Genomic DNA, 57,671 nt, shown 5'->3' on the forward strand with positions numbered 1-57,671 from the left:
GGAGGCGGGGGCGGCGGCGGGCTTACCGCGGTCGGCTCGTATTGCGCCCGGAACTTGGCCAGCAGCGGCACGCCGAGCTGCTGCGAGAGCAGGTCGATCTCGCTGGTGCCGTAGGCCAGTGCCACCGGCAATACGCCGGCATCGCGCAGACCGTCCAGCAGCGCCTTGGCCGTGTCCAGGTCCGGCAACTGCGACAGCCCGCCGAAATCCAGGATCACCGCCGCGCGTCCGAACAACTTCGGCGCGCGGGTCACGCGTTCGCGCATCTCGCGCACCAGGCGCGGGACGTCCAGCGTGCGCACGCGCAGGTTGGCGATGCCCACCTGGCCGATCTTCAGTTCGCCGGCCTGTTCGAAATCCACATTCACGCTTGCCACGCCTCAGCTCCCCGTCGACGGGTTGTCGGTGGCGGCATGCCGCGGCCGGCCGACCCACGGCAGATGGTCCGGCAACTTGCCGGCATAGGTCTCCTTGACCCACGGATAGCTGCACATGTCTTTCATCAGCATGCTGGCGCGCACCTCGACATCGGCCATGGTGTTCTGGCCGACCTCGCGAAAGCCGAAGCTGCCATGGAACAGCAACGCCGCATCGGCGCCATGGTCCAGGAACACTTCGCAGGCCAGTTGCGGGTAGCGCAACTCGGTATAGCTCTGCACATCGGCATAGAACGCACGCCCGACGCCGCCGCCGCGACGGCGGCTGGCGACCACGATGCGGTCGATATAGAAGAATTCCGGGTGACGGTCCCGGAACCAGGCGAAATTGCTGCTGTCATGCGCACTGCCGCTGCCGAACCCGACCAGGAACCCGGCCAGGTTGCCGTCGCGCTCGGCGACGCGGAAATATTCGGCCTGCTCGTAGAAACGTTGCAGCTTGGTTGAATCCAGCGGCAGGATTGCCAGTCCGGCATTGTTGTTCAGGGCCAGGACGGAATCGAGCTCGTGCTCGCGCACGTCGCGGATAACGATCGACATTGGGACTCCGTGGGGTAACGCTCTCGACCCGAAATCGGATCTGTGTCGGATTATTGCATGCGTGGCCTGAAGCGGCGACCCGCCATGTGCCGGCCCTGTGCGTACGAGGCGGCCGCACCACGCCGACGCCGGGAGGTCTTGCTGCCGGGACCGTCCGTCCGTGCAAGCACAAGCATGACTTCCGGCAAGAGGGCAGCTGCCCGGCGAGCGCCTAAGATGCCTGCATGTTGGGATACCTCAGTCATACGCGCGTCCTGCGCTTCGCCGGCCTGTTCACCTGGGCGATGATCGCCATGCCGTTGGTGTACACCTACTGGCCGGCCGCCGAGGAGGGCGACCACCGCAGCGTGGCCGAGGGCCTGCTGATGTCGGCGTTCTTCGTCGGTTTCGGCGCCAGCTACTTCTGGCTGACCCGCGGCCTGAGCAGCGGCGGCCACGCCCATTGGTACGACCGGCTGATCCTGCTGCTGCTGACCATCTTCGCGCTGGCGGTGAGCTATCTGAGCGGAACCGGGCTGGGCAGCATCCTGATGATGGTGGCGGCCGGGGTGATCCCCTGGTTGCTGCCGCTGCGCATCGGCGTGGCCTGGCTGGTACTCAGCCAGCTGGCGGTGCTGCCGGTGTTCTATTACCTGCGCCCGGACTTCACCCTGTTCGCCGCGCTGATGCAGTCGTTGCTGTACGGCGGCTTCTCGATGTTCATTTTCGTGACCAGCCTAGTCGCGCGCCAGCAGACCGATGCCCGCGAAGAACAGCGCCGACTCAATGCCGAGCTGCGCGCCACCCGCGCGCTGCTGGCCGAAAGCGCCCGCGTCAACGAGCGCACCCGCATCTCGCGCGAACTGCACGACCTGCTCGGCCACCACCTCACCGCGCTGAGCCTGAACCTGGAAGTGGCCGGCCACATCACCGACGGCCAGGCCCAGGAGCATGTGCGCCAGGCGCATACGCTGGCCAAGCTGCTGCTCACCGATGTGCGCGAAGCGGTCAGCCAGCTGCGCGACAGCGGCGCGATCGACCTGGAAGCGGCCCTGCGCCCGCTGGTGACCCAGGTGCCCTCGCTGGACATCCATCTGGACATCGCCCAGCCGCTGACCCTGGACGATCCCGAGCGCGCGCATGTGCTGCTGCGCTGTACCCAGGAAATCATCACCAATGCGGTGCGCCACGCCGGTGCGCGCAACCTGTGGATCCAGGTGCGCCGGGACGGAGACAGCGTGCTGATCGACGCGCGCGACGACGGCCAAGGCGCCGAGACGGTGGCGCCCGGTAACGGGCTACGCGGCATGCGCGAACGGCTGAACCAGTATGGTGGCCAGTTGGAGATCCAGACCCGGCGGGGTGGCGGCTTCGGCCTGCGCATCTCCGTTCCAGGCGCGCCGGCACTGATGCCTGCGGCCGTTACTCAAGGAGTGTTTTGATGATCCGTGTGTGCCTGGTCGACGACCAAACCCTGGTACGCCAGGGCATCCGCTCGCTGCTGGCGCTGGACAACGGCATCGAAGTGGTGGCCGAGGCCTCCGACGGCAAGCAGGCGGTGGAGCAGATCCCGCAGATCCAGCCCGACGTGGTGCTGATGGACATGCGCATGCCGGTGATGTCCGGCCTGGAAGCGCTGCAGATGCTCTCGCGCAACGGCACGCTGCCGCCGACCATCATCCTGACCACCTTCGACGACGACCAGCTGGTGCTGGCCGGACTCAAGGCCGGCGCCAAGGGCTATCTGCTCAAGGACGTCTCGCTGGAGCAGCTGGTCGGCGCGATCCGCACCGTGGCCGACGGCGGCTCGCTGGTGCAGCCGGCGGTGACCCAGCGCCTGCTGTCGGGCCTGGAGCACATGCGCAACGAGTTCGTCAGCCTGGACCGGCCCGATCCGCTGACCGACCGCGAGACCGAGATCCTGCGGCTGATGGCCAGCGGCTTTTCCAACAAGGAGATCGCCAACTCGCTGGGCGTGGCCGAGGGCACCATCAAGAACCACGTCTCCAACATCCTGTCCAAGCTCGGCGTGCGTGACCGCACCCGCGCGGTGTTGAAGGCCTTCGAACTGCAATTGGTCTGATCGGCAACGCAGGTGGCGCTGCTTCCGGCCTGCGGCGGTGCGTGCGCTCCGCCGCGCGTGCGCCAGCGGGCGCGGCGGGGTGGTCTGGTCGTTTCCGGACCGGATACAGCGCGCTGCCGGAGGCCGAAAACGGCGCCGGCAGCCATCGCATCACACACAGGCATCGCGCGATGTGCATGATAGCTGCGCGCACTCTGCCCAAACCCTTGTGCAGGTTGGGATTGCGCAGTCATGGACCGCGCGGTTGCGCGGTGGATGACACCGCAAGACCGCGCTACCCGTCGCACAACTGAACATCTTTCTCGAAGCCTGCTAGGATGGCGGCTTCGCTTCACTCAACCCGGCCGTGGGATCGGCCCCGGAGACCTCCTGAATGACCCGTATTATCGAGTTCCTGATCGCCTTGGGGATCGTGGCTGGCTTGTTTGTCGTGGTGGGCTTGGTGTTGCCCTCGGAGCGGCAGATGTCCGAGAGTGTTGAGACCAACCGCAGGATGACGATTGTTTACGACACCGTGAACAGCTTCCGTCGTTTCAAGGATTGGAACCCGCTTGTGCTGCGTGACCCGAAGATCCAGCTGAAGCTGGTCGGCCCGGAAGAGGGCAAGGGTGCACGCGTCGAATACAGCTCCACCGAAGGCTACATCGGCGACGGCAGCTGGGAGATCACCAACAGCGTCAAGAACGAGCGTGTTGAGATTTCGATCGACGATCCCACCAAGGGCTACGACAAAGTCACCAACTTCACCCTTGCGCCGACTGGCAAGAACAACAAGAACGTCAAGATCACCCAGGACTACAGCGTCAAGTACGGCTGGAACCTGTTCGGTCGTTATGCCGGTCTGTATGTCAGCCGCCACGTGGGCGACGACCTGAAGCTGGGTCTGTCGCGTCTGGCGACTGCACTGGCCACCGTGCCGAATTTCGACTACCGCGCCCAGCTCGACGGCAAGCCGGTGTTGAGCGATCTCAAGATCGTCGATGTGCCGGCCGAGGACCTGTTGGTCGTCAACGCAGGCAACATCGATCGTGACAACGAGACGATCAAGAAATCGATCAAGGACAACCAGGAGTGGATCAAGCGCGTGATGGACGCCAACGGCCTCGAGGCTGCTGGTCCGGTCCGTATCGTGACCACCGACTTTGCCTCCGACAAGTACGCCTTCGACGTGGTGCAGCCGGTCCGCAAGCGTGCCGGTGGCGCGCCGAAGACCGACGCCAAGGCCGACACCGCCAAGGCTGATGCCAAGAAGGATGACGCCGCGGCTGCCGCACCTGTGGATGCAACGCCGGTTGCTGCCACGGGCGAGGAGTTGAAGGTCAACATCCCGTCGGAAGCACCGGTCAAGTACGAGCGCACCAAGGCACACCGTTCCGCATTTGCGACCTATGCAGGCCACATGGCTGGCCTGGATGCAGTGCGTAGCTCCCTGCGTGCCTGGGCTGCCACCAACGGCAACGACGTGACCGAGCGTCCGTACGAGTCGTGGAAGGGCGGCGTGGACAAGTCGTTTACACAGGACGGTACCTACGACGTCTACTGGGCCATCAAGTAATCGTTTCGCCACGATGACCTGATCCAGACCAAAACGCGCCGCAGTCCTGCGGCGCGTTTTTTTTTGCGCCACGGCGCTGCAATGGAACCGCCTTCATGTCCCTGCTCGAACGTCGCAAGAAACATCCTTCGCTGCTGGCGTGTTGCGGCGCCTTGCTGGCCGCCATCGCGGTGGGCCTGTCGGCCTATGCCTCGCATGGCGTGACCGATGCGCTGGTGCAATCGCGGCTGCAACTGGCAGCGCTGTATGCCTTCGGCCACGGCGCCGTGCTGACGGTGCTCGGCGCCACCGAGACGCGTGCGCTTGGCCGGATCGGCCTGTATCTGCTGTTGCTCGGCACGCTGCTGTTTGCCGGCAGCCTGGCCGGTGGCGCGGTGTTGCACTGGCCGACCAGCCTGGCGCCGATTGGCGGGGTCAGCCTGATGCTGGGCTGGGTGGTGCTGGCGATCGGCGCGTTGAGGCGCTGAGCATGCCGCGCCACGCCCGCGGATTCGATGTGGAGGCCGCATTCGCGCACCTGACCCGGCGCGATCGCGCGCTGGGTGCATGGATGAAGCGCATCGGCCCGATTGCCGCGCAGCCGGGTTGGCGCAAGCCGTTCGACCCGGTGGATGCGTTGGCGCGCGCGATCCTGTTTCAGCAGCTCAGCGGCAAGGCCGCATCGACAATCGTGGCACGGGTGGAAGTGGCCATCGGTGCGTCGCGCCTGCATGCAGACACGCTTGGTCGCATCGACGATGCGGCACTGCGTGCGTGCGGTGTCTCCGGCAACAAGTCGCTGGCCTTGCGCGATCTGGCGCGCCGTGAGCGCGATGGCGAGATTCCTTCCCTGCGCAAGCTCGCCTTCATGGACGAGGAAGCGATTGTCCAGGCCCTGGTGCCGGTGCGCGGCATCGGCCGCTGGACGGTGGAAATGATGCTGATGTTCCGGCTAGGTCGCCCGGACCTGCTGCCCGTCGACGACCTTGGCGTGCGCAAGGGCGCCCAGCGCGTGGACAGACAGGAGCAGATGCCGACGCCGAAGGAACTGGCCATCCGCGGCGAACGCTGGGGGCCGTACCGCAGCTATGCCGCGTTCTATCTGTGGAAGATCGCCGACTTCAGCGTGGCTGCCAAGGTGCCGACACCGCGCTCGCAGGAGTGATCGCGCACGGGACCCGTGCGCGACCGTCGCACGCATCAGCCTGCATGCCAGCGCCAATGCCACGGCTCGTAGACGATGCCGTGCAGGTTATTGCGTGGGTAGCTCAAACGATAGCCAAAACGCGGTGCGTGGCTGCTCAGCCAGGCAAACGCAGCCGTGGCCTCAAACGATTCTTCTGCCGGCGGTTCGCCCGGGGTGCCGATATCCAGTGCGTCGCCACTGTGGTGTTCGCTGAAACCGGGGGCGGCATTGACTGCCAGGATCTGTTCGAGTGTGAGTCCGCGCCCGAACTTGCGCTCGAAGATGCCCAGTTGATAATCGTGGCTGCGGTAGCCGGAGATGGCATCCAGCACGATGTCCGCGTGCAATGCGGCGGCGCGCATGAAGTGCCACGCACGCGCGGCGCCGGCGCTGAGCCATAGCGGCCGATCGAAGCGATCGTGCCCGGCAAAGTGCAAGGTCGCCGGCTCGGCGGTCAGCTGCAGGCCGGTTCGCTGCACATAGTCGTCTGCGTCCAGCCCGAGTTGGGTCAAGCGGTTTTGTAAGCCGTCGATGGCCAGCACTGCGCCCCGTGCCTGTCGTGCGCGCGCAGCGGTGGCTTGCAGCCGGTCCAGCGCGTCGTCCAGACCCGGCTCGCGTACCAGCCGCGGGATCAACGGCATCATGCCCTGCGGCAGATGCGCGGCCAGATAGCGTCCGTCACGCTTGCGCCGCAGCACCCAATCGGCCTGTGCCAGCACGCGCGCATCCGCGTTGCTGCGCGCGCGCAGCAGGTTTGCCGGCCACAGTTCGATGGCAGTGGTATTGAGCAGCAGGGTCTGGGGCGGGCGCATCGCAACAGGGTAGGGCTAAGCGTGGCGTACGGCCAGCTGGCGCAAATCCTCGAGCAACTGGTGTGGCTGCTCAAGACTGAGGACCACCAGGCCGTTGTCGCGCAACGGCAGAATCAGCACCCGCCTGGAATGGGTCAGCAGATAAAAGCCTCTGGCTGCGGATTTGCTGCGGTAATGCCCCGATTTGAATCCCGGATAACCAAAGCCGAGCAACTGCAGGCCCGGTTTGAACGCCGTGTGTTCGGCCAGGTCGACAATGCGTGCGCTGTCCAGGCGGAGCGCGTGTAGTGGCACACGCTTGGTAAAGAAGGTCGAGCGGACGATCAGGCGGTTGTCGTCCAGCTGGACGCTGCGTCGCGCGTGCGCAACCGTGCACGCCACCGCCACTGTCAGCAGGATGCCCAAATGCCCCATCAGCGTACCGGGTCCGTCATGACTGCTTGCATGCGCGGTAGCGATGAGGCCGGCAGCGATCAACAGCGGTAGCCACAGCCAGATTGCCAGGCTCCAGCGCGTCGCCGGAGCCGCAGCATAGTCGCGTCGGCGCGGCTGCGGGTGTTGCCCGGCACGCCCTTTGGGCGCTGTGGCAGTGCTTTGGGGTGAGCCGGATCGCTTCGCCATCTCAGAGCGTCTTCTTCAACGCCAGCGACATTAGCGACGTCGTGCTCGGGGTGCGGTGCCTGGTGAGCTTGGTCAGTTTCCCACCAGAGTGACCTCGCGCAATCGATGCGTCCCGGCTGTCATCGCGCCTGATGTTATCGGCGAGTGTGTGTGTCAGCGCGAGAAGCGGAGAATCCAGCTGCGTGTTCATGTCGGCGGTTCCTTGTCATCGCGCGGTTTTGGCAGGCGCCCGGCCTTGCGCAGGGCATCGCGCAGCAGGTATTCGATCTGCGCGTTGAGGCTGCGCAGTTCGTCGTCGGCCCAGCGCTGCGCGGCGGCCAGTACATCGGCGTTGATGCGCAGCGGATAGGCCTTCTTCTCGCTCATTCGCGCTCCCCGCGGCCGCTGTGGCGGCGCAGGTGCATGACCATCGAGACGATCAACACGTTCACGCCGACCAGCATGCCGATCACCACCGCGTAGATGCCGGCGCGGTTGTCGCCGGCCCAGTACAGGCAGGCGGCACCGACCAGGATGACCAGGCTGATCAAGGCCCAGCGCAGCCCCAGGCCGCGCGCACGCTCGTCGTCGTCCGCACCGATGGAGGCGGCGATTGCCAGTGCAGGCAAGCCGGACAGCGCGACGACCAACGGCACCATGACATTCATTGCATCACCTCAATACAGCGAGCCGGCGTTGACCACCGGTTGGGTCCCGCGATCAGAACACAGCACGGTGAGCAGGTTGCTGACCATGTGCGCCTTGCGCTCTTCGTCCAGCTGCACCACGCCGTTTTTCTGCAGCTCGGACAAGGCCATTTCCACCATGCCCACCGCACCGGCGACGATGCGCGTGCGTGCGGCGATCACCGCATTGGCCTGCTGACGCTGCAACATGGCCTGGGCGATTTCCGGCGCGTAGGCGAGGTGGCTGATGCGCGCCTCGATCACGTCCACGCCGGCCTGGGTGAGGCGTTCGTCCAGATGGCGCTTGAGCTGCTCGCTGATCTCGGCCGGATGGCTGCGCAGCGAGATCTGATCGTCTTCGTGCTGGTCGTAGGGGTAGCTGGTGGCCATCGCGCGCAGCGCCGCTTCGGACTGGATATGCACGAAGCTCTCGTAGTCGTCGACGTTGTAGACCGCCTCGGAGGCATCCAGCACCTGCCACACGATCACCGCGGCGATCTCGATCGGGCTGCCGTCCAGTTCGTTGACCTTGAGCCGGCCGCTTTCGAAGTTGCGTACGCGCTGGCTGACCCGGCGCTTGGCGTAGAAGGGGCTGTTCCAGCGCAGGCCCGGGTCCTTGACCGTGCCGACGTACTTGCCGAACAGGCTCAACACCGCCGCCTGGTTCGGTTCCAGGGTGTACAGGCCGGCCAGGAAGAAGATGCCAGCCGCCCCGACCACACCGGTGGTGATCAGTGCTGCAGGCTTGGCGTCGCCGGTGAGCAGCATCCAGACAGCAGCGGCGAATGCCGCAGCGGCGACGAGAACGACGGGGATGCCCGGCAGTGAGCTGATCGGCTTCTCTTTCATGAGGGCGGTGTCCTTGGGAAGTGCAAAAAAGATATCAAAGTGATATCAGTCGATGCAAGGCCTTCGGTCGTCGGTCGTGATGGCTGCCCGTTAGAATGGCGGCCCCCCATCCGATCTGGACCGCGCTCATGACTACTCTCGGCACGCCGTTGTCGCCTTCCGCCACCCGCGTGTTGCTGCTGGGCTCGGGCGAGCTGGGCAAGGAAGTGGCGATCGAATTGCAGCGCTTCGGGGTGGAAGTGATCGCCGCCGATCGCTACGCCAACGCGCCGGCGATGCAGGTCGCACACCGTTCGCATGTGCTGGACATGCTCGATCCGCAGGCGCTGCGCGCACTGATCGCCCAGGAGCAACCGCACCTGATCGTGCCGGAGATCGAGGCGATCCATACCGAAACGCTGGTCGCGCTGGAACGCGAGCAGGGCCAGCGGGTCATCCCGACCGCGCGCGCCGCACGGCTGACCATGGACCGCGAAGGCATCCGCCGCCTGGCAGCCGAGACGCTGGGCCTGCCGACCTCGCCGTATCGCTTTGTCGACACGGCCGCCGAGTACCGCGAGGCGATCGCCGCGGTCGGCCTGCCGTGCGTGGTCAAGCCGGTGATGTCGTCCTCGGGCAAGGGCCAGAGCACCGTGCGCAGCGAAGCGGACATCGATGCGGCCTGGGAGTACGCCCAGACCGGCGGACGCGCCGGTGCCGGCCGCTGCATCGTCGAGGGCTTCATCGACTTCGATTACGAGATCACCCTGCTGACCGTGCGGCATGCTGGCGGCACGTCGTTCTGCGACCCGATCGGGCATTGGCAGAAGGATGGCGACTACCGCGAAAGCTGGCAGCCGCAGCCGATGTCAGCGGCCGCCCTGCAACGCGCGCAGCAGATCGCGCAGGCCATCACCGACGACCTGGGCGGCCTGGGCCTGTTCGGCGTGGAGTTGTTCGTCAAGGGCGACGAGGTCTGGTTCAGCGAAGTCTCGCCGCGCCCGCACGACACCGGCCTGGTCACGCTGGTGTCGCAGGACCTGAGCGAATTCGCATTGCACGCCCGTGCGATTCTCGGCCTGCCGGTCGGTGCGCAGGACGGTGGCGTGATCCGTCAGAGCGGCCCGTCGGCCTCGTGCGCGCTGCTTGCCCATGGCCATGGCGTCCCGGTGTTCGACAACGTCGCGCAGGCCCTGCGCGACCCGGATGCCGCGTTGCGTCTGTTCGGCAAACCGCGCGTGGACGGTCACCGCCGCGTCGGCGTCACCCTGGCGCGCGCGGACAGCATCGACGCCGCGCGCGCGAAGGCGCGTACGGCCGCCGAGGCATTACAGGTTCAACTGGACGCCTGAGTGCGGTGATCGGCATGGCGCGATTGCGGCGACAAGCTGCATTCGCGCCACGCCACAAGCAACAGCCCGACCCTTCGAATCCCCAATCCCCAATCACGGCTCCCCAGCCACATCCACCCACACCGCATGATGATCGCTGCCGTCGGCAATGGCCGCTTCGGGCGCGGTGCTGGCGGGCCAGAAGATGCCGCTGCCGATCAAGCTGAACTGGCGCGAAGGCAGCACGTAGTCCAGGCGCATCGTGCCCGCCTGCGGCCCGAAGTCGCCGGTGACCTGGTGCGCATCGCCCTTGTGCGCGATGCCTTGCGCGGCGTACTCGGCGGTTTTTTCCGGGCCGCCTGCACTGTGCGGCGCGGGGTACTGCAGCACCCGCGGGTGCGTGACCAACGCGCGGATCGCATCGTGCCGGCCGGCGCCATCGACCGGGTCGTTATTGAGATCGCCGAGAATGACGAAGCGCGCATCGGCGGGCAGCCCGCCGATGCGGCCCTGGTCGTCGCACAGCCAGCCGGCGTCCTTGGGATTGTCCAGGTACTCGCGCCATAGCCGCAGTTCGTCATGGTTGCGTGCGACGTTGCGCTTTTCGGCGCCATCGAACACCGGCGGGGTGGGGTGCGAGACCAGCGCATGCACCACACCGAGCGGCGTGCGCACCGGCACGTCCCAATGCGATTTGGACGACAGCCGCAGCTGCGCCCAGATCGCATCGCGATAGAACGATCGTTTGCTGGATGGGTCGGTCGGCCGCAGCGCGCCCGGCAGTGCGCTCCATTTCAACAACTGGAAACTGCGCACCGCCTGCGCATCGATCGGGTAGCGCGACAGCACCAGCATGCCGTACTGGCCGGGGTGCAGTCCGTAGCCCCAGGCATCGTTGCCGCGGGTGCGGCCGTCGCCACCGATGCTGCCGTTGTTGTCCAGATCCAGGCCGCTCGGCACGCCGGTGTTGACCGGGGCCAGATAGCGGTACGGATAGCGCAACGCCTCGCCGCCGCCCGGCTGGGCAACCTGCAGATAGCGCTGCTGGAACAGGTCGGCGGCGCGGTGCTCGGGGTCGAAATCGAACTCGTTGAGCAGCACCAGATCCGGGCGTACCCGCTGCAGCACTGCGGCGATCTTGCGCGCGTGTGCGCTGTCGCCTTGCAGCTCGCGCACCAGGCCGCCGGCTTGGTCGGAATACAGCGAGGTGTTGTAGGTGGCGATGCGCAGCCGGGCCGGCGCGGAGGCGGCAGTTGCCTTGGCGCTTGTATCCGGAGAGGTCGCCTGATGTGCGCAGGCGGCGCACAGCGCGGTCAGCGCAAGCAGTAAGAAAGGTCTGATCATCGCCACATTCTCGCATGTGCAAGACGACAGGCCGATGTCGTCCCGGCGTGGTTCAACCTTCCGGTGCAGCGGCAGGAAGCCCGCGCCATTGGCGGCCGTCGTAGGCCTCCAGCGCGCTGAAGCGGCGCTTATAGTTCATCTTGGCATGGCCGTCGATCCAGTAGCCCAGATACACATGCGCGCGGCGCTCGCGTTGCGCCCACTGGATCTGCTGCAGGATCGCGAATGTGCCCAGGCTGCGCGCAGTGGCATCCGGTGCGTAGAACGTATACACCGCCGACAACGCATGATCGGTGACATCGGTGACCGCAACGGCGAGCAGTCGCCCCGGCGCGTGCGCCACTGCGGGTTCGCGAATTTCCAGGAAGCGTCCATGCGACCAGCCGCCGATCAGGAACTGGTCGAATTCGGTGGCGCCATGTTCGTCCATGCCGCCGCCGGGATGGCGGTGCTGGAGGTACTGCCGGTACAACGCGAGTTGTTCGTCGGTGCGTTCGGCGGCGACCACGCGCACCACCAGGTCCGTGTTGCGCGCCAGGCAGCGGCGCTGGCTGCGATCGGGGCGGAACGCATCCACCGCGATGCGCACCGGCACGCAGGCGCGGCAATGTTCGCAATGCGGCCGGTAGACAAGATCGCCGGAGCGACGGAATCCCCATGCCAGGGCCTGCGGATAGATCGCGCCCAGCCGCGGATCGTGCGGATCCAGCACCAGGTCGCGTGCGCGGCGGTCGGACCAGTAGCCACAGGCATGCTCGCCCGTCTGGAACAGGCGCAGGTCGTCATGGGTGTCGGCGTGGATGGCCATGGCGTCAGGATAGCGCCTGCGCGTCGCAACAGCGGCGACTGTCCGCCGGATGAATACGCCCGGTCGCCGCGTCAACGCGCGCGCCGATGGCTCGTTGATGTGGGTGTTGGTGGCAGCGCACGGTGGATCCGGATGCGCCACCCACGCGATGCGGCCCATGCAGGTGCCGCGTGTGGTTCCCACATCCCAGGAGTTTCCCATGACGTCTCGCAAACCGTTTCTCGCACTGGCCGTGCTGGCTGCCCTGTCCACCGGCGCGGTGTTCGCCGCTCCGCCTGCCGCCGGCGATGCGCCGCGTCCTGCCAAACTCGACAAGAACGGCGATGGCGTGATCGATCGCAGCGAGGCCGCTGCCGACCCCAAGCTGGCCGCACAGTTCGACACCCTGGACACCAACAAGGACGGCAAGCTGTCGCGCGACGAGCGCCCGCATCACCGCGGCCCGGGGCGTAGTGGACGTGGTGAATGGATGAGCAAGCTCGATACCAACAAGGACGGCCGCATCAGCCGCGAAGAAGCCAAGGCCGAGCCCAAGTTCGCTGCGCGTTTCGATGAGATGGACGTCAACAAGGACGGCTTTGTCGATCGCGCCGACCGTGAACTGCGCATGCAGCAGCATCGCGACGCGTGGTTTGCCAAGGCCGACACCGACAAGGACGGCAAGCTGAGCAAGGCCGAGTTCGATGCCGCATCCAAGCAGCGTGGCGAGCATGGCCCGCGCGGTCCGGGCGAGCATGGCGAGCACGGCAAGCGTCCGATGCCGGCCAAGCCTGCTGCGGGCAACTGAGTTCCTCCCGTCGCGGTAGCGCTACCCGGTCGCAGTGCTGCGACCGGGGCAGTCCCCGCATCCGCTGCAGCATGTAAATCGCACTACGCAACAAGGCGCCGATCGACCGACGGCCTCCTGCGCAAGCAGGGGGCCGTTTTTTGTTGATTGGACATGTTCGCCATTGGTGCCTGCGGCGGTGACGTCACGCCGGGATCAGAGCATCCCCAGCTTCATGTAGTGCCGCAGGATGGGCAGCATGACTGCCGCCGTGCTCACCAGCGTCGCACCCGGGCTGAACATGCAGCGATACAGCAGCGGTGCCTGCGTGCTGCCGCGTCGTTGCGCATCGCGTTCCAGCATCGGGCGCATGACGCGGGGCAGCACCCGGATGGATTGATAGTTGAGCACCGCCACGCCTGCGCAGAGCATCAGCAACGACGCCCACGCGCCCGCATCCAGATGTTTCAACAGCAGCGTGCCGCCCACCACCAGCACCGATGTCAGCGTGGTGGCGTGCAGGAAACGACGGATCGCGGCGGCCTCGGCGGCGGTCTGCGCAAAGCGCAGCAGATACCAGCACGACCAGTACGTGCCGACTCCAGCAACCAGCACGGCGCCGGCGGCGAACAGCGCCGGCATGCCAAGCCAGAGGCTCAGCGCACCGGCAGCGCCGCCCCCACCCAGTGCCGATCCGGTCAGCCCGCTCACGCCTAACTTGCCCGCGCCACCCATGCCCCTCAGCACGATGGCTGCGCTCGCCGTCCCGGGTGCGGCCAGCAGGGTTGCCGAGGTCACCGCAGTGGCAAAGGCCACGCTGGGCGCGCTGCCACGCGCGAATTCGCCGAACCGGCGCAGCAGCTCGCCGCGCACGCTGGCCCGCGCCCGCGACAGGCGCTTGCGCACGGCCGCGTCGCTGAGGCCTAGCAGTGCGGCGACCTGCCGTGAACTCTGGCCTTCGCGGTAGTACAGCAGCAGCGTCTCGCGGCTTTCCTCGGGCAATGCCGAAATGATGTCGAGCGCGGCGATTTCTTCTTCCACCTGCAGCAGATGGTCGGCGGGCGAGGGGGCCGGGTCGGCGGCCATGGCGATCGCAAGCTCGGCCGCCTCGCCGCTGAGTGCACGATGCCGGTTGGCGCGCAGCCAGTCGCGCGCCAGGTTGCGGGTGATCTGCCGCAGCCAGGGCAGGAAGCTGGCCGGCTGATGCAATTGTGCCAGTCGCTGCCAGGCGCGCAGGAAGGCTTCCTGTGCGATGTCTTCGCTGGCAGCGATATCGCGGGTGATCGCCAGCGCGATGGCGGTCACCGTGTTCTGGCAGGCGCGCACGATGCGGCCATACGCCTGCTGGCAGCCGGCGGCAGCGACCGGCAATTCGTGTTGCAGCATCAGCTCCAGCGTGTCGGAGTGCATCGGCGTGATCCATGTCCTGGTCCCAGCATGACGCATGCGAGCGCCGGATGTGACCGGGGGGATGGTGGTGGCGCGCCGACCGCAGCGACGGGTGGCCGCGTTGCACCCTGGCTGATCGCGCTCAGCGCGCCGGCTGGATCCGCACGCGCACTTCTTCGTCCTCTGCGGCTGGCGGCGCCGTGGTGCCGGCAGGCGCCTGCCGCGCTGCCGGCTGTGCCGCCGGCCCGACTGCGTCGGGCGCATTGCGATGGCGCAGCACCACGAACATGGCGACCGCGCCGATCACCAGCAGCAGTACCAGCCGGATGCGCCAGGCCCAGCTGCGCGCGTTGGTGCTGGAGCCGTTTTCGCCGTCGCGGAAGGTGTATTCCACATTCGGCAGATCGCGGCGGGTGGTGTCGAGCAGGCGTGCGTCGCGCAGCAGGTCGCGTGCGCGCGGCTGGTCGTCGGCGTGCACGATCCACACCGTGGGATAGGCCTGCGCGTTGCCCTGTTCGAGGTAGCTGAACTGGCCGCTGCGTTTGCTCTCGTAGGAGCGGCCGTTGCTCATGCGCACGTCGATGCCGGCGTTGCGCAGGAGATCGGCCACGCCTTCGGCGGTTTCGATACGTTGACTGCTGAAGATCTTGCGCATGCTTAAGGGGTGCCGGCGATTGCCGAACAGGGCGCATGGCGAGGGCGCGTGTCCGAGCTGAAGAAGAGGAAAGCCAGGGGCATCGATCCGCGCGGCAAGGTGGACGCGGCAACCGGCATGCCGATGCACGGCCAACGCAGTGGAGACATCAACATGGCACGTCGTTTGCCGGCACGGCGATCGTACTGCCGTCGGGCACCACGCGGATCAGGCCTTCCTGCGTGGTGCTGGCGACCAGCACGCCATCGCGGGTGAAGAACTGCCCGCGCGCCAGGCCACGCGAACCCTGCGCGGTGGGGCTGTCGAGCGAATACAGCAGCCAGTCGTCGGTGCGGAACGGGCGGTGGAACCACAGCGCGTGATCGAGCGAAGCCATCTGCACGTTCGGCGTGTAGTAGCTGATGCCGTGCGGAAACGTGGAGGTGCCCAGCAGCTGAAAATCCGAGGCATATGCCAGCAAGGCCTGGTGCAGGCCCACGTCGTCGCCGACCGGGTCGCTCAGGCGCAGCCACATCTGCTGGAACGGCGGGCGCTTGGGCGGCCTGAGTTCGTCGCGCGGGAAGACATGGCGAAACTCGAACGGCCCGCCACGCGACAGCCAGCGCTGCACCTTGGCAGGCAGCTTCTCCAGCACCTCCGCTGCCAACGGCGGAGTGGGTTCGATGTCTTCGGGCGGCGGCACCACCGGCATCACCGACTGATGCTCGGCGCCGTCCTCGCGCTGCTGGAACGAGGCCGCGCAGAAGAAGATCACCTTGCCGTGCTGGATCGCGGTGACCCGGCGCACCGAAAAACTGCCGCCATCGCGGGTGCGGTCGACGTCGTAGACGATCGGGTGGTCGATGTTGCCGGCGCGCAGGAAATAAGCATGCAGGGAGTGCGCCTGGCGGCCGTTGTCCACGGTGGCCTGCGCGGCCGCCAGCGCCTGGCCCAGCACCTGCCCGCCGAACACGTACTTGGTACCGATATCGCGGCTCTGGCCGCGGAACAGGTTGTCTTCCAGGCGCTCCAGCGACAGCAGGCTGATCAGTTCGGAGACGACGGGTTCAGCAGTGGCGGACAAGTGGCTGGCCTGGGCGTGCGACGGACCGCGATTATAGCGGGCCACCCGTGCGCGCCGTGCCGGTAGCGGCTTCAGGCCTTCTGCAGCCGCGCGACCAAGCCGTGCAAGGCAGCCTGTGCATCGGGCGCGTACCAGCCGTCGACAAAGCGCTCCAGCTGGATCAGCTCCGGTGCCAGCGCCGCGCGCAGATCGGCGCGCGCAATCGCGCGCGTGGTCAGCATCGGCTGGCGTGGCAGCTGCTGCAGCTCCTGCAGCCAGGCCACCGCGCGGGCGGTGACCAGGTCGCCATCGACCAGTTCGTCGACCAGGCCGATCGTGACCGCCTGTTCGGCAGGCAGCAATTGGCCGGAGATCAGCAGGCGCTCGGCGCGGTGCGCACCGACCACACGGCGCAACAGGCGCTGGATGCCTTCCGGTGCGGCTAGGCCCACCTGCACCTCGTTCAAGCCGATCGCATAGGGCCTGGCGGTATCGGCGCTGCGCGCCATCACCCGGTAGTCGCAGCACAGCGCCAGCACGCAGCCGCCGGCCGGCGCATGCCCGCCGATGGCCGCCACCACCGGCACGCGGCTGTTGGCCAGCGCCTGTGCGGCCTCGAAGAAGGCCGTCCAGCTGGCCAGCAACGCGGCACGGTCGGTGCCGTGCGCCAGCAGGTGCGGCACGTCCATGCCACCGGAAAAGATCCGCTCGCTGCCCGACAGCACGATGCCGTCGGTCTCCTCGCCGGCCTGCTGCACCGCAACGCTCAGCGCCTGGCACAACGCGCTGTCCAGTGCATTGACCGGCGGGCGCGCCAGACGGATTTCGCGAAGACGGCCATGGTCTAAGATCTGGATGCTCATTCGGGGCTCCTGGAGGTTGGGTCATGATAGACGGCAGTCGAAGCAGGCGGCGCATGCAGCGGTGCCTGCTGCTGGGTGCGTTGCTGATGCTGGCAAGTGCAGGCGCTGGCGCGCAGTGCCTGCCCGAGTTCAAGGACGGCTGGATCCGCATTCCGCCGCCTGGTGGCATGGGCATGGCAGCGGGATTCGGGCAGTTCCACAACGGCTGTGCGCAGCCGTCGAAGGTCATCGCGGCCAGGAGCAGTGCGTTTGCCGATGTGTCCATCCACGAGACCACGCAGACCAATGGTGTCAGCCGCATGCGCGCGGTGCCGGAGCTGGCGTTGCCGGCCGGCAGGTCGGTGCCGCTTGCGCCGGGCGGTCTGCATCTGATGCTGATGGAAGCGCGTGCGCCGCTGCAGGAAGGCGCGCAGGTGCCGGTGACCTTCACCCTGCAGGATGGCCGCCAGATCAAGACCACGCTGCAGGCGCGCAAGCGCGCGCCGGGGGCGTAACCGCGCGCAGGGCGTGGCTGAGCGAGGCTGTAGCCTCGCAGGCTGCAGTCCTTGCAGAGCCCACTGCGCGATGTAGCCGATCAAACGCGATGCGTGGTGGCGAGCAGGCTGTCACTTCATTGTGTCGGTCCGTTCCCGATCACGCGGCCTGTCGGTGATATCGCGCAGCGGCATGACAGGATCGCTGCAAACAAAAACGGCGGCTCCCGGAAGATCCGCCGTCGTCTTATGGCGTTGGAGATCCAGCGCACAACTGGCAAATCTCAGCTGCTGGCAGCGCGTACCGCGTCCGGCAGCGATGCGCTCTTGCCGGTCTGCGTATCGATCCACACCACCACCACGTTGCCATCCGAATACAGCACGCCCTCGTCCTTCTGGTCGAGGATGCGGTGGCCGATGGTGATGCTGCTGCTGCCCAGGCGTTCGACGAACAGTTCCACCAGGATGTCGTTCGGCCACACCAGTGGGCGCTTGTAGTTGACGTTGGTGGCCGCAACCACCGGCGCGATACGGTCGGTCATCGCCACGCCTTGCACGCCCAGCATCCAGCGCACGCGCGCTTCTTCCAGATACGAAATGTACTTGGCGTTGTTGACATGGCCCATGCTGTCCATGTCGCGCCAGCGCACGCTGATCGGGATGCGTGCCAACACCTTGTGCTCTTCGCTCATCAGCTTGCCTTCTTCTTCGCGGTTTTCTTGGTGGCGGACTTGGCGACTTTCGCCACCTTCTCCGGTTTGACCTTGCGTGGCGGACGCGCGTCGGGCTTGTTGGCCATCGCCGCCGGCCGGGTCTCGCGCGCCTTCACCGACGGCAGCATCTTGGCCAGGAACTGTCCGGTGTAGGACGCCTTGTGCGCAGCCACATCTTCCGGCGTGCCGGAGACCAGGATGCTGCCGCCACGATGGCCGCCTTCCGGGCCCAGGTCCACGATCCAGTCGGCGGTCTTGATCACGTCCAGGTTGTGTTCGATCACCACCACCGTGTTGCCCTCGTCGCGCAGCTTGTGCAGCACGCCGAGCAGCGCCTCGATGTCGTGGAAGTGCAGGCCGGTGGTCGGCTCGTCGAGGATGTACAGGGTGCGTCCGGTATCGCGACGCGACAGCTCCTTGGACAACTTGACGCGCTGCGCCTCACCGCCGGACAGCGTGGTGGCGCTCTGGCCCAGCTTGATGTAGCTCAGGCCCACATCCACCAGCGTTTCCAGCTTGCGTGCGATCGACGGCACCGGCTCGAACAGCCGCAGCGCGTCCTCGACGGTCATCTGCAGCACGTCGCTGATGTTGAAACCCTTGTAGCGGATCTCCAGCGTCTCGCGGTTGTAGCGCTTGCCGTGGCAGACATCGCAGGGCACGTAGACGTCGGGCAGGAAGTGCATCTCCACCTTGATCAGGCCATCGCCCTGGCAGGCCTCGCAGCGTCCGCCGCGCACGTTGAAGCTGAAACGGCCCGGCGAATACCCGCGCGCGCGCGCTTCCGGCACCTGCGCGAACAACTCGCGCAACGGCGTGAACATGCCGGTATAGGTGGCCGGATTGGAGCGCGGGGTGCGCCCGATCGGCGACTGGTCGATATCCACGACCTTGTCGAACAGATCCAGGTTCTCGACCTCGCGATGCGCGGCCACCGGATGCGAGGCACCGTTGATCTCGTTGGCGGCCAGCGAAAACAGGGTGTCGTTGATCAGCGTGGACTTGCCCGAGCCGGACACGCCGGTGATGCAGGTCAGCAGGCCGGCCGGAATGTCCAGATCGACATTCTTCAGGTTGTTGCCGGTGGCCCCACGCAGATGCAGCATCATCTTCGGGTTGGGCTTGTGGCGCTGCTTGGGAATCTCGATGCGGCGCTTGCCGGACAGGTACTGGCCGGTCAGCGAGCCGGGCGCATCCAGGATGTCCTGCAGCGTGCCCTGCGCGCAGATTTCGCCGCCGTGCACGCCGGCGCCGGGGCCGATATCCAGCACGTAGTCGGCCAGGCGGATCGCATCTTCGTCATGCTCGACGACGATGACGGTGTTGCCCAGGTCGCGCAGCCGCGTCAGCGTGCCCAGCAGGCGTTCGTTGTCGCGCTGATGCAGGCCGATCGACGGCTCGTCCAGCACGTACATCACCCCGACCAGGCCGGCGCCGATCTGGCTGGCCAGGCGAATGCGCTGCGCCTCGCCGCCGGACAGGGTGTCGGCCTTGCGCTCCAGCGTCAGGTAATCCAGGCCGACATCGACCAGGAAGCCCAGCCGCTCGCCGATCTCCTTGACGATCTTGCTGGCGATCTCGCCGCGCCAGCCCGGCAACGACAAGCCACGGAAAAAGCTCAGTGCCTCGTTGACCGGCAGCACCACCAGTTCGGGAAGCGGGCGGTCGGCGACGAACACGTTGCGCGCGGCACGATTCAGTCGCGTGCCGTTGCAGGCCGGGCAGGGCTGCTGGCTGACGTACTTGCTCAGCTCCTCGCGCACGGCCGGCGATTCGGTTTCGCGGTAACGGCGCTCCAGGTTCGGCAGGATGCCTTCGAAACGGTGCTTGCGCGTGGTGCGCCCGCCCGCATCGGTGAAGTAGGTGAAGCTGATCACCTCATCGCCGCTGCCGAACAGCACCGCCTGGCGCACCTTGGCCGGCAGCGAATTCCACACCGCATCCACGTCGAACTTGTAGTGCTTGGCCAGCGAGGCGATCAGCTGGAAATAATAGGCGTTGCGCCGATCCCAGCCACGCACCGCGCCGGCCGACAGCGACAGCTCCGGATGCACCACGACACGATCCGGGTCGAAGAACTCGGCCACACCCAGGCCATCGCAGCTCGGGCAGGCGCCCACCGGTGCGTTGAACGAAAACAGCCGCGGCTCCAGCTCCGGCAGCGAGTAATCGCAGACCGGGCAGCTGTACTTGGACGAGAACAGGTGCGGCGCGGCGGCCGGGTCGTCCAGCGACTGCACCGCAACCATGCCTTCGCCGAGCTTGAGCGCGGTCTCGAAGCTTTCCGCCAGCCGTTGCTTGATGTCCTCGCGCGGCCGGAATCGGTCGATCACCGCCTCGATGGTGTGCTTCTGGCGCAGCGCCAATGGCGGCACCGCGTCGATCTCGTACAACTCGCCATCCACGCGCACGCGCACGAAGCCCTGCGCGCGCAGTTGCTCGAAGACCTGGGCATGTTCGCCCTTGCGCTCGCGGATCACCGGCGCCAGCAGCATGTAACGCTGCTCCTGGTCCTGCGTGAGCATGTGGTCGACCATCTGGCTGACGGTCTGCGCCTCCAGCGGGAAACCATGATCGGGGCAACGCGGCTGGCCGACACGCGCGTACAGCAGGCGCAGGTAGTCGTAGATCTCGGTGATGGTGCCGACCGTGGAACGGGGGTTGTGCGAGGTCGATTTCTGTTCGATCGAGATCGCCGGGGACAGGCCTTCGATGTGGTCCAGGTCCGGCTTTTCCATCACGCTGAGGAACTGGCGCGCATACGCCGACAGCGACTCGACGTAGCGGCGCTGACCCTCCGCATAGATGGTGTCGAACGCCAGCGACGACTTGCCCGAGCCGGACAGGCCGGTGATCACGATCAGCTTGTCGCGAGGCAGGTCGAGGTCGATGTTCTTGAGGTTGTGCGTCCGCGCGCCGCGGATGCGGATGAAATCCATCGCCATGGGGGATCCGATGTCGGGCCGGCGAACCGGCAGTGGTGCGAGCGTGCTCAGCAGGAATGAGTGGCAGTCGATCAGCCTACCCGCCGACCTAGGTGAGGGCAATTGCCCCAAATGCCAGTCTGACCGGGCCGCTGTGGCGGCCGGATGATGCGTTGCACGGGTGGATCGGGCATGGCTGCGGCCCGGCGCCCGGCAGGTTGACCCCAAACCCCGTCAGCCCGTACAATCCCGCTCCTGTCTGCCCTAGGGCACGTCAGTGCGACCATAATAACTACAGAGGAAAACCTGGTCATGTACGCAGTTCTGGTAACCGGCGGTAAGCAATACCGCGTCGCGCAGGGCGAAACGCTCCGCGTGGAAAAGCTCGAAGTCGAAGCTGGCAACGAGATCAAGTTCGACACCGTCCTGATGCTGGGCGATAGCGATGGCATCAAGCTGGGCGATGCGCTGAAGGGCGCCTCGGTCACCGCCAAGGTCGTGGCCCATGGCCGCGCCGACAAGGTGCGCATCATCAAGTTCCGTCGCCGCAAGCACCACATGAAGCGTCAGGGACACCGTCAGTACTACACCGAAATCGAGATCACCGGCATTGCCGGTGGCGATAAGAAGTAAGGAGAACCAGTCATGGCACATAAAAAAGGCGTAGGTTCCTCGCGCAACGGTCGCGATTCCAACCCGAAGTACCTGGGTGTGAAGATCTTCGGTGGCCAGGCCATCGATGCCGGCAACATCATCGTGCGTCAGCGCGGCACCCAGTTTCATCCGGGCGCCGGCGTCGGCCTCGGCCGTGACCACACGCTGTTTGCGCTGGTCGACGGCAAGGTGGAGTTCTCCACCAAGGGCCCGAAGAAGCGTCGTACCGTCAGTGTGGTTGCCGAGGCGTAATCGCCCGCTCCATGCAGGCCAGTCCGCCAGGCATCGCTGCCCGGTGGACGAGACGGAAAGCCCCGCTTTTGCGGGGTTTTTCGTTTGACGGCCGGGAGTGGGGAATAGGGAATCGGGAATCGGAAAAGCCGGCTCCAGGTTTCTTCTCGCTCTTTGCTGTCTTGCTGGTGAGTGCGCTCGCCGGCAGGGGGTAGGCTGGTTTCTTTGGCCGATTCCCTATTCCCCATTCCCAATTCCCGGTTGCAAGCTCATGAAGTTAGTCGACGAAGCAGAAATCCTGGTCAGTGCCGGCAATGGCGGCAATGGCTGTGTCGGCTTTCGCCGCGAGAAGTTCATCCCGCTCGGCGGGCCCGACGGCGGTGATGGCGGCAACGGCGGCAGCGTGTGGATCGTGGCCGACGAGAACGTCAATACGCTGGTCGACTTCCGGCATGAGCGCACCTTCAAGGCACAGCGCGGCGAGAACGGCATGGGCCGCCAGGCCTACGGCAAGGGTGGCGAAGACCGCATCATCGTGGTGCCGGTCGGCACCGTGGTGATGAACGTGCAGACCGACGAGGTCATCGGCGACCTGACCCAGCATGGCGATCGCCTGCTGGTGGCCAAGGGCGGCAAGGGCGGCCTGGGCAACATGCATTTCAAGAGCTCGGTCAACCGTGCGCCGCGCCAGTCCACCACCGGTGAAGAGGGCGAGGAGCGCTTGCTCAAGCTGGAGCTGAAGCTGCTGGCCGACGTCGGCCTGCTGGGCTTTCCCAACGCGGGCAAGAGCACGCTGATCCGCGCGGTGTCCTCGGCGACACCGAAGGTGGCCGACTATCCGTTCACCACCCTGTATCCGAATCTGGGCGTAGTCAGTGTCGAGGCGTATCGCAGCTTCGTCATCGCCGACGTGCCGGGCCTGATCGAGGGCGCGGCCGACGGTGCCGGGCTGGGCACGCAGTTCCTGCGCCATCTGCAGCGCACCCGCCTGCTGCTGCATCTGGTGGACATCTCGCCGATGGATGGTGGCGTGGAGGCGTCGCCGGTGGATCAGGTGCGCACCATCGAGCGCGAACTGGAACGTCACGATCCCGAATTGCTGAAGAAGCCGCGCTGGCTGGTGCTCAACAAGGCCGACCTGATGTTCGAGGACGAGGCGCGCGCCGCGGCCGAGACGATCGTGGCCGAACTGGGCTGGACCGCGCCGTGGTATCTGGTCTCGGCGCTGGGTCGCGATGGCACCTTCCCGATCATGAAGGACGTCATGGCGTTCTTCGACCGTCAGCGCGAGGACGAGCTCGAGGCACGCAATGCCGGCTGAGCGCATGCGCAGGCACACAAAAAACCCGGCCAAGGCCGGGTTTTTCTATGCCACCGCAGGCCAGGCCTGCGGTGATGCCGACACGGCGCGCTTACGCGGCCTTGATGGCCTTGATGCGAGCGGTCAGACGGCTCTTGTGACGCGCAGCCTTGTTCTTGTGAATCAGGCCACGGGCGCTGAAACGGTCGAGGATGGGCTGAGCGACGGCGAAAGCAGCTTCGGCGCCTGCAGCATCGTTGGCGTCAAGGGCCTTGATCACCTTCTTGACGGCGGTGCGCAGCATCGAACGCTGGCCCGTGTTGCGCTCATTGCGCACAACGGTCTGCTTGGCGCGCTTCTTGGCGGACTTGATATTGGCCACGGTGGTGGGTTCCTGAAAAATCGGTGTAGTGGAAAAAGCAAGCGGGAAAGTATGATGGGCTTAGTTATGTACGTCAAGTCAGTTGTCAAGAGGGAGGCTGCGTGAGCAAGCCCGGCATGTTGAGAGGCCTGCTCTCATTCAGCAGTATGACCATGGTGTCGCGGGTATTGGGCCTGATCCGCGACCAGGCGATCTCCACCACCTTTGGCGCCAATGCGGTGACCGACGCGTTCTGGGTGGCATTCCGGATCCCCAATTTCCTGCGTCGCCTGTTCGCCGAGGGCTCCTTCGCCACCGCCTTCGTGCCGGTGTTCACCGAAGTCAAGGAAACCCGCCCGCATGCGGACCTGCGCGAGCTGATGTCGCGGGTGTCCGGCACGCTGGGTGGCATGTTGCTTGTGATCACCGCACTGGGGCTGATCTTCACCCCGCAGCTGGCGTCGGTGTTTTCCGATGGCGCGGCCACCGATCCGGACAAGTACGGCCTGCTGGTGGATCTGCTGCGGCTGACGTTTCCGTTTCTGCTGTTCGTGTCGTTGACCGCGCTGGCGGGCGGGGCGCTCAACAGCTTTCAGCGGTTTGCGATTCCGGCACTGACGCCGGTGATCCTCAACCTGTGCATGATCGCCGGAGCCCTGTGGCTGGCGCCGCGGCTGGAGGTGCCGATCCTGGCGTTGGGCTGGGCGGTGCTGGTGGCCGGTGCGCTGCAGTTGCTGTTTCAGCTGCCGGCCTTGAGGGGCATCGATCTGCTGACGCTGCCGCGCTGGGGCTGGACGCATCCGGACGTGCGCAAGGTGCTGACCTTGATGATCCCGACCCTGTTCGGTTCGTCGATCGCGCAGATCAACCTGATGCTGGACACGGTCATCGCCGCGCGCCTGGCCGATGGCTCGCAGTCGTGGCTGTCGCTGGCCGACCGCTTTCTGGAGCTGCCGCTGGGCGTGTTCGGGGTGGCGCTGGGCACGGTGATCCTGCCGGCGCTGGCGCGCCATCACGTCAAGACCGACCGCAGTGCGTTCTCCGGCGCGCTGGACTGGGGGTTCCGCACCACGCTGTTGATCGCAGTGCCGGCAATGCTCGGCTTGCTGCTGCTGGCCGAGCCGCTGGTGGCGACCTTGTTCCAGTACCGTCAGTTCACTGCCTTCGACACGCGGATGACCGCGATGTCGGTCTATGGCCTGAGCTTCGGCCTGCCGGCTTACGCCATGCTCAAGGTGCTGCTGCCGGCCTTCTACGCCCGCCAGGACACCCGTACCCCGGTGCGGGCCGGCGTGGCGGCGTTGATCGCCAACATGGTGTTCAACTTCGCCTTGCTGGCGGTGGTCTACCAGGTCATGGTGCCGCCCGAGCTCAAGGCGCAGGGCGTGATGCAGGCGCTAGGCAAGCAGCCGGGTCTGCATCTGGCGCTGGGCATTGCCAGCGCGCTGTCGAGTTACCTCAACCTGGGCTTGCTGTGGTACTGGCTGGGCAAGTCCGGCGTCTACCAGCGCCGGCCGGGTTGGGCCGGCTATGCGCTGCGCCTGCTGCTGGCGTGCGCGGCGATGGTGGCGGTGCTGTTGAGCCTGCTGTGGTGGCTGCCATCGTTCACCGTGATGGACAAGTGGGATCGCATCGGCTGGCTGGCAGTGCTGGTCGGTAGCGGCGGGACGACTTATCTGGTGGCGCAGGTGGCGCTCGGTTTGCGGCCGCGGCATCTGCGCGAAGGCTAGTCGCCTGCCAGGCTGGCCGAGCGGGTGCAGAGCCATCGGTCAGACGGTGGGGGTTGATGCCGGCCAGGCGGGCGCGCAATCGCCTGCCCGCTTCCGGGACGCAGCTGGCGCGGCACCGGCCGGGCGGCACCCATGCGGGTTGACAGGCACGGCTATACTTGCGGGTTATGCATCAACGAGGGTCGGCCGGCAGGCCGGCATCTGTTTGGATCGAGGAATGAGCAGGCTGTTTAGAGACGTCGAGGGCGGGACGCTGTTCCCGCACGGAAGCGTGGTCTGCATCGGCGCCTTTGATGGCCTGCACCTGGGGCATCGGGCATTGGTGCAGCACGCAGTCGCGCGCGCGCGCGCGCTGGGCGTGCCGGCGGTGGCGGTGAGCTTCGAGCCGCTGCCGCGCGAATTTTTCGCCCCGGCCGCGCCGCCGACCCGGCTGACCCTGGCCCGCGCCAAGATCGAAGGGCTGCACGGCTTCGGTGCCGACAGCGTGGGCATGATCCGTTTCGACGGCCGCCTGTCGGCGATGAGCGCCGAGGATTTCGTGCGGCTGGCCCTGGTCGGCCGGCTATGCGCCAAGGAGGTCTGGATCGGCCCGGAGTTCCGTTTCGGCCATCGGCGTGGTGGCGATATCGGCCTGCTGCGCGCGCTCGGTGCGCGCTACGGTTTTGAAGCGGGCGAAATCGCGCCGGTGCATCTGCACGGCGAGCGCATCTCGGCCACGCGCATCCGCGAGCTGCTGGGTGCAGGCGAGTTCGCGCACGCCGGGCAATTGCTTGGCCGGCCGTACGCCATTGGCGGGCGGGTGGTGCGCGGCAAGCAGCTTGGACGCACGTTGGGCTATCCAACCGCCAATCTGCGGTTTCCGCGCACGCCGGCGCTGTCGGGTATTTACGCAACCTGGGTGCATGGTGTGGCCGAGCGGCCGTGGCCGTCGGTCTCCAGCTTCGGCACGCGGCCGACGGTGGCCGGCGTGGAGCCGCTGCTGGAAGCGCACCTGTTCGACTTCCAGGGCGATCTGTACGGCCGGCATATCGCCGTCGAATTCGTCGCCAAGTTGCGCGACGAAGAGAAGTTCGACGGCCTGGACGCGCTGACGGTGCAGATGCACCGCGATGCCGAGCAGGCGCGTGCGGTGCTGGACAGGCACGCAGTTTCTGCGACACATGCGAGTTCCTCGCAACAGCCCGCCTATGATGCGAGTCCCTCGCAGGAGCCCGCACATCCGTGTGCGGACAATGGACATGCGAGTTCCTCGCAAACGTCTGCACATGTAAGTGCAGACACTTCAGACAACGCAGCGCAACGGTAGAGACCTGTGACCCAAGACTACAAAGCCACTCTCCATCTGCCCGCGACGGAATTCCCGATGCGCGGCGACCTGCCCAAGCGCGAGCCGGCGATGCTGGAGCGCTGGGAGCGCGAGGGGCTGTACGCGCAACTGCGCGCCAATGCGGCCGGGCGCCCGCTGTTCGTGCTGCACGACGGCCCGCCGTATGCCAATGGCCAGATCCATCTGGGTCACGCGGTCAACAAGATCCTCAAGGACATCATCGTCAAGTCGAAATACCTGGCTGGCTTCGATGCGCCCTACATCCCGGGTTGGGACTGCCACGGCCTGCCGATCGAGATCGCGATCGAGAAAAAGTACGGCAAGGTCGGCGTGAAGCTGGATGCAGCGCAATTCCGCCAGAAGTGCCGTGAATACGCCACCGAGCAGATCGACCTGCAGCGGCGCGACTTCAAGCGCCTGGGCGTGATCGGCGACTGGGACAACCCGTACAAGACGCTGGATTTCCGCTTCGAAGCCAACGAGATCCGCGCGCTGGCCAAGGTGGTCGACAACGGCCATCTGACCCGCGGCGTCAAGCCGGTGCATTGGTGCTTCGACTGTGGCTCGGCGCTGGCCGAGGCCGAGATCGAATACGCCGACAAGGTGTCGCCGACGGTGGATATCGCCTATCCGGCGCGCGATCCGGCGGCCGTGGCTGCTGCATTCGGCGCGAGCCTGCCGGCGGGCGTGGGCGTGGCGGTGCCGATCTGGACCACCACCCCGTGGACGCTGCCGGCGTCGTTGGCGGTGAGCCTGGGCGCGGACCTGGACTACGTGCTGGTCGAAGGCCCCGCCGATCGCGGCCAGCCGCGCTGGCTGGTGGTGGCCGAAGCCCTGGCCGGCAAGGCGCTGGCGCGCTACGGCGTGGACACGGTGGTGGTGCACGGGCATGCCAAGGGTACGGCGCTGGAGCAGATGCTGCTGAACCACCCGTTCTATGCCGAGCGCGAAATCCCGCTGTTGCTGGGCGACCACGTGTCGGCCGAGGACGGTACCGGCGCGGTGCACACCGCACCGGGCCATGGCCAGGAGGACTACCAGGTCTCCAAGCAGTACGGCCTGCTCGAGCGTTACGGCGCGGCGCAGATCAACCCGGTGGACGGGCGCGGCGTGTACCTGCCGTCGACGCCGCCGCTGGGCGAGACCGTGCTGGCCGGGCTGCACATCTGGAAGGCCAACGACATCCTCATCGAGGCGCTGCGCGACACCGGCGTGCTGCTGGCGGCCAGCAAGATGGAGCACAGCTATCCGCATTGCTGGCGCCACAAGACGCCGATCGCATTCCGCGCCACGCCGCAGTGGTTCATCTCGATGGAGCAGGCCAACCTGCGCGCCGATGCGCTGGCGGCCATCGACAACGTGCATTGGTATCCGTCCTGGGGCCAGGCACGCATCGCCGGCATGGTCGACGGGCGTCCGGACTGGACGATTTCGCGCCAGCGCACCTGGGGCGTGCCGATCGCCTTGTTCGTGCATCGCGAAACCGGCGAGCCGCATCCGCGCAGCACCGAGTTGCTGCGCCAGGTCGCCGACCGCGTGGAGCTGGGCGGCGTGGACGTGTGGTACACGCTGGACGCGGCCGAACTGCTGGGCGATGAGGCCGCCGATTACGACAAGATCACCGACATCCTGGATGTGTGGTTCGACTCCGGCGTGACCCATGAAGCGGTGCTGGTGGACCGCGGCCTGCCCAAGCCGGCCGACCTGTACCTGGAAGGCTCCGATCAGCACCGTGGCTGGTTCCAGTCCTCGCTGCTAACCGGCGTGGCGATGGACAGGGCGGCGCCGTACAAGCAGTGCCTGACCCACGGCTTCACCGTGGACGAGCACGGCCGCAAGATGTCCAAGTCACTGGGTAACGGCATCGAGCCGCAGGACATCATGAAGACCCTGGGTGCGGACATCCTGCGCCTGTGGATCGCCTCGGCCGATTACAGCAACGAGATGTCGCTGTCGCAGGAGATCCTCAAGCGCAATGCCGACGCGTACCGTCGCCTGCGCAATACCGCGCGCTTCCTGCTCGGCAACCTGCATGGCTTCGATCCGTTGCAGCATCTGGTGGCGCTGGACGACATGGTGCTGCTGGACCGCTGGATCGTGCATCGCGCGCACGAGCTGCAGGAGAAGATCGTCGCCGCGTATGCGCGCTACGACTTTGCCGAGATCGTGCAGGCGCTGCTGAATTTCTGCAGCGTGGATCTGGGCTCGCTGTATCTGGACGTGACCAAGGACCGTCTGTACACGATGGCCGAGGATGCACGCGGCCGCCGTTCGGCGCAGAGCGCGATGTATCACGTGGCCGAGGCGTTCGTGCGCTGGATCGCACCGGTGCTGAGCTTCACCGCCGAAGAGCTGTGGGGCTACCTGCCGGGCAAGCACGCCGACAACGTGCTGTTCGCCACCTGGTATGACGGCCTGGCGCCGTTGCCGGCCGATGCTGCATTGACCGGTGCGGATGTCGACAAGCTGCTGGCCTTGCGCGAGCAGGTAGCCAAGGTGCTGGAGCCGATGCGTGCCAATGGCGCGATCGGTGCGGCGCTGGAAGCGGAGATCACCGTGGCCGCCGATGCACAGACTGCCGCGCGTTGGCAGCCGTTGGCCGAGGAGCTGCGCTTCCTGTTCATCAGTGGCGATGTCACCGTCACCGCGGCCAGCACCGACGACATCTTCGTCAGCGCGCAGCCGACCAGCAAGGCCAAGTGCGTGCGCTGCTGGCACCACCAGGCCAGCGTGGGCAGCGATCCGCGTCACCCGGAACTGTGCAGCCGCTGCGTCAGCAATATCGAAGGCCCCGGCGAGGAGCGTCGCTGGTTCTGATTGGGTGCGCATGATTGCGCGTGGCGGGCCGATCCTGCCACGCGTGATCGAGACCCGGATGGGCCGGGCGTGCGCCTGCGCGCGACCTCATCGGCAGCCACCGCTGCCGTCGATGGCCCCGGCGCCGCAGTCCCTCGCTTGCTGAAGCGTGGCGCACGCGGCAATGCGGGGCAGGGCGGCTGGCTCGGGCGTCCATGCCATCCTTGCCCGCCTGTCTTCCAGCTTTTGTTCCGCTAACCGCCATCCCCAACGCCATCCAGGCATCTTCTCCGGCGTCGGAGAAGTCACCACCAACTGCGATCCTTCGACATGAGTCAACGCCCCAAACCCTCCGCCCTGATCTGGTTGCTGCTGTCGGCACTGGTGGTCGGGCTGGACCAGTGGAGCAAGGCCTGGGTGCTGTCCAGCCTGCCCGAGTACACCCCGGTGCCGGTGATCGACGGCTTCTGGAACTGGTACCGCACCTACAACACCGGCGCGGCCTTCAGCTTCCTGAGCGATGCCGGCGGCTGGCAGCTGTGGTTCTTCACCGCGCTGGCAGTGGGCATCAGCGGGCTGCTGGCGTTCTGGCTGTCGCGTACCGCGCGCGGCGAATGGCGCAGCGCGTTGCCGTATGCACTGGTGATCGGCGGGGCGATCGGCAACGTGATCGACCGGCTGATGCACGGCCACGTGGTCGATTTCATCCAGTGGTATATCGGCAGCCATACCTGGCCTGCGTTCAACATCGCCGACTCGGCGATCGTGGGCGGCGCCATCGGCATCGCGGTATTCGGCCTGTTCGACAGGTCCGGCAAGCGGGAGGCGGAGATCCGGAAGTAGGAATCGTCGCTGAAGTCGCGGCGTACCGGCATCGCCCGGTTCCATCCTCCATTCCCCATTCCCGTAGAATGCCCGCCATGGATGTCCTGCTCGCCAATCCCCGTGGTTTCTGTGCCGGTGTCGACCGTGCGATCGAGATCGTCAAGCGCGCGATCGAAACGCTGGGCGCGCCGATCTATGTGCGCCATGAAGTGGTGCACAACCGCTTCGTGGTCGACGACCTCAAGCAGCGCGGCGCGGTCTTCGTCGAAGAGCTGGACGAGGTGCCGGACAACGCCACGGTGATCTTCAGCGCACACGGCGTCTCGCAGGCGGTGCGCCAGGAAGCCGAGCGCCGCGGGCTGAAGGTGTTCGACGCAACCTGCCCGCTGGTGACCAAGGTGCATTTCGAGGTGGCGCGGCATTGCCGGGCCGGCCGCGACGTGGTGCTGATCGGCCACGCCGGACACCCGGAGGTGGAAGGCACGATGGGGCAGTGGAGCCGCGAACGCGGCGCGGGCACGATCTATCTGGTCGAGGACATCGAGCAGGTTTCCACGCTGCAGATCCGCCAGCCGGAGAACATTGCCTACACCACCCAGACCACGCTGTCGGTGGACGACACCATGGGCATCATCGAGGCCCTGCGTGCGCGCTACCCGGCCATGCAGGGGCCGCGCCACGACGATATCTGCTACGCCACCCAGAACCGCCAGGACGCGGTGCGCGATCTCGCGCGCCAATGCGACCTGGTGCTGGTGGTCGGTTCGCCCAACAGCTCCAATTCCAATCGCCTCAGCGAGCTGGCCCGGCGCGACGGGGTGGAGTCCTACCTGATCGACAACGCCAGCGAGATCGACCCGGCCTGGATCGTCGGCAAGCAGCACATCGGCCTGACCGCCGGCGCCTCCGCACCGCAGGTGCTGGTCGATGGCGTGCTGGCGCGGTTGCGCGAGTTGGGCGCCAGCAGTGTGTCGGAGCTGGAAGGCGAGCCGGAATCGATGGTGTTCGCCCTGCCCAAGGAATTGCGGTTGCGCCTGGTCAGCTGAAAGCGGGAGCTCCGGGCTGCTTGCGGTGGCGGGTCCTCGCGGCTAGCCCGGCTGCTTCGCAGCTGCAGGTGGTCGCCCTCCGCTGGCCATGGTCCACAGGTCCGGGGCCGGGATACGCAGTGCGGCGCCTGGCGGCGATTGACCGGGCACCGGCTCCGCTCCTACAATGCACGGCTCGCCGGAATAGCTCAGTTGGTAGAGCGGCGCATTCGTAATGCGTAGGTCGTAGGTTCGATTCCTATTTCCGGCACCATTGCTTCAACACTGGGTCGACCATTGGTCGGCCCAGCTGCGTTTGGGCCGAAGTATGCGCATCTTGCCGCTGGCCCGGCCATATACGCCACACATCGTGCCGGGCGCAATCGATGGCCGCGGCTGCATCTTTGTCGTCCTGCGCAGCGCTGCGACAACATGTCGCACAGTTTTGCGCGCATTAATTGCGACAGATCATTGCCGATGGGTTTCGTGCAGGTGCAGCAAAGTCTAAAATCAGGGAGCTAACTCGTGTCTTCGGTCTGCGTGGCCCCTTCCTTCAGGAAGCGTGCCGTCAGGACAAGTCCCACCTGGATACGACGAACGAGGCTGGCGTTCCTTCGCACTTGGATCGACCGATGATTCCGTTGAAACATCTCGGGCGTGTACTTCGTCCAGGCCTGATGCTGCCGTTCCTGCTGTTGGCAGGCTGCAGTTCGGCCATTCTCAATCCGAAAGGCCAGATCGGCCACGACGAGAAGCAGCTGCTGATCACCTCGGTCGTGCTGATGCTGATCGTGGTCATCCCGGTGATCGTGATGACGATTGCGTTCGCGTGGAAGTACCGCGCGTCCAACACGAAGGCGCGCTACGAGCCGGACTGGTCGCACTCCACCGCCATCGAAGTGGTGGTGTGGTCGATCCCGTGCGTGATCATCCTGGTGCTGGCGGTGCTGACCTGGCGCTCCTCGCACGCGCTGGACCCGTACCGGCCGCTGGATTCGGACGTCAAGCCGATCACCATCGAAGCGGTGTCGCTGGACTGGAAGTGGATGTTCATCTACCCGGACCAGAACATCGCCACGGTCAACGAAATCGCCTTCCCGGTGCATACGCCGCTGAACTTCAAGATCACCTCCGACACGGTGATGAATTCGTTCTTCATCCCGCACCTGGGCACGATGATCTACGCGATGGCCGGCATGGAAACCAAGCTGCATCTGGTGGCCAACGAGCCGGGCGAATACTTCGGCCTGTCGACCAACTACAGCGGTCACGGTTTCTCGAAGATGAGCTTCAAGGCGCATGCCGTCGATCAGGCCGGCTTCGATGCATGGGTGGCCAAGGTCAAGGCATCGCCGACCGCGTTGAACGCCGCCGAGTACCAGGTGCTGGCAGCCAACCGCAACGACAAGGAACAGTATCCGGTCACCTACTACTCGTCGGTGCAGGACGGCATGTTCCGCTCGCTCGTCGACAAATACATGAATGGTCCGGGCCATAACAAAGGCCATGGCGACCATCAGGCAGCGGCTGCAGAGCCGGTTGCCATGTGCACTTCTGGAGACAAGTGATGCTAGGCAAACTTACGATCGAGGCGGTTCCGTACCACGAGCCGATCATCATGGTCGCACTCGGTGGTGCAGGCCTGCTCGGCCTGCTCATCGCGGGCGCCATCACCAAGTACAAGCTGTGGGGCTACCTGTGGAACGAGTGGTTCACCTCGGTGGACCACAAGCGCATCGGCGTGATGTACATCATCGTGGCGCTGGTCATGTTGCTGCGCGGCTTCGCCGATGCGGCGATGATGCGCACCCAGCAGGCGTTGGCAGGTAACGGCGGCGAAGGCGTGCTGCCGCCGCATCACTACGACCAGATCTTCACCGCGCACGGCGTGATCATGATCTTCTTCATGGCCATGCCGTTCATGACCGGCCTGTTGAACCTGATCGTGCCGCTGCAGATCGGTGCGCGCGACGTGGCGTTCCCGTTCCTGAACTCGCTGAGCTTCTGGCTGTTCGTGGCCGGTGCGGCGCTGATCAACATCTCGCTGGGTGTCGGCGAATTCGCCCAGACCGGCTGGCTGGCGTATCCGCCGTTGTCGGGGCTGGAATACAGTCCGGGGGTCGGCGTCGACTACTACATCTGGGCGCTGCAGGTCTCAGGCCTGGGCACCTTGCTGACCGGCATCAACTTCTTCGTGACGATCATGCGGATGCGCGCGCCGGGCATGACCCTGATGCGCATGCCGATCTTCACCTGGACCGCGCTGATCACCAACATCCTGATCATCGCCGCATTCCCGATCCTGACCGTGGCGCTGGCGCTGCTGGGTGCCGACCGTTACCTGGGCACGCACTTCTTCACCAATGACGGTGGCGGCAACGCCATGATGTACGTCAACCTGATCTGGATCTGGGGTCACCCGGAAGTCTATATCCTGATCCTGCCGGCGTTCGGCATCTTCTCCGAGTTGATCGCCACCTACAGCCGCAAGCGCCTGTTCGGCTATACCTCGATGGTCTACGCCACCTCGTGCATCGGCGTGCTGTCGTTCGTGGTGTGGTTGCACCACTTCTTCACCATGGGCTCGGGTGCCAACGTCAATGCCTTCTTCGGCATCACGACGATGATCATCTCGATCCCGACCGGCGTGAAGATCTTCAACTGGCTGTTCACCATGTTCCGCGGTCGTGTGCACATGACCTCGCCGGTGCTGTGGACGATCGGCTTCATCATCACCTTCACCATCGGCGGCATGACCGGCGTGATGCTGGCGATCCCGGCAGTGGACTTCGTGCTGCACAACAGCCTGTTCCTGATCGCGCACTTCCATAACGTGATCATCGGCGGCGTGGTGTTCGGCTACCTGGCCGGCCTGACCTACTGGTTCCCGAAGGCGTTCGGCTTCAAGCTCAACGAGAAGATCGGCAAGGCCTCGTTCTGGTGCTGGATCATCGGCTTCTTCGTGGCCTTCATGCCGCTGTACGTGCTCGGCTTCATGGGCATGACCCGTCGCATGAACACCTACAACCACCCCGAGTGGGCGCCGTGGCTGTATGTCGCCGCGGCGGGTGCTGCGATCATCGGCCTGGGTATCTTCCTGAATCTGGTGCAGATCGGTTACAGCGTGTGGAAGCGCAAGGAGCACATGGACCACACGGGCGATCCGTGGGATGGTCGGACGCTGGAGTGGGCCACTTCCTCGCCGCCGCCGTTCTACAACTTCGCCGTGCTGCCGCACATCGACGACCGCGATCAGTTCTGGGCCGACAAGCAGAACGGCAAGGGCTGGGTGCGTCCGTCCAAGTACGAGGCCATCCACATGCCACGCAACACTGGTGCAGGCGTGTATATCGGCGCCTTCAGCGTGCTGATGGGCTTCGGTCTGATCTGGCACATCTGGTGGCTGGCCATCGTCGGCCTGGTCGGCATGATCGGCAGCTTCATCGCCCGTACCTTCGATGACGACATCGATTACTGGGTGCCGGCCGACGAAGTGGAGCGTATCGAAAACGCGCGCTTTGCCCTGCTCGAACAGCAACATGCGGCGCAGGCCGCGAAGGTGGTATGACCATGTCTTCCTCGACCACGCTAGACCACGCCGCCCACGCGGGCGGCCACGACGACCACGAACATCACGATGCCGGTGGCAACACCGTCTTCGGGTTCTGGGTCTACCTGATGAGCGACTGCCTGCTGTTCGCCGGTCTGTTCGCCACCTATGCGGTGCTCTCCGGCGCCACGGTGGACGGACCGACCGCCAAGGAGCTGTTCGACCTGAAGTTCGTGCTGGTGGAAACCTTCCTGCTGTTGTTCAGCAGCCTGAGCTTCGGCGTTGCGATGATTTCCGCGCACAAGCGCAACATGACCGGGCTGTACGCCTGGCTGGGCGTCACCGCGCTGCTGGGCATCGGCTTTCTGTGCATGGAAGTCTGGGAGTTCAACCATCTGATCCACGAAGGGGCGGGTCCGGGACGCAGCGCGTTCCTGTCGGCCTTCTTCACCCTGGTGGGGACGCACGGCCTGCACGTGGCTTCCGGCCTGTTGTGGATGGCAGTGCTGGTGATCCAGATCTCCAAGAACGGCCTGACCCCGCGCAACAGCACGCGTCTGGCCTGCCTGAGCCTGTTCTGGCATTTCCTGGACATCATCTGGATCGGTGTGTTCACCGTCGTCTACCTGCTGGGAGCGCTGTAATGGCCAATCACCACGCGCATGAAACCGCTGCCGACGCACATGCCGGCGGCCTGAAGTCCTACCTGATCGGCTTTGTGATGGCCGTGATCCTCACCGTCATCCCGTTTGCGATGGTGATGAGTGGAGCGTTCTCCAAGGGTGTCACCGTCATCGTGATCTCGCTGATGGCCGCGGTGCAGATGCTGGTGCACATGGTGTACTTCCTGCACATGGACCGCTCGCCCGAGCAGCGTTCCAACGTGCAGGTGGGCCTGTTCTCGCTGCTGATCATCGGCATCGTGATCGTGGGTTCGCTGTGGGTGCTGCACAACATGAACGTCAACATGATGCATTGAGACGGCATGGCGCCCGATCCGGGCACGCCGGATCGACGCATACCGGACAGAACGAAGCCGCCAGGTCACTGGCGGCTTTTTTTTTGCGTGCGAATCGCTGCGCAGCATGACCTATGGCATACGGGGGAAGCGCAGGCAGGCGCTTAGCATCGTGGGCTTGCCTGTTCCAGGTCCCTGCGGAGTTGCGATGAAGATCCCCACCTTGTTGTCCGTGTCGCTGCTGGCGGCACTGTCGTTGCCTGCGGCCGCACAAACCGCTGCGCCGCAGGACGTGCCGTTCGACGGCACCTTGAAGATCGACGTCGATGCCACCGATCTGGCCCACCGCATCTTCAAGGTCAAAACCACCATGCCGGCCAAGCCCGGCCCGATGACGCTGCTGTATCCGCAGTGGATTCCCGGCAATCACTCGCCGACCGGGCCGATCGACAAGCTGGCCGGTCTGGTGATCAAGGTCGATGGCAAGGTGGTGCCGTGGAAGCGCGACCAGTTCGATGTGTACGCCTTCACCGTGGACGTGCCCCAGGGCGCCACCGAGCTGGTGGCCGAGTTCAAGTTTCTCTCGCCGCAGGCCCCCAACCAGGGCCGGGTGATGATGACCCCGGAGATGCTCAACCTGCAGTGGAACACCACGGCGCTGTATCCGGCCGGCGTGTTCGCACGCAACATCAAGGCCCAGGCCAGCGTCACCTTGCCAGCCGGCTGGAGCTATGCCACGGCACTGGAAACCGACCGCCGCGTCGGCGACACGGTGACCTTCAAGCCGATCGATTTCGACGACCTGGTCGATTCGCCGATGTTCGCCGGCAAGTACTACAAGCGCGTGGAGCTGAGCGCCGGCAAGCAGCCGGTCTACCTCAACGTGTTCGCCGACGAAGCCAAGTCGCTGGAGGCCAAGCCCGAGCAGATCAAGGCGCATGCAGCGCTGGTGCAGCAGATGGACAAGCTCTACGGCGCGCGCCATTTCGATCATTACGAATTCCTGCTGGCGCTGACCAAGAAACTGGGTGGCATCGGCCTGGAGCATCACCGCTCCAGCGAAAACAGCGGCGTGCCGACGTACTTCACCGAGTGGGACAAGAGCTGGACCGGGCGCGATCTGCTCGCGCACGAGTTCAACCACTCCTGGAACGGCAAGTACCGTCGCGGTGCCGACCTGGCCACGCCAAACTTCAATGTGCCGATGGGCGACAGCCTGCTGTGGCTGTACGAGGGCCAGACCCAGTTCTGGGGCGAAGTGATGGCCGCGCGTTCGGGCCTTTGGACGCAGGACCAGGCGCGCGAGATGCTGGCCGGCGTGGCGGCGAGCTATGAGCGCGGGCGCCCCGGCATGGCCTGGCGCACCGTGCAGGACACCACCAACGACCCGACCATGTCGATGCGCCGGCCCAAGGCGTACCGCAGCTATCAGATGAGCGAGGACTACTATTCCGGCGGCCAGATGATGTGGCTGGAAGTGGACAGCAAGTTGCGCGCGCTGACCAACAACAAGCGCTCCATCGACGATTTCGGCAAGGCGTTCTTCGGCATGAACAACGGCGACTGGGACGTCAACCCGTACACCTTCGACGACATCGTCGCCACGCTCAACGCCATTGCCGCCTATGACTGGGCCAGCCTGTTGCGCAGCCGCATGGACGGGCATGGCTCGTTGAACGGGGGCATCGAGGCCAATGGCTGGAAGCTGGTCTACAACGACGAGCCCAATCTGGCCACCAAGGCCGACGAGAGCGACGACAAGGACGCCAACCTAGCCTATTCGCTTGGCGTGTCCTTGAAGGCCTCTGGCGACATCGGTGATGTGCTCTGGGACGGCCCGGCCTTCAATGCCGGCCTGATCGCCGGCAACACCATCGTGGCGGTCAACGGCCGCGCCTTCAGCAGCGAGGTGATCAAGGACGCGATCAAGGCGGCCAAGGGCACCACCGCGCCGATCGAACTGCTGGTCAAGCGCCTGGACCGCTACGACACCGTGCGCATCGATTACCACGGCGGCCTGCTGTATCCGCATCTGGAACGTATCCCCGGCAAGCCGGATCGCCTGAGCGAGTTGTACAAGCCGCGCTGAGCGGCGATTGCCTGCCAGCAGCCATTCGAGCAAGCAGTGGCAAAACCTGGCGCTGCATGACCGGTTGCGATCGATCATGCAGTGCCAGGCGCCGGTCTTCGTCGGTACCGATGCCGGTGCCGACCGATCGAGAGACAGCGCGCCAGCCGACTGGTCCGCTCATCAATGCGGCCAGGTGAGAACGCCGCCGCAGGAACGGGTGCTTGCATCCCTTCCTGCGGCGGCGTCAGCTGTCCGATTCCCGATTCCCGATTCCCGATTCCCGACTCCCGATTCCCGACTCTCGAGCCAGCGTCGCGCATCCTGAGACCGACGCCGACTATCCTGTCGCTCCGGAAGCGATGGGTTAACTGACGATGGCGAAGGCGAAAACGGCCTATGTCTGCGGCGAGTGCGGCGCCGAATACAACAAGTGGCAGGGGCAGTGCACCGAATGCGGGGTCTGGAACACGCTCAGCGAGATCGTGCTCGAAAGCGCCACGCCCGGCGGCAAGGCCTCGCCTGCGGCCTCGCGGCGTAGCGGCTGGGCCGGCAAGGCCGAGGCGCCCAAGATCACCGCGCTCAAGGATGTGCAGCAGTCCGAGCAGGCGCGTGTGTCCACGGGCATCGGCGAGTTCGATCGGGTACTGGGGGGCGGGCTGGTCGAAGGCGCGGTGGTGCTGATCGGTGGCGACCCCGGCATCGGCAAGTCGACATTGTTGCTGCAGGCGCTGGCGAGCATGGCCAGCACGCTGCCGGTGCTGTACGTGACCGGTGAGGAATCGCTGGCGCAGGTGGCCGGGCGCGCGGTGCGGCTGGATCTGCCGCTGGAAGGCTTGAATGCGCTGGCCGAAACCGGCATCGAAAACATCCTGCAGCATGCCAGCGTGGCGCGGCCGAAGCTGATCGTGGCCGACTCGGTCCAGACGCTGTGGACCGAGTCGCTGACCGCGGCGCCGGGCTCGGTCAGCCAGGTGCGCGAGAGCGCGGCGCGGCTGGTGCGCTATGCCAAGGAGACCGGCACCGCCGTGTTCCTGGTTGGTCATGTGACCAAGGAGGGCGGCATCGCCGGCCCGCGCGTGCTGGAACACATGGTCGATGCGGTGCTGTACTTCGAAGGCGAGAGCGGTAGCCGGTTTCGCCTGCTGCGCGCGTTCAAGAACCGCTTCGGGGCGGTCAACGAGCTGGGCGTGTTCGCGATGGGCGAGAAGGGCCTCAAGGAGGTCTCCAATCCGTCGGCGATCTTCCTGTCCGGCGGCAGCACCCAGCAGCCGGGCAGCTGCGTGATGGTCACCCGCGAAGGCACCCGGCCGCTGATGGTGGAGGTGCAGGCACTGGTGGACGCCTCGCCGCTGTCCAATCCGCGGCGCGTGGCGGTGGGGCTGGAGCAGAACCGGCTGGCGATGCTGCTGGCGGTGCTGCATCGCCATGGCGGCATCGTGGTGGGCGACCAGGACGTGTTCGTCAATGTGGTCGGCGGCATCCGCGTGCAGGAAACCGCTGCCGATCTGCCGGTGCTGCTGGCAGTGCTGTCCTCGCTGCGCGACCGGCCGCTGTCGGAGAAGACGATTGCCTTTGGCGAAGTGGGGCTGTCGGGCGAGATCCGGCCGGTGCCCAACGGCGAGGACCGTCTGAAAGAAGCCGCCACCCACGGCTTCAAGCGCGCGATCGTGCCCAAGGCCAACGCGCCCAAGGTTGCCAGCATCAAGGGCATGGAGATCGTCGCGGTGGAGCGGCTGAGCCAGGCGCTGGAAGCGGCGGCCGAGTGATGCCGGCGGGGGATGGGAGCGCGCGTGCGCAGGGCATCGCGCTGCACGCGGTGAGCTGATCGCGCGCCCCGGTGCAGGGCTGCACACATTGCGCGCGCGATGCCGGAGTTGCATCAGTGAGGTTGTCGGGTTGGCCGCCGGCAACTGCGGCGACCGTTGGTCGGCCAGCAGTCGCGAGATGCCGCCAGCCGGTAAGAAACCGTTTTCAGCAGAGGGCGGCTATGGCAACATGCGCGGCCCGTTGCACGGTGCACCGGATCACAGACAGCGCCCACTGCGCGTCACCAGGAGAACACGATGGAATGGATGTTGTTGCCACTCAAGCGCTACGCCGACTTCAATGGCCGCTCGCGCCGCAAGGAATATTGGATGTTCATGCTGCTGCAGGCGATCGTCCTGCTGGTATTGGGCGGCTTGTTCGGCATCGCGGCGGCAGTGATGGGCGGCGAGAACGGTCCCGGCGCACTGGCATGGCTGGTGCTTGCCATCATGGGGATCTTCGTACTGGCACTGATCGTGCCGAGCATTGCGGTGACCGTGCGTCGCCTGCATGACCAGGGCAAGTCCGGCTGGTTCTATCTGATCAGCCTGGTGCCCTACGTCGGTGGCTTCATCGTGCTGGTCTTCATGTGCCTGGAAGGCACGCCCGGCCCGAACGAGTACGGCGAGAATCCCAAGCAGTAACCGGGTGCAATTCCTGATCGAACAATGGCGCGGGGAGTCCTCCGCGCCATTGTCGTTTCTGGAGAGCCGGCCGGCTCAGGCTGTCGAAGGGCACGCACCTGTTCGAGTGCGGCACTTGGTGCGATGGGGGCATTTTGAGCTGCCCGCAAAAACGTAACCGTCTTGCCAGGGCGTGGGAAGCGGTCGAGCGGCAATAGGGCAGGGGCCTGCTCGTGTGTTCACTACATGATTGAACTACCAGGTGGACAGGTTTTCCGCCCGGCGTGGCAGCAGGCGAAAAGCAGTCCAGCCAATGCCCGACCAGATCAACGCATCACAGCGGACGGCTCACTGCACTGCAGGCGCCGATGGCATGCAGCAAGCGCGGCTCGCCGCCGTTCGCCGCGCTGCCGCTGTTGCGAGCCCGCGTTGGTCAACAGGCCGCGGCGTGATGGGCGGTGCTGGGGCTGATGGCCTTGCTGGGCGCGTGCTTGTCGGGCGTAGCAAGTTCCAGCTTGTAGCCATGCGAATACACGGTTCTGATGCGCACCACGCCGCTGTGATTGCATAGCTGCAGCTTCTTGCGCAGCTTGTAGATGTGCTGCTCCATCGTGCGGTCGGTGAACTCGGTGTGGCTACCCCACACCGCCTTGGCCAACTGGCAGCGGCGGAAACATACGCCGGGGCTGGAAAACAACAGCCAGGCGATCGAGAACTCGCGTGCGGTCAGCACGATCGGCTTGCCGTGCAGGTACACGGTATTTTCGTCGCGAATCAGGTGGTAGGGACCAACACTCAGCTGCTGGCTCTCGGAGCACGCCTCGGCCACCGGCGAAAGCGCCAATGCCGCGCGTACATGCAGTTCGTGGGAATTGAACGGCAGGGCGAGCACATCGTGTGCGCCGGCGCGGTACCAGGCCAGAATGTCGTGCGCACAGTCGAAACGCCCCAGCACGATCAGCGGCGTGGGATGACCGCTGTGGCAGCGTTGCCAGGCCAGCAGCGAGCTGTCGTCCGACGCGACGCAGGTCGCGTCGAAGACCAGCAGCTCGCAGGGGGAATGCCGCAGCGAGCGCAGGAGTTCGAGTTCGTCGGAAAACACCGCAAAACTCGGGGCCAGCGGTGCAAGGCTCGCATTGACCTGCGATGCCAGACGCGCGTCCTGCGTCAACAGGAAAGCCGATCCTTGCTTGCCGGTAGGGTTGCCGTGCATCAGCCGGCCTTCCCATGTCTGCCCACGTACCAGTCATGTGCTGGATGCCTGTTATGGACAGCAGGCGCCAATACAAAACCCACATGTATAGATAAGTGCATCGCCATCGCCTTCGGCTGCCAGGGGATCCGGCCTGAGGCCGGACGAATGGTATGTACCATTGCGGAGCCAGAAAGTTTCACTGCTGCGTACTTTTCTTCGGCTTCGGGCGGGCCGGCTTTAACGTACGCTCATTTAGGCGCAACGCAGCTCTTACATCCAGGGCATGCGTTGACGGCGACTAACAAAATTCCGACATCGCGCGGTACGCGGGCCGATGGTTCCGGCGGAAAACAATACGCACGATCGCCAGGTCGTTGAATGCAATGCCAGGTCTATACCACGGTATTGCGATTTGCACGTGCGCGAAGCGCGCATGGAATATGTGGGCCATCGGTTGATGTCATGGAACGCGGCAGCATTGGTTTGAAGTGCATCCTTCATTTACTGAAATACCTTGCACGCGGCCATCGCCGCGACATGCCAGGACAATGGTCCAGCTGCGCACGGGCTCAGGTGCTCGAATGGCCGACGATTGCTTTTTTGGCTGGCGTCCTGTCTTCAATACGGCTTCGCATGGCGCGGAATGTCCTATGCACGCATGCGGTGGCGGTATGCAAAAAGTGCCCTTTATCTGCACGCCGCTTAACTGGTTCGCCGACAGACAGAGTGAGGATTTTTGATTTTCTTAGTGCCTTGGAGTGAGAAATTCCATTGGATCCGCTGCATACAATCGTTTGCGCCAGCCAGACCGGCGCATTGTTGTTTTTGCTCGTCCCCCTATGAGAGAGCCCGGCATGATCCTTTCTACCTACTTCGCGGCAATCTCTGCGTTGTCGTACGCAGACCGTCTTCCTATCTATACAAGCAGGATGCTGGTTGGTGCCTGGCCGCAAGGTCTGCAACATCTTCAACAACGCCGCGACGGCCAGGCCGCCCCGGATGGTGCAGAGGATGAAGTCAGCCTGCTCGGTGCCAGCGGCGATGCATTGTTGATCCTCGAATACCAGGAGGAGGCCGAAGATGCCTACCGCCACGCCTTGAAGGCGATGCGCGGGCATCAGCGCCAACTGCGGCTGCTGTCCTGCCGCAACACCGCCTGGTTGATGCTGAGCCAGCGCCGCCTGAGCGCTGCATTGAATTGCTTCGCACAGCTGGCGATGGACCGCGAAACGCCGCCCTGCCTATGCGGGGAGAGTCTGCTGGGCAAGGCGCTGACCCACTTCCATCTGGGCCAGAGCACGCTGGCGCTGCAGACGCTGGAGCGTGCCAACGAAGCGCTGGGGGAACTGGACAACGGCGCAACCGAGTGGCAGCGCATCGCCAACGCGCTGCGTCTGGACATGATCGCGCAGCTGCGCATCCGGCGTGCCGACCGGATGAGCGACCACGTGTTCTGGCAGGCCACGCTGCGCCAGGAGGATGCGGCGCATGCGTTCGAGCCCAACGAGTTGCGCGCCTGCATCGCCGACCTGGCCGAGAGCATGCCGGTGCTCGCCCAGCGCATGCGCCACGTGCGCAACCTGCTGCGCATTGCCGGTGGCGATACCTTCGGTTTCGATGCGCAGATCGATGCGCTGCCGGCCGCCGCCACCGGGTGCCCGCCATGCGCCCGGCAGGATGCGCAGGTGGAACTGGCGCTTGCCGCATTGGCGGTGGGGCGCGCGGATCTGGCAGAGCGCGCCCTGGCCGGTGCCGGACGTCACCACGCGCCGCGCTGGAATCTGGAGTTCGAGTATTGCCAGGCCAAGATCAGCCAGGCGCTGGGCAAGACCGAGCAGGCGCTGTTGCTGTACAACCGGTACGCGCTGGGCGCGGTACAGTGCCTGCGCAGCGAGGTGCAGGCGCCGCGGCTACTGGAAAGCGGCACGCCGGCACATGTCAGCGACGACATCTCCGCGCGGCTGCCGGCCAAGTATCGGCGCGCCTACGCCTACATGATCACCAATGCGCACCGTTCGGACCTGTCCATCAACGAGGTGGCCGCGCAGATCGGCGTGACCGGGCGCGCCTTGCAGCAGGCGTTCAAGTCCGCCACCGGGCTGTCGCCGACCCAGGTGCTGCGGCGTTACCGGATGCAGAGCATCCGCGACGAACTGTTGGCCGAAGGCGGCTGCGGCAGCGTGCTGCAGGCGGCGAGCCGCTGGGGCGTGGGCAGCCGGTCGGCCTTGGCCAAGGGCTATCGCCAGCATTTCAATGAGGCGCCGATGGAAACCTTGCAGCGGTAAGCCGTTGCGCGCCACGGCCATGCGTCGACGCAGGCCGTGGCGCGTCGTTTCTGCAAGGGGGGCGCTGCCGTGGCGGCCGCGCGCCGGCCACGCGCGAGACGCCGTCATAGTGTGACGTGCGTGCGTGTGGGGCGGCTTGCGGCTATCCTGTGCGGCTAGCACTGCCACCCAGGAAGGCGCGTCCGAGGATGGGCGTGGCCGCCAAGGAAACGACGAACGATCATGCAAGATCACACCTCCGAGGCGACGGACGCCTCCCAGATCCGCCGCGCAGGCGTCGATCTCAACGGATTGATGTCCGTTCTCAGCAAGCATCTGTATTCCACGCCGGTGGTCGCGCTGCGCGAGCTGGTGCAGAACGCGCACGACTCGATCCTGCGGCGCCGCTTGGAACAACCCGACTGGCAAGGCCAATCGCGTATCGAAGTGCATGCCGATGCTGCCCAGGGCATCGTGCGCATCGTCGATACCGGCGCCGGGCTGACCCAGCAGGAAATCCACGATTATCTGGCCACCGTCGGCGTGGGGTATACGCGTGGCCTGCGTCAGGGCGGGCATGAGGACAGCGGCCTGATCGGCATGTTCGGGCTGGGCTTTCTGTCGGCCTTCGTGCTGGCGCGCCGCGTCACCGTGCGCACCACCTCCTACCAGAGCCCGACGCTGGGGCATTGCTATATCTCCAGCAATGCCGAGCAATACACGGTGAGTCCGATCCCGGCACGTACCCAGGTCGGAACGGAAGTGGTGCTGGAGCTGCACGAGGACTATCTGCCGTTGGCCCAGGAAGCACGGCTGCGCGAGATCCTGTCGCGTTATTGCGCGCTGTTGCGCGAGCCGATCTGGATCGGCGGCGATACCCAGGCGATCAATCCCGAACCGCCCCCGTGGCGCATGCACGATGCGGTGCCGTTGCATCCGGTGCAGGCCTGGCGGCGTCAACGCGAGTTTGCCGCGCGTTTCGAGCGCAACTTCGAGCCCTTGTGCTGCATGCCGGTGCGCGCGGAGGAGGGCAGCGATGCTGTCGGCCTGCTGTGGGTGCAGGACGGAGCCACCTACGGCACCAGCGACAACCGCAACCTGTCGGTGTTCCTGCGCGGCATGCTGCTGGACGACAACGCGCGCGAACTGCTGCCACCCTGGGCGGGCTTTATCGGGGGCGTGATCGAGTCCAATCGCTTGACGCCCACCGCCAGCCGCGAAGATCTGCAACGCGATTCCACCTACACGGCCGTGCAGCACGCGCTGTCCGAAGCGCTGGTGCAAGGCCTGGCCGATGTGGCGCGCCAGCAGCCGGAAGCCTGGCGGCGCATCCTGCTGCGGCACAACGAGGCATTGCTGGGCGCGGCGCTGTGCGACGAGCGTTTGTTCGCGCTGCTGATGGAGCACGTGCGGGTGCCGACCTCGCAGGGCGACCTGCCCGCGCAGCAGTTGCCGGCGCGTGGCGCGGTACATGTGATCCTGGACAGCGACAGCGGTTTCGAGGAAATGCTGTTCCGCGCGATGGGCGTGCCGGTGGCCTACGGAAACCGCTATGCGGTGGTGCCGTTCCTGCGCCGCTGGGCGCAGGCCAAGGGCGTGCGCCTGGTCGAGCTGGGCACCGAGCAGGGCAACCGGCAGTTGTTCCAGCTGGATACGTTGCCGGCCGACGAACTGGCCTGGCTGGAACAGCACCTGGGCGATGGCGAGGCGCTGGTGCCGGCACGCTTCAGCCCCGAGGCGTTGCCGCTGGTGGTGGTGCCCGACCGCGAGGCCGAACTCAAACGCCGGCTGGAGCAGGACGAGAACGACAAGCGCGTGTCCACCGCCGCGTTGCGGCTGGCCCGGCAGTTCACGGCGGGGATCCAGGCGCGGCAGACCCAGCGGCTGTATCTGAATCTCGACAACCCGGCCTTGCAGGCACTGCTGGCGGCGCAGCGCGCCGGCAATCCGCAGGCGGCGGTGGCGGCGCGGTTGCTGCGCTCACTCAAGGTGATCGTGTCGACGCAGGGGCGCAGCCAGCCGCAGCCGGGTGCCAACGCATCGGGCGGATCGGATTTGAACCGGGCCTTTGGCGATCTTGCCGAGGCCGTGACCCAACTGCTGGCGCGCTGAGCGCCGCATCGAAGGAGCAACACGATGGAAATCTGGAACTGGGTGGAGAAGCTGCAGGACGATCTGGGCGAAGCCGGGCAGCCGCAGAATGCGCAGCTGCTGACACGCCTGACCGACCATATCTGCGATCTGCAGATCGAACGCGCCGAAGCGCTGTTGCCCGAGGCGCGTGCGCTGGGCAAGACGCTGGCCAATCCGTGGCTGGAGGTGTTCGTCGGGCATTGGGAAATGCGCAACCGCGTCGGCAATCTCTGCGAAGGCGAGCGTGCGCTCAGCGACGCGGTGGCGTTGTTCGAACGCGCGCATCGCGCCGATGCGGTGGAGTGCCCGCAGTCGGTGTGCGTGACCCAGGACCTGGCCGCCTGCTACGCCAATATCGACGGTCCGGGCTGGGTGGAAGAGCGCATCGAGGTGTGCGAGGAAACGCTGGGCCGCATCGATCCGAGCTGGTCGTGCTACCAGTGCCTGAGCTGCGAAAAAGCCGATGCCCTGCTCGACGATGGACGCGGCGAGGCGGCACTGAGTTATCTGGAGCAGCAGTCGCAGACCATCGTTGCGCATGGCGGGCAGATCTACGACGGCGTGCCGGACATGCGCATCTCGATCCTGCTCTCGCTGGGTCGCGCGCAAGAGGCGCTGGCGCTGATCGAACAGCGCGAACGCGAAGCCGCGCGCGAAGGGGCCGAATGGGCCAACTGCAGTCAGCCGCGGCGCCTGCAGAAAGCCCGTGCCTTGGCAATGTTGAATCGCGACGACGAAGCACTGGAAGCCTTTCTGCCGTGGCGCGAGGTTGCGCCGCGCTACCGCCTGCACTGGTTGCGTGCGGTGGTGGTGCTGGTATCGCGCCAGCCCGAGCGCAACACCTGGGATCTGGGCAGCCGCCTGCAGGTGATGCTCGATCATTACGCGCAGGTGGGTGCGCATCGCATCCTGATCGAAGCGGCCGAGATGGCGATCGCGCTGGCGTTGCAGCGTGGTGCGGTGTGGACCGCGCGCCGGCACCTGGCGCTTGCGCGTGCGCATGTGCCCAAGTTGCGCCAGGACCGTGGCGCCACGCAACTGCTGGACGGCCTGGCTGCGCGCATCGAGGCCGCACCGGCGGGCGAGCCGGCACCGGTGCCCGCTGAGCAGTTGCTGCAGTGGCTGGATGCACAAGCCGAAGACGTGGCGCGGAATCCCGAGCGCGAGGCGCAGTGGTTGCTGCAGGCAGTGGCCGAGCGTCCCGACGACGCCGAGTTGGTGGACACCACTGCGTCGGCACTGAGCGCGTGTGCGGCCGACGACGAGGCGATCGCGCTGCTGTGGGCATTCGTGCAGCGGCATGCCGACCGCGAGACCAGCCCGACCTTCCGGCTGATGAACCTGTTGCTGGGCCGCGGCGACGAAGCCGGCCTGCGGCGGCTGGCGCAGCTGTATCGCCCGCTGGTGCCGGTGGCGGCGCTGTGGTGCGAGGCGCAGCTGGCCCAGCGGCTGGCCGATTGGCCGGCGCTGGAGCAGGCCTGCACCGCGTTGCTGGAATTGTCGCCGGGCTCGCATGGCGCGCGCGGCTTGCTGGGGCGCATGTATCTCAACACCGGCCGCTTCGCCGAAGCCGCCGAGGTGTATCGCCAGCTGACCGAGTTGATGGAGGAGCCGCGCTCCGCACATTGGGACCACATGACCGCGGCCAGCGCGGCGCAGCAGTGGGACGCGGTGCGCGCCTCGGCGCTGGCGCTCGGCATGGAGCTGAGCGGCACCAGTGGCGTGGTCGAAGAAACCTGGGGGTGGGTGATCGTGCGTTGCGTGGACGACGGCGAGGTAGCCGAGTACTACGCACGGCGCACCGGCCCGGTCACCGCGCGTATCGTCGAAAATGCACCGGCACATCGGCGCCAGCATGTCGGCGATTGGGTGGTGTTCGACGCGGAGTTGCTGTATCCGCCACCGGACGACGAGGCCGAGCGCGAGCGGTTCGTGCCGACCTATGCGCAGGTGCATGTGCTGGAGCCAGGCGGTTACGGCAGCAGCTGGCTGGTGGATGGCGTGCATCCTGGCGAGGAGGCGATCGAGGCCTTGCGGCAGGACGTCGAAGCGCGCGGCTGGAAGCTGTGGTTGCATAGCCGCGATGACTATCGCGTGGTCGATCCGGCACACGCGGATGCTTTCGACCCGGAAGATGCAAGCACGGGTCTGCCGGGCGTGCTGTTCACCGTGGCGCTGCCGGAAGCGGCGGCGCCGCTGGAACTGCATCGCGTCCTGCTGGCCGCAACCGCGCAGTGGGCGCACCCGATGTGCTGGCTGCGCCTGGCCGAGGCCTGCGATCAGGACCCGCGCCCGCATCTGGAGGCGGTGGAGCGCTACGGGCTGTAGGGCGGCGATCAGGCTCGTCGCGCAGCGGCTGCTGGTGTGGTCGCCGCTGCTGCCGGGATTGGGGAGTGGGCATTCGGGATTGGCATGCGTGGTTTGCATGCCAACTGCTGGTATGGCGTCAGCAATGGTGACGCTCTCGAGGACGTGCAGCGCAGCGAGCCCTTGGCTTTTGTTTCCGCAACCGACAACAACCGGTGGTGCTTGCGCGCGTACCGGTGTGGGACCTTGAGCGGCATGGATGCCGCGCCAGAGCCTACACGGACGTACTTGCGGCGTGTCCCACGCCGGTACGCGTGCAAGCGCCCGCCGTAGACCGAAGCTTCTACGGAGCACTGGCAGATCTCATGCGCAGGGTTGGTCGGTGTGCGGAGTCGGTTGGCGGCGCGGCGCCGCATCCGGTGTCGGGACACGCCGCAAGTACGTCCATGTAGGCTCGGTGGCGGCATCCATGCCGCCACACGGTCCCGCCCCCGGACGCGGCACCACGCTCCCAATATGGCTAGTGCTGATCGGCGAGCACTGCTTTCAGGCAGCCATCGTGCCTGCGGAGTTGGCGCTTCATGTCGTTGAGATCGCCTCAACATTTGATCTTTGCAGTGGCAGCTGAAGACTCGATCCGAGCCACGACCACTCAACCAAGCAGTGCTTTTCCTTCCGTAACCGATAGCAACCGGTGGTGCTTGCGCGCGTGCCGGTGTGGGACCTTGAGCGGCATGGATGCCGCGCCAGAGCCTACATGGACGTACTTGCGGCGTGTCCCACGCCGGTACGCGTGCAAGCCCCCGCAGCAGACCGAAGCATTCGCATGGAAACAACAGATGCGGTGCGCACGATTGATCGGTATGCGGAGTCGGTCGGCAACGCGGCGCCGCATCCGGTGTCGGGACACGCCGCAAGTACGTCCATGTAGGCTCGGTGGCGGCATTCATGCCGCCACACGGTCCCGCCCCCGGACGCGGCACCATGCTCCCGGTATCGCTAGCGCCGATCGGCAAGCGATGGCTTCAGTACGAACAGCAGGCTGAACCCGCAGTGGCGTGACTTGGCGCGTGCATGCGGCGCCGGGCGTGGGCAAACCGGCCTGCCGGTACATCGAGCGTGTCCGCTGCCATGGGAGGGGCGTTGCGATCGGTCCGGGCCGGCGTCAGGCTGTCTTCCCACAAGTTGGACCACCTTCGCGCAGCGGTCGGTAACCGCATCACGGCCGGTCCGGCGGCAGTCTGTAACCGGGCGCCGTCGCGCCGAGAGCAGGGGGGCGGGCCGGCGGCAAGCGCATCTGTCCAGGCGTGGTCGCGCTCACGTTCGCGGCGTGCGCGGCAATGTCAAACTCCGTACGGATCTTCCTCTGACCGCTACAGGTTCGTCGCTGGTTGCCGAAACTGAATTGCTTTACTCTGCAGCGCTTCGGCGTGGGGGCGCCGCGCCAGTCAGGGGGGCGCAATCGCCCCGCATGCCCAGCCTTCTCTCTTCTAACTCTTGGCGGGTGATCTCATGGTGGCATTGCAGCAGCGCTCGATCGATGCGATTCGTGGCCAGGAAGCTGCGTTGTTGGCGGCATGGCTGGGCTCCAGCCTGGGCAGCGATGGACGCATTTCCCGACAGGACGTCGAAACCCAGAGCGCGGATTTCCTGCACCTGCTGGTCGCCTCCCTGAAGGACGGTGGCAGCAGCCTGGACAGCGCCGACTGGAGCGAGGTGCGTCGCTTCCTGGAAAACCTGTCGCGCGATCGCGCCACCCGTGGCTTTGATTCGCAGGAAACCGCCAATTTCATCTTCTCGCTGAAGCGGGTGCTGTTTGCGCTGGTGCAGCGCGAATACGCCGACACGCGGGAGGATCTGGGCCAGCAGCTGTGGGCGCTGTCCGAGCTGCTGGACCGTCTGGGCCTGTACACCGTCAAGGCGTTCCAGAAGACCCGCGAAGACATCATCGTGCGCCAGCAGGAAGAAATGCTGGAGCTGTCCACCCCGGTGGTCAAGCTGTGGGACGGTGTACTGGCACTGCCGATGATCGGCACGCTGGATTCGCAGCGCACCCAGGTGGTGATGGAGTCGCTGCTGCAGCGCATCGTCGATACCGGCTCGGAAATCGCCATCATCGACATCACCGGGGTGCCCACCGTGGACACCCTGGTCGCGCAGCACCTGCTCAAGACCGTCACCGCGATCCGCCTGATGGGTGCCGATGCCATCATCAGCGGCGTGCGCCCGCAGATCGCGCAGACCATCGTGCATCTGGGGCTGGACCTGCAGGGCATCGTCACCAAGGCCAATCTGTCCGATGCGCTGGCGCTGGCGCTCAAGCGCATCGGCGTGACCGTGAACAAGGCGGGCTGACATGGAGCGCATCCCGATCCTGCGGATGGGCGACCTGCTGCTGGTCACCATCCAGGTGGACATGCACGATCAATTGGCGATGACGCTGCAGGAGGACCTGTCGGAAAAGATCAGCGCCACCTCCGCGCGTGGCGTGCTGATCGACATTTCCGCACTGGACATCGTCGACTCCTTCATCGGCCGCATGATCAGCACCATCTCCGGGCTGGCGGCGATCATGGATGCCAGGACCGTGGTGGTGGGCATGCAGCCGGCCGTGGCGATCACGCTGGTCGAGCTGGGGCTGACCCTGCCATCGGTGCGCACCGCGCTCGATGTCGAACGCGGCATGCGCCTGCTGCTGCAGCCCGATCGCACTTCATGACGACCGGTTCGCAATCGGTGCGTACCGAACAGGACGTCGTGCTGGCCCGGCAGACGGTGCGCAAGCTGGTGGTGCAGTGCGGCCTGCGTCTGGTCGACCAGACCAAGCTGGTCACCGCAGCCAGCGAACTGGCGCGCAACACCGTGATCTATGGCGGTGGCGGCGAGATGGATTGGGCCCTGGTGGAAAGCGGCATCCGCAAGGGCGTGCAGCTGACCTTCCGCGACGAAGGTCCCGGCATTCCCGACCTGGACCTGGCGCTCACCGATGGCTGGACCTCCGGCAGCGGGCTGGGACTGGGCCTGTCCGGCAGCCGGCGGCTGGTGGATGACTTCGTCCTGGATACCGCAGCCGGCAAGGGCACGCGCATCACCATCACCAAATGGAAGTGACGCTCGCCGGCGAGGTCACGCGCGCGTTTCGTGTCGACGAAATCAGCCAGGTCGGGCAGGCACGTCGCGAAGCAACGGTTTTGGCACAGACGCTGGGTTTCGACGAGGCCGCCTGCGGCCGCGTGGCACTGGTGGCCACCGAGCTGGCCACCAACATGGTCAAGCATGGGCGTGGCGGCTGCCTGCAGTTGTCCACGGTGGCCACACGCCAGGGCATGGGCGTGGAGATCTGCGCCATCGACGGCGGGCCGGGCTTCGCACTCGTGGACGGCCTGCGCGATGGCTATTCCACCGCCGGGACGCCGGGCACCGGGCTGGGCGCGATCCAGCGCCAGGCGCAGGTGCTGGACGCGTATTCCGATGCCAAGGGCGCGGTGGTGATGGCACGGCTGTTTGCGCAGCAACGCGCCGAACTGGACCTGCCGTACGGCGCGATCCGCCTGCCGCTGCACAACGAAACGGTGTGCGGTGATGCCTGGCATCTGACCGTTGGCGAGCAGCGCGTGACCGTCACCGTGATCGATGGCCTGGGCCACGGTCCAGGCGCCGCCGACGCTGCCGATGCCGGCACGCGCGCTGCAGCCGCGGCCAGCGGCGAGCCCGGCGAGCGCATCGCGCAGCTGCATGCGGGCATGTCCGGCACCCGCGGCGGCGCGGCGGCGGTGATGCAATTCGACAGCAGCACCGGCCGGGTACGCTTTGCCGGCGTGGGCAATATCGTCGCGTCGCTGTGCGATGGCGACGGCGTGCGTGGCATGCCCTCGCATCCGGGCATCGTCGGGGTGCAGTTCCGCAAGGCGCAGCCGTTCGATTTTCCGGACGCCGCCGGCAAACTGCTGGTCATGCACAGTGATGGTCTGCAATCACGCTGGAGCCTGCGCGATCATCCGGGTCTGCTGTCGCGCCATCCGCGCCTGATTGCGGCCGTGCTGCTGCGCGATTACACGCGGGGCCGCGACGATTGCGGCGTGTTCGTCATGCGGCTGGGAGGCCTGCAATGAATGCTTCCGGTGAGACATCGCCCATCGATCCGCTGGCCGAACTGGACGCGCTGCGGCAGCAGAACCAGGCCCTGCGCGAAGAATTGGAAGAAACCAACCAGGGCGTGCTGGCGCTGTATGCCGAGCTCGATCAGCAGGCTGAGCAGCTGCGCGACGTGTCCGAGCTCAAGAGCCGCTTCCTGTCCTACATGAGCCACGAGTTCCGCACCCCGCTCAGCTCGATCCTGAGCATCACGCGGCTGCTCGAGGACGGCATGGACGGGCCGCTCACTGCCGAGCAGTCCAAGCAGGTGCGCTTTGTCAGCGCCTCTGCGCGCGAACTCACCGAGATGGTCGACGACCTGCTGGATCTGGCCAAGATCGAAGCCGGGCGCATCACCATCTCGCCGGGCTGGTTCGATCTGATGGACCTGTTTGCGGCCTTGCGCGGCATGTTCCGCCCGCTCACCGATGTCAGCAGCACCACCTTGATCTTCGAGGATCCGCCGGTACTGCCGATGCTCTATACCGACGACAAGAAGCTGGCGCAGATCCTGCGCAACTTCATTTCCAACGCGCTCAAGTTCACCCCGCAAGGTCATGTGCGCGTGTTCGCGCAGCTGGAAGGCGAGAGCCATGTGCGCTTCGGCGTGCAGGACACCGGCATCGGCATCCCGGCCGAGCTTCACGACGCCTTGTTCGAGGATTTTGTACAGGTGGATTCACCGTTGCAGAAACGCCTCACCGGCACCGGTCTGGGGCTGTCGATCTGCAAGCGTTTCGCCGAGCTGCTGGGCGGCAGGGTGGGAATCAACAGCGTGGTCGGGCAGGGCTCGGAGTTTTTCGTGGTGCTGCCGGTCACGCTGGCAGCGGAGGATGCACTTGGGCAGTAAGCCACACATTCTGGTTGTCGACGATAACGCGGTGACGCGTTATTCGGTGCGGCGCGTACTCGAACACCATCAGTTCGTGGTCGAAGAAGCCGGCACCGGCACCGACGGCCTGGCCAGGCTGGCCGAGCAGGCGTTTGCTGCGGTGGTGCTGGACGTCAATCTGCCGGACATGAGCGGCTTCGACATCGTGCGCACGCTACGCGCCGAGCCGCGCACCGCGTTGCTGCCGGTGGTGCATGTGTCGGCCGCCTCGATCGCCACCGGCGACATGATCACCGGCCTGGAAGCCGGCGCCGATGCCTACCTGATTCACCCGGTCGACCCCAGCGTGCTGGTCGCCACGTTGCGCACCTTGTTGCGCGCGCGCCAGGCCGAGGACGCCTTGCGCATCAGCGAGGCCCGCTTCCGCGAGATCTTCGAGCACATCAGCGCACCGATTGCGGTTGTCGACGCCAGGCTGCACACGCATGAAGCCAATGCCGCGTTCCAGCGCCTGATCGGCACCGCCACACCCGGCGAGGCACTGGCCGTGCCCGGCGTGGACCAGGCCGCCACCGTGCACGCGCTGATCGACGCGCTGGCGCAGCGCGAGCGCTGGAGCGGTGCCTTGTCGATCCTGCGCGAGGGCAAGGTGTGCGAAACCGAGTGGCGCGTGTCGCCGTATCGCGAACCGGACCTGGGCCTGCTGCTGGTCGAGGATGTCACCGAACAGCGCATGCGCGAGCGCGAGCAGCGCCAGGAACTGGATACCGCCACCACCGAGCTGGCCCACCAGATCGCCGAGCGCCAGCGCACCGAGATCCAGTTGCTGCAGGCACAGAAGATGGAAGCGCTGGGCAAGCTCACCGGCGGCATCGCGCACGACTTCAACAACCTGCTGACCAGCATCATTTCCGGCCTGGACATGATCCAGCTGGCGGTCGAGTCCAATCGCATCGAGCGTGTGCCGCGGCTGGCCGAGATCGCCACCGGCTCGGCGCATCGCGCTGCCGCGCTGACCCAGCGCATGCTCGCCTTCGCACGCAAGCAATCGCTGGATGCGCAGGCCTTCGACATCAACGCACGCGTGCGCTCGCTGGAAGACATGCTGCACCGCTCGATCGGCGAGAACATCGTGCTGGAGCTGGACCTGGCGGACACGCCGCTGGTGGCGGTGGCCGATGCCAACCAGCTCGAAAACGTGGTGCTCAATCTGGTGATCAATGCGCGCGACGCGTTGAAGGGCAGGGGCACCATCCGCATCCAGAGCGCGGCCCATACCGCGCAGGGCGATCCGGAACTGGACGATGGCGAGTACGTGGCGGTGAACGTCATCGACAACGGCAGCGGCATCGAGCCGGCCATTCTCAACCAGGTCTTCGAGCCGTTCTTCACCACCAAGCCGATCGGCGAGGGCACCGGCCTGGGCTTGTCGATGACCTACGGCTTTGCGCGCCAGTCCGGCGGCACCGCACGCATCACCAGCACGGTGGGGCGCGGTACCACGGTGGCCTTGCTGCTGCCGCGCGGCCTCACTGCCAGCGCATTGCCGCCGGCACCGGTACCGAATTCGCCCCGTACCCGCAGCGAGCGCATCTTGCTGGTGGACGACACCGACGTGGTGCGCATGATGGTGAGCGAGGTGCTCAGCGACGCCGGCTACCACGTGGTCGAAGCCGAAGACGCCAACGGCGCGCTGGATCAATTGCGTGCCGGCGTGGAGATCGATCTGGTGGTGTCCGATGTCGGCCTGCCCGGCATGAACGGGCGCGACATGGCAGACGTGGCGCGCGCGCTGCGGCCTGGCCTGCCGATCCTGTTCATCACCGGCTACGCCGAAAACGCCGCCACCCGCCAGGAATTTCTGGCCGACGGCATGGCGCTGCTGCCCAAGCCCTTCAGCCTCAACGATCTGTTGAACATGGTCGGGCAGATGCTCGACAGCAGCGTGCTGGCCGCCCGCGCCTGACGCGGGGGTCGCGCGCCTGGGGCCTGCTGCCGACGCCTGTCGATCGCATGACGATGGTGTGGCGACCCGCTTATGCGTTGAACACGCCACGGCGACCGTGGCTCTGCGGCGGCCGCCATGTGCGTGGCGGCACGCTTGCCATAGAGCTGCAACATTGCTGACATATCGTGCGCGCGGCGCCACGTCGCGCCTCCGGCCGGCATGTTCGATGCCGACGGATGTTGGTGGGGGAAACAAAACGTAGCGCGGCTGTCAGATGGCGCGGGTGGCGCAGAGGAACCGAGTGCCGGTGGTGCACCCGATTCCGAGCGCCGGCCGCGCGCGCCCGATGGCTGCGCAGTCATGTTGATCGCCGCTATTGCCCCTGTCTCACCCCTCGCGTCACCTACCCAAGGATCATCTCGCATGTCGTTGTCCTCGTCTGTCTCCGCGTCGCTGACGCCCGCCGCCACGCACGTAACCGCACCCCGTCGCGCCGCATTGCAGCGCACGCCGCTGGCGCGCGCCTGCGCCGGCCTGCTGCTCGCCTCGCTGGCGGCAGCGGCCGCTGCGCAGCAGGTGCCGGCGCGCCAGGGCGAGGGCAGCCCGACGGCGCTGGATGCAGTCACCGTCACTGCCGAGCACCGCGAGCAAAACCTGCAGGAGGTGCCGGTGTCGGTGGGCGTGGTGCAGGGTGCGGCAATGCGCGAGTTCACCGCCGGTGGCGACGACACGCTGCTGGCGCTGTCCGGCCGCGTGCCGGGCTTCTACGCCGAGACCACCACCGGGCGTATCTTCCCGCGCTTCTATATCCGCGGCCTGGGCAATATCGACTTCTACCTCGGCGCCTCGCAGCCGGTGTCCATCATCCAGGACGACGTGGTACTGGAACACGTGGTGCTCAAGTCCAACCCGGTCTACGACGTGGACCAGGTCGAAGTGCTGCGCGGCCCGCAGGGCACCTTGTTCGGCCGCAACACCACCGCCGGCATCGTCAAGTTCGACACGGTCAAGCCCGGCGAGACCTATACCGGCCGTGTCGACGCCAGCTACGGCAGTTACAACACGGTGTCACTGGATGGTGGCTTTGGCGGGCCGATCAACGACGTGCTGTCGTTCCGGGTGTCGGCGCTGTACCAGCACCGCGACGACTGGGTGGACAACACCTTCGCCGGCAGCAGTGCCGACGGGACGCGCACGCCGCGCAAGGATGCGATGGGCGGCTACAACGACCGCAATGCGCGCCTGCAGCTGCTGCTCAAGCCCAACGACGCATTCTCGCTGCTGGGCTCGGTGCATACGCGCGACTACGACGGCACCTCCACGTTGTTCCTGCGCAATGCAGTGACGCGCGGCAGCGACAAGGTCGACGTGCCGCGCGATCGCGTGGCCTATGACGAGGCACACGACAATCCGCAGGCGTATCAGACCGATGGCGGCTCGCTCAAGGCGATCTACGATTTCGGTGGCGTGTCGCTGACCTCCATCACCGCCTACGAAACCACCTCCGGCTATAGCCGTGGCGACACCGATGGCGGCGCGGCGTCGAACTACCCGGTCAACGGCGTGCCGAACGGCTTCGGCCAGTCGATGGGGCAGATCCGCGACCTGGATCAGTACACCCAAGAGCTGCGCCTGGCCAGCAAGGGCGACGACGCATTGCAGTGGCAGGTCGGCGCGTTCTACTTCGACGGGCGCGACACCACCGATTTCTATCAGCGTGCGTATTTCCTTCAGACCGCCGCGCGCAACCCCAACAACTGGGTGCGCCTGCGCAACACCAACACGTCCTGGGCCGGTTTCGGGCAGCTCAGCTACAAGGCCACCGACGCGCTCACCCTGACCGCCGGTCTGCGCCAGACCAAGGACACCAAGCAAACCCGCCTGCTCAAGACCGCCGATACCGCCGCTGGCGCGGTGACCTATCGCGGCCGTCGCGACGTGCGCCTGTCCGACACCCAGCCCAGCTGGGACCTCAGCGCGATGTATGAAATCAACCCCGCGCTGAGCGTCTACGCGCGCGTGGCACGCGGTTTCCGCGGCCCGACCATCCAGGGCCGCAGCGCGGTGTTCAATTCCGATTTCACCACTGCCGATTCGGAAACCATCCTGTCGTGGGAAGCGGGCATCAAGAGCAGCCTGTTCGACAATCGCCTGCGTCTGAATGTCAGCGGCTTCACCTACACGGTGGACGACATCCAGCTCAACGGCAACGATTCGGACGGCAACGGCGTGCTGTTCAATGCCGACAAGGCCAAGGCCTACGGCCTGGAAGCAGACTTGGACTGGCGCCCGATCTCCAACCTGTCGCTGACCGCCGGCCTGAGCCTGCTGCATAGCGAAATCCACGACGATCGCGTCTACGCGCAGGCCTGTGCGCTCAATGGCGTGGTGGTGTGCACGGTCAACGACCCGACCATCCGCGTCGGTGCCAACACCTTTGCGCAGATCGACGGCAACCCGCTGCCCAACGCGCCCAAGTACAACCTCAACCTGGCGGCGCGCTACGACATTCCGGTGGGCACCGATGGCGCGTTCTTCGTCTCCACCGACTGGAACAAACAGGGCGAAACCAGCTTCGTGCTGTACGACTCCACCGAGTTCCGCGCCG

Annotated in this window: 50 protein-coding genes, 1 tRNA gene and 1 pseudogene (1 of these 52 running past the window's edge); 34 read left to right on the top strand and 18 right to left on the bottom strand. The window is 65.9% G+C overall.

Going from position 1 to position 57,671, the window contains the following annotated elements:
- Positions 1–377 (bottom strand): annotated as a pseudogene (minC, locus tag EO141_RS11300) (septum site-determining protein MinC); the annotation flags it as partial.
- 3 nt (positions 378–380) lie between these two features.
- The gene (locus EO141_RS11305; RefSeq protein ID WP_104582421.1) at positions 381–977 is read right to left on the bottom strand and encodes a GNAT family N-acetyltransferase; all 597 of its coding nucleotides are present in this window, start codon (positions 975–977) and stop codon (positions 381–383) included.
- Between the two features lie 224 nt (positions 978–1,201).
- Between EO141_RS11305 and EO141_RS11315 the strand changes: the two genes are divergently transcribed.
- The 5 genes from EO141_RS11315 (at position 1,202) to EO141_RS11335 (ending at position 5,738) form a co-directional block, all read left to right on the top strand.
- Positions 1,202–2,398 (top strand): sensor histidine kinase, encoded by a 1,197-nt coding sequence (locus EO141_RS11315; RefSeq protein WP_127169238.1) that lies wholly within the window; start codon positions 1,202–1,204, stop codon positions 2,396–2,398.
- Entirely contained in the window at positions 2,398–3,039 is a 642-nt protein-coding gene (locus tag EO141_RS11320; RefSeq protein ID WP_005990002.1) for a response regulator transcription factor, read from the top strand. Before EO141_RS11315 ends, EO141_RS11320 begins: the two co-directional genes overlap by 1 nt.
- 373 nt (positions 3,040–3,412) lie before the next feature.
- Entirely contained in the window at positions 3,413–4,594 is a 1,182-nt protein-coding gene (locus EO141_RS11325; RefSeq protein ID WP_119132560.1) for an SRPBCC family protein, read from the top strand.
- Between the two features lie 95 nt (positions 4,595–4,689).
- Positions 4,690–5,061: a DUF423 domain-containing protein gene (locus EO141_RS11330; RefSeq protein ID WP_127169239.1), complete on the top strand. Its 372-nt coding sequence runs from the start codon at positions 4,690–4,692 to the stop codon at positions 5,059–5,061.
- 2 nt (positions 5,062–5,063) lie between these two features.
- On the top strand, positions 5,064–5,738 hold the full coding sequence (locus EO141_RS11335; protein WP_115676359.1) for a DNA-3-methyladenine glycosylase: 675 nt from the start codon (positions 5,064–5,066) through the stop codon (positions 5,736–5,738).
- A gap of 35 nt (positions 5,739–5,773) precedes the next feature.
- Here the strand turns inward: EO141_RS11335 and EO141_RS11340 are convergent, their stop codons facing one another.
- Genes EO141_RS11340 through EO141_RS11365 form a run of 6 tightly spaced genes read right to left on the bottom strand, consistent with a single transcriptional unit; the run spans position 5,774 to position 8,706 of the window.
- Positions 5,774–6,571 carry a M15 family metallopeptidase gene (locus EO141_RS11340; RefSeq protein WP_127169240.1) on the bottom strand — a complete coding sequence of 266 codons (798 nt, stop codon included), beginning with the start codon at positions 6,569–6,571 and terminating at the stop codon, positions 5,774–5,776.
- 15 nt (positions 6,572–6,586) lie between these two features.
- Positions 6,587–7,192, bottom strand: a complete 606-nt coding sequence (locus EO141_RS11345) for a PH domain-containing protein (protein WP_127169241.1) — start codon at positions 7,190–7,192, stop codon at positions 6,587–6,589.
- 1 nt (position 7,193) lies between these two features.
- Complete coding sequence (locus EO141_RS11350; RefSeq protein WP_127169242.1) at positions 7,194–7,382, bottom strand: hypothetical protein; 189 nt, start codon at positions 7,380–7,382, stop codon at positions 7,194–7,196.
- Complete coding sequence (locus tag EO141_RS11355; protein WP_115676363.1) at positions 7,379–7,558, bottom strand: Arc family DNA binding domain-containing protein; 180 nt, start codon at positions 7,556–7,558, stop codon at positions 7,379–7,381. Before EO141_RS11355 ends, EO141_RS11350 begins: the two co-directional genes overlap by 4 nt.
- On the bottom strand, positions 7,555–7,839 hold the full coding sequence (locus EO141_RS11360; RefSeq protein WP_115676364.1) for a hypothetical protein: 285 nt from the start codon (positions 7,837–7,839) through the stop codon (positions 7,555–7,557). The genes EO141_RS11355 and EO141_RS11360 overlap by 4 nt, the downstream gene beginning before the upstream one ends.
- A gap of 9 nt (positions 7,840–7,848) precedes the next feature.
- Positions 7,849–8,706 (bottom strand): SPFH domain-containing protein, encoded by an 858-nt coding sequence (locus EO141_RS11365; RefSeq protein WP_127169243.1) that lies wholly within the window; start codon positions 8,704–8,706, stop codon positions 7,849–7,851.
- 128 nt (positions 8,707–8,834) lie between these two features.
- Here EO141_RS11365 and purT point away from each other — a divergent pair, with 128 nt between their 5' ends.
- Entirely contained in the window at positions 8,835–10,037 is a 1,203-nt protein-coding gene (gene purT / locus EO141_RS11370; RefSeq protein WP_127169244.1) for a formate-dependent phosphoribosylglycinamide formyltransferase, read from the top strand.
- A gap of 93 nt (positions 10,038–10,130) precedes the next feature.
- Here the strand turns inward: purT and EO141_RS11375 are convergent, their stop codons facing one another.
- Both EO141_RS11375 and EO141_RS11380 read right to left on the bottom strand, forming a co-directional pair.
- A complete protein-coding gene (locus EO141_RS11375) occupies positions 10,131–11,360 on the bottom strand; it encodes an endonuclease/exonuclease/phosphatase family protein (RefSeq protein WP_241236655.1) in 1,230 nt (409 codons plus the stop codon).
- Between the two features lie 52 nt (positions 11,361–11,412).
- Entirely contained in the window at positions 11,413–12,327 is a 915-nt protein-coding gene (locus EO141_RS11380; RefSeq protein WP_164739177.1) for an arginyltransferase, read from the bottom strand.
- A gap of 40 nt (positions 12,328–12,367) precedes the next feature.
- Here EO141_RS11380 and EO141_RS11385 point away from each other — a divergent pair, with 40 nt between their 5' ends.
- Positions 12,368–12,955, top strand: a complete 588-nt coding sequence (locus tag EO141_RS11385; RefSeq protein WP_127169247.1) for an EF-hand domain-containing protein — start codon at positions 12,368–12,370, stop codon at positions 12,953–12,955.
- Positions 12,956–13,150: 195 nt separating this feature from the next.
- Here EO141_RS11385 and EO141_RS11390 read toward each other — a convergent pair whose 3' ends face one another.
- The 4 genes from EO141_RS11390 to EO141_RS11405 all read right to left on the bottom strand — a co-directional run bounded on the left by EO141_RS11390 (position 13,151) and on the right by EO141_RS11405 (position 16,883).
- A complete protein-coding gene (locus tag EO141_RS11390) occupies positions 13,151–14,344 on the bottom strand; it encodes a sigma-70 family RNA polymerase sigma factor (protein ID WP_127169248.1) in 1,194 nt (397 codons plus the stop codon).
- Between the two features lie 121 nt (positions 14,345–14,465).
- Entirely contained in the window at positions 14,466–14,978 is a 513-nt protein-coding gene (locus EO141_RS11395; protein WP_104650275.1) for a pathogenicity-like protein, read from the bottom strand.
- A gap of 148 nt (positions 14,979–15,126) precedes the next feature.
- A complete protein-coding gene (gene tesB, locus EO141_RS11400; RefSeq protein ID WP_104582435.1) occupies positions 15,127–16,041 on the bottom strand; it encodes an acyl-CoA thioesterase II in 915 nt (304 codons plus the stop codon).
- A gap of 71 nt (positions 16,042–16,112) precedes the next feature.
- Positions 16,113–16,883 carry an enoyl-CoA hydratase/isomerase family protein gene (locus EO141_RS11405; protein ID WP_104582436.1) on the bottom strand — a complete coding sequence of 257 codons (771 nt, stop codon included), beginning with the start codon at positions 16,881–16,883 and terminating at the stop codon, positions 16,113–16,115.
- A 65-nt stretch (positions 16,884–16,948) separates the two neighbouring features.
- On the opposite strand from EO141_RS11405, the gene EO141_RS11410 reads away from it, so the two are divergent.
- Positions 16,949–17,377, top strand: coding sequence for a copper chaperone PCu(A)C (locus tag EO141_RS11410; protein ID WP_127169263.1), 429 nt, complete (start codon positions 16,949–16,951; stop codon positions 17,375–17,377).
- A gap of 263 nt (positions 17,378–17,640) precedes the next feature.
- Here the strand turns inward: EO141_RS11410 and EO141_RS11415 are convergent, their stop codons facing one another.
- Positions 17,641–18,048, bottom strand: a complete 408-nt coding sequence (locus EO141_RS11415; protein WP_104650274.1) for a thioesterase family protein — start codon at positions 18,046–18,048, stop codon at positions 17,641–17,643.
- A complete protein-coding gene (gene uvrA, locus EO141_RS11420) occupies positions 18,048–21,014 on the bottom strand; it encodes an excinuclease ABC subunit UvrA (protein ID WP_104650273.1) in 2,967 nt (988 codons plus the stop codon). Before uvrA ends, EO141_RS11415 begins: the two co-directional genes overlap by 1 nt.
- A 291-nt stretch (positions 21,015–21,305) precedes the next feature.
- Here uvrA and rplU point away from each other — a divergent pair, with 291 nt between their 5' ends.
- The 3 genes from rplU to obgE all read left to right on the top strand — a co-directional run bounded on the left by rplU (position 21,306) and on the right by obgE (position 23,199).
- Complete coding sequence (gene rplU, locus EO141_RS11425) at positions 21,306–21,626, top strand: 50S ribosomal protein L21 (RefSeq protein WP_016901712.1); 321 nt, start codon at positions 21,306–21,308, stop codon at positions 21,624–21,626.
- 12 nt (positions 21,627–21,638) lie between these two features.
- On the top strand, positions 21,639–21,899 hold the full coding sequence (gene rpmA / locus EO141_RS11430) for a 50S ribosomal protein L27 (protein WP_003484326.1): 261 nt from the start codon (positions 21,639–21,641) through the stop codon (positions 21,897–21,899).
- A gap of 250 nt (positions 21,900–22,149) precedes the next feature.
- Positions 22,150–23,199 (top strand): GTPase ObgE, encoded by a 1,050-nt coding sequence (gene obgE / locus EO141_RS11435; RefSeq protein WP_104582439.1) that lies wholly within the window; start codon positions 22,150–22,152, stop codon positions 23,197–23,199.
- Between the two features lie 91 nt (positions 23,200–23,290).
- On the opposite strand, the gene rpsT is transcribed toward obgE, so the two are convergent.
- Complete coding sequence (gene rpsT / locus EO141_RS11440; protein WP_002807888.1) at positions 23,291–23,560, bottom strand: 30S ribosomal protein S20; 270 nt, start codon at positions 23,558–23,560, stop codon at positions 23,291–23,293.
- A gap of 116 nt (positions 23,561–23,676) precedes the next feature.
- Here rpsT and murJ point away from each other — a divergent pair, with 116 nt between their 5' ends.
- The 13 genes from murJ to EO141_RS11505 all read left to right on the top strand — a co-directional run bounded on the left by murJ (position 23,677) and on the right by EO141_RS11505 (position 40,271).
- On the top strand, positions 23,677–25,269 hold the full coding sequence (murJ, locus tag EO141_RS11445) for a murein biosynthesis integral membrane protein MurJ (protein ID WP_127169264.1): 1,593 nt from the start codon (positions 23,677–23,679) through the stop codon (positions 25,267–25,269).
- Between the two features lie 217 nt (positions 25,270–25,486).
- Positions 25,487–26,575, top strand: a complete 1,089-nt coding sequence (locus EO141_RS11450) for a bifunctional riboflavin kinase/FAD synthetase (protein WP_127169249.1) — start codon at positions 25,487–25,489, stop codon at positions 26,573–26,575.
- 6 nt (positions 26,576–26,581) lie between these two features.
- Positions 26,582–29,413, top strand: coding sequence for an isoleucine--tRNA ligase (gene ileS / locus EO141_RS11455; RefSeq protein ID WP_127169250.1), 2,832 nt, complete (start codon positions 26,582–26,584; stop codon positions 29,411–29,413).
- Positions 29,414–29,722: 309 nt separating this feature from the next.
- The gene (gene lspA / locus EO141_RS11460) at positions 29,723–30,235 is read left to right on the top strand and encodes a signal peptidase II (RefSeq protein ID WP_127169251.1); all 513 of its coding nucleotides are present in this window, start codon (positions 29,723–29,725) and stop codon (positions 30,233–30,235) included.
- A gap of 77 nt (positions 30,236–30,312) precedes the next feature.
- Positions 30,313–31,263, top strand: coding sequence for a 4-hydroxy-3-methylbut-2-enyl diphosphate reductase (ispH, locus tag EO141_RS11465; protein WP_115676372.1), 951 nt, complete (start codon positions 30,313–30,315; stop codon positions 31,261–31,263).
- A gap of 177 nt (positions 31,264–31,440) precedes the next feature.
- Positions 31,441–31,516: transfer RNA gene (locus EO141_RS11470), tRNA-Thr, on the top strand.
- Positions 31,517–31,874: 358 nt separating this feature from the next.
- The gene (gene cyoA, locus EO141_RS11475; RefSeq protein ID WP_104650267.1) at positions 31,875–32,810 is read left to right on the top strand and encodes a ubiquinol oxidase subunit II; all 936 of its coding nucleotides are present in this window, start codon (positions 31,875–31,877) and stop codon (positions 32,808–32,810) included.
- Positions 32,810–34,810, top strand: a complete 2,001-nt coding sequence (gene cyoB, locus EO141_RS11480; RefSeq protein WP_104582446.1) for a cytochrome o ubiquinol oxidase subunit I — start codon at positions 32,810–32,812, stop codon at positions 34,808–34,810. The genes cyoA and cyoB overlap by 1 nt, the downstream gene beginning before the upstream one ends.
- Positions 34,807–35,436 carry a cytochrome o ubiquinol oxidase subunit III gene (cyoC, locus tag EO141_RS11485; protein ID WP_180496907.1) on the top strand — a complete coding sequence of 210 codons (630 nt, stop codon included), beginning with the start codon at positions 34,807–34,809 and terminating at the stop codon, positions 35,434–35,436. The genes cyoB and cyoC overlap by 4 nt, the downstream gene beginning before the upstream one ends.
- Positions 35,436–35,771 carry a cytochrome o ubiquinol oxidase subunit IV gene (gene cyoD, locus EO141_RS11490; RefSeq protein ID WP_006450195.1) on the top strand — a complete coding sequence of 112 codons (336 nt, stop codon included), beginning with the start codon at positions 35,436–35,438 and terminating at the stop codon, positions 35,769–35,771. The genes cyoC and cyoD overlap by 1 nt, the downstream gene beginning before the upstream one ends.
- Before the next feature lie 187 nt (positions 35,772–35,958).
- Positions 35,959–37,839 carry a tetratricopeptide repeat protein gene (locus EO141_RS11495; RefSeq protein ID WP_164739175.1) on the top strand — a complete coding sequence of 627 codons (1,881 nt, stop codon included), beginning with the start codon at positions 35,959–35,961 and terminating at the stop codon, positions 37,837–37,839.
- Positions 37,840–38,195: 356 nt separating this feature from the next.
- The gene (radA, locus tag EO141_RS11500) at positions 38,196–39,587 is read left to right on the top strand and encodes a DNA repair protein RadA (protein WP_104650266.1); all 1,392 of its coding nucleotides are present in this window, start codon (positions 38,196–38,198) and stop codon (positions 39,585–39,587) included.
- A 297-nt stretch (positions 39,588–39,884) separates the two neighbouring features.
- Positions 39,885–40,271, top strand: a complete 387-nt coding sequence (locus EO141_RS11505; protein ID WP_104582448.1) for a DUF805 domain-containing protein — start codon at positions 39,885–39,887, stop codon at positions 40,269–40,271.
- Between the two features lie 412 nt (positions 40,272–40,683).
- Here EO141_RS11505 and EO141_RS11510 read toward each other — a convergent pair whose 3' ends face one another.
- Positions 40,684–41,463, bottom strand: a complete 780-nt coding sequence (locus tag EO141_RS11510; RefSeq protein ID WP_127169252.1) for a response regulator transcription factor — start codon at positions 41,461–41,463, stop codon at positions 40,684–40,686.
- Between the two features lie 911 nt (positions 41,464–42,374).
- Here EO141_RS11510 and EO141_RS11515 point away from each other — a divergent pair.
- The 10 genes from EO141_RS11515 to EO141_RS11560 all read left to right on the top strand — a co-directional run.
- On the top strand, positions 42,375–43,730 hold the full coding sequence (locus EO141_RS11515) for a helix-turn-helix transcriptional regulator (RefSeq protein WP_180496996.1): 1,356 nt from the start codon (positions 42,375–42,377) through the stop codon (positions 43,728–43,730).
- 222 nt (positions 43,731–43,952) lie between these two features.
- Positions 43,953–45,821 (top strand): ATP-binding protein, encoded by a 1,869-nt coding sequence (locus tag EO141_RS11520; protein ID WP_127169253.1) that lies wholly within the window; start codon positions 43,953–43,955, stop codon positions 45,819–45,821.
- 24 nt (positions 45,822–45,845) lie between these two features.
- A complete protein-coding gene (locus tag EO141_RS11525) occupies positions 45,846–48,170 on the top strand; it encodes a hypothetical protein (protein WP_127169254.1) in 2,325 nt (774 codons plus the stop codon).
- 1,491 nt (positions 48,171–49,661) lie between these two features.
- Entirely contained in the window at positions 49,662–50,504 is an 843-nt protein-coding gene (locus tag EO141_RS11530) for an STAS domain-containing protein (protein WP_127169255.1), read from the top strand.
- Between the two features lies 1 nt (position 50,505).
- Positions 50,506–50,868 (top strand): STAS domain-containing protein, encoded by a 363-nt coding sequence (locus tag EO141_RS11535; RefSeq protein WP_104582454.1) that lies wholly within the window; start codon positions 50,506–50,508, stop codon positions 50,866–50,868.
- Entirely contained in the window at positions 50,865–51,260 is a 396-nt protein-coding gene (locus EO141_RS11540; protein ID WP_104538234.1) for an ATP-binding protein, read from the top strand. The genes EO141_RS11535 and EO141_RS11540 overlap by 4 nt, the downstream gene beginning before the upstream one ends.
- Complete coding sequence (locus tag EO141_RS11545) at positions 51,251–52,261, top strand: ATP-binding protein (protein WP_127169256.1); 1,011 nt, start codon at positions 51,251–51,253, stop codon at positions 52,259–52,261. The genes EO141_RS11540 and EO141_RS11545 overlap by 10 nt, the downstream gene beginning before the upstream one ends.
- Positions 52,258–53,133, top strand: coding sequence for an ATP-binding protein (locus tag EO141_RS11550; RefSeq protein ID WP_104582456.1), 876 nt, complete (start codon positions 52,258–52,260; stop codon positions 53,131–53,133). Before EO141_RS11545 ends, EO141_RS11550 begins: the two co-directional genes overlap by 4 nt.
- Positions 53,123–55,081, top strand: coding sequence for a response regulator (locus EO141_RS11555; protein WP_180496910.1), 1,959 nt, complete (start codon positions 53,123–53,125; stop codon positions 55,079–55,081). The genes EO141_RS11550 and EO141_RS11555 overlap by 11 nt, the downstream gene beginning before the upstream one ends.
- Before the next feature lie 405 nt (positions 55,082–55,486).
- Positions 55,487–57,671 carry the 5' portion of a TonB-dependent receptor gene (locus tag EO141_RS11560; protein ID WP_127169257.1) on the top strand. 185 nt of this gene lie beyond the right edge of the window, so the window shows 2,185 of its 2,370 coding nt (coding positions 1–2,185); it begins with the start codon at positions 55,487–55,489; the stop codon falls past the right edge of the window.

The sequence above is a fragment of the Xanthomonas sp. BRIP62415 genome (assembly GCF_003993515.1).
Lineage (GTDB): Bacteria > Pseudomonadota > Gammaproteobacteria > Xanthomonadales > Xanthomonadaceae > Xanthomonas > Xanthomonas euroxanthea.

Bases quoted from the DNA above. Each gene is read 5' to 3' on its own strand.
- EO141_RS11530 (WP_127169255.1), top strand. From the start codon at position 49,662: ATGGTGGCATTGCAGCAGCGCTCGATCGATGCGATTCGTGGCCAGGAA.
- EO141_RS11320 (WP_005990002.1), top strand. From the start codon at position 2,398: ATGATCCGTGTGTGCCTGGTCGACGACCAAACCCTGGTACGCCAGGGC.
- EO141_RS11315 (WP_127169238.1), top strand. From the start codon at position 1,202: ATGTTGGGATACCTCAGTCATACGCGCGTCCTGCGCTTCGCCGGCCTG.
- EO141_RS11395 (WP_104650275.1), bottom strand. From the start codon at position 14,978: ATGCGCAAGATCTTCAGCAGTCAACGTATCGAAACCGCCGAAGGCGTG.
- EO141_RS11540 (WP_104538234.1), top strand. From the start codon at position 50,865: ATGACGACCGGTTCGCAATCGGTGCGTACCGAACAGGACGTCGTGCTG.
- EO141_RS11510 (WP_127169252.1), bottom strand. From the start codon at position 41,463: ATGCACGGCAACCCTACCGGCAAGCAAGGATCGGCTTTCCTGTTGACG.
- EO141_RS11335 (WP_115676359.1), top strand. From the start codon at position 5,064: ATGCCGCGCCACGCCCGCGGATTCGATGTGGAGGCCGCATTCGCGCAC.
- cyoB (WP_104582446.1), top strand. From the start codon at position 32,810: ATGCTAGGCAAACTTACGATCGAGGCGGTTCCGTACCACGAGCCGATC.
- obgE (WP_104582439.1), top strand. From the start codon at position 22,150: ATGAAGTTAGTCGACGAAGCAGAAATCCTGGTCAGTGCCGGCAATGGC.
- EO141_RS11525 (WP_127169254.1), top strand. From the start codon at position 45,846: ATGGAAATCTGGAACTGGGTGGAGAAGCTGCAGGACGATCTGGGCGAA.
- EO141_RS11520 (WP_127169253.1), top strand. From the start codon at position 43,953: ATGCAAGATCACACCTCCGAGGCGACGGACGCCTCCCAGATCCGCCGC.
- murJ (WP_127169264.1), top strand. From the start codon at position 23,677: ATGTTGAGAGGCCTGCTCTCATTCAGCAGTATGACCATGGTGTCGCGG.
- EO141_RS11415 (WP_104650274.1), bottom strand. From the start codon at position 18,048: ATGAGCGAAGAGCACAAGGTGTTGGCACGCATCCCGATCAGCGTGCGC.
- EO141_RS11450 (WP_127169249.1), top strand. From the start codon at position 25,487: ATGAGCAGGCTGTTTAGAGACGTCGAGGGCGGGACGCTGTTCCCGCAC.
- EO141_RS11535 (WP_104582454.1), top strand. From the start codon at position 50,506: ATGGAGCGCATCCCGATCCTGCGGATGGGCGACCTGCTGCTGGTCACC.
- EO141_RS11355 (WP_115676363.1), bottom strand. From the start codon at position 7,558: ATGAGCGAGAAGAAGGCCTATCCGCTGCGCATCAACGCCGATGTACTG.
- uvrA (WP_104650273.1), bottom strand. From the start codon at position 21,014: ATGGCGATGGATTTCATCCGCATCCGCGGCGCGCGGACGCACAACCTC.
- EO141_RS11350 (WP_127169242.1), bottom strand. From the start codon at position 7,382: ATGAACACGCAGCTGGATTCTCCGCTTCTCGCGCTGACACACACACTC.
- EO141_RS11365 (WP_127169243.1), bottom strand. From the start codon at position 8,706: ATGAAAGAGAAGCCGATCAGCTCACTGCCGGGCATCCCCGTCGTTCTC.
- EO141_RS11390 (WP_127169248.1), bottom strand. From the start codon at position 14,344: ATGCACTCCGACACGCTGGAGCTGATGCTGCAACACGAATTGCCGGTC.
- EO141_RS11545 (WP_127169256.1), top strand. From the start codon at position 51,251: ATGGAAGTGACGCTCGCCGGCGAGGTCACGCGCGCGTTTCGTGTCGAC.
- EO141_RS11380 (WP_164739177.1), bottom strand. From the start codon at position 12,327: ATGGGCCGCATCGCGTGGGTGGCGCATCCGGATCCACCGTGCGCTGCC.
- EO141_RS11495 (WP_164739175.1), top strand. From the start codon at position 35,959: ATGAAGATCCCCACCTTGTTGTCCGTGTCGCTGCTGGCGGCACTGTCG.
- cyoC (WP_180496907.1), top strand. From the start codon at position 34,807: ATGACCATGTCTTCCTCGACCACGCTAGACCACGCCGCCCACGCGGGC.
- EO141_RS11345 (WP_127169241.1), bottom strand. From the start codon at position 7,192: ATGGCGAAGCGATCCGGCTCACCCCAAAGCACTGCCACAGCGCCCAAA.
- EO141_RS11360 (WP_115676364.1), bottom strand. From the start codon at position 7,839: ATGAATGTCATGGTGCCGTTGGTCGTCGCGCTGTCCGGCTTGCCTGCA.
- EO141_RS11305 (WP_104582421.1), bottom strand. From the start codon at position 977: ATGTCGATCGTTATCCGCGACGTGCGCGAGCACGAGCTCGATTCCGTC.
- EO141_RS11330 (WP_127169239.1), top strand. From the start codon at position 4,690: ATGTCCCTGCTCGAACGTCGCAAGAAACATCCTTCGCTGCTGGCGTGT.
- radA (WP_104650266.1), top strand. From the start codon at position 38,196: ATGGCGAAGGCGAAAACGGCCTATGTCTGCGGCGAGTGCGGCGCCGAA.
- lspA (WP_127169251.1), top strand. From the start codon at position 29,723: ATGAGTCAACGCCCCAAACCCTCCGCCCTGATCTGGTTGCTGCTGTCG.
- ispH (WP_115676372.1), top strand. From the start codon at position 30,313: ATGGATGTCCTGCTCGCCAATCCCCGTGGTTTCTGTGCCGGTGTCGAC.
- EO141_RS11515 (WP_180496996.1), top strand. From the start codon at position 42,375: ATGCTGGTTGGTGCCTGGCCGCAAGGTCTGCAACATCTTCAACAACGC.
- EO141_RS11385 (WP_127169247.1), top strand. From the start codon at position 12,368: ATGACGTCTCGCAAACCGTTTCTCGCACTGGCCGTGCTGGCTGCCCTG.
- EO141_RS11340 (WP_127169240.1), bottom strand. From the start codon at position 6,571: ATGCGCCCGCCCCAGACCCTGCTGCTCAATACCACTGCCATCGAACTG.
- cyoD (WP_006450195.1), top strand. From the start codon at position 35,436: ATGGCCAATCACCACGCGCATGAAACCGCTGCCGACGCACATGCCGGC.
- EO141_RS11405 (WP_104582436.1), bottom strand. From the start codon at position 16,883: ATGAGCATCCAGATCTTAGACCATGGCCGTCTTCGCGAAATCCGTCTG.
- EO141_RS11505 (WP_104582448.1), top strand. From the start codon at position 39,885: ATGGAATGGATGTTGTTGCCACTCAAGCGCTACGCCGACTTCAATGGC.
- EO141_RS11325 (WP_119132560.1), top strand. From the start codon at position 3,413: ATGACCCGTATTATCGAGTTCCTGATCGCCTTGGGGATCGTGGCTGGC.
- EO141_RS11550 (WP_104582456.1), top strand. From the start codon at position 52,258: ATGAATGCTTCCGGTGAGACATCGCCCATCGATCCGCTGGCCGAACTG.
- rpmA (WP_003484326.1), top strand. From the start codon at position 21,639: ATGGCACATAAAAAAGGCGTAGGTTCCTCGCGCAACGGTCGCGATTCC.
- purT (WP_127169244.1), top strand. From the start codon at position 8,835: ATGACTACTCTCGGCACGCCGTTGTCGCCTTCCGCCACCCGCGTGTTG.
- EO141_RS11375 (WP_241236655.1), bottom strand. From the start codon at position 11,360: ATGATCAGACCTTTCTTACTGCTTGCGCTGACCGCGCTGTGCGCCGCC.
- rplU (WP_016901712.1), top strand. From the start codon at position 21,306: ATGTACGCAGTTCTGGTAACCGGCGGTAAGCAATACCGCGTCGCGCAG.
- cyoA (WP_104650267.1), top strand. From the start codon at position 31,875: ATGATTCCGTTGAAACATCTCGGGCGTGTACTTCGTCCAGGCCTGATG.